Annotated in this window: 38 protein-coding genes; 18 read left to right on the top strand and 20 right to left on the bottom strand. The window is 62.8% G+C overall.

Features of this window, described 5'->3' with window-relative positions:
• A partial coding sequence (locus BLX42_RS18370; protein ID WP_161872336.1) for an enoyl-CoA hydratase/isomerase family protein occupies positions 1 to 338 on the bottom strand: 338 nt, incomplete at its 3' end.
• A 126-nt stretch (positions 339 to 464) separates the two neighbouring features.
• On the opposite strand from BLX42_RS18370, the gene ung reads away from it, so the two are divergent.
• Positions 465 to 1157, top strand: coding sequence for a uracil-DNA glycosylase (gene ung, locus BLX42_RS18365; protein WP_046784937.1), 693 nt, complete (start codon positions 465 to 467; stop codon positions 1155 to 1157).
• Between the two features lie 52 nt (positions 1158 to 1209).
• On the opposite strand, the gene BLX42_RS18360 is transcribed toward ung, so the two are convergent.
• From BLX42_RS18360 to BLX42_RS18340, 5 genes are all read right to left on the bottom strand, one after another.
• On the bottom strand, positions 1210 to 2241 hold the full coding sequence (locus BLX42_RS18360) for an AbrB family transcriptional regulator (RefSeq protein ID WP_161872335.1): 1032 nt from the start codon (positions 2239 to 2241) through the stop codon (positions 1210 to 1212).
• On the bottom strand, positions 2234 to 3748 hold the full coding sequence (locus tag BLX42_RS18355; protein WP_046784939.1) for a tripartite tricarboxylate transporter permease: 1515 nt from the start codon (positions 3746 to 3748) through the stop codon (positions 2234 to 2236). The genes BLX42_RS18360 and BLX42_RS18355 overlap by 8 nt, the downstream gene beginning before the upstream one ends.
• A gap of 3 nt (positions 3749 to 3751) precedes the next feature.
• Positions 3752 to 4210 (bottom strand): tripartite tricarboxylate transporter TctB family protein, encoded by a 459-nt coding sequence (locus tag BLX42_RS18350; protein ID WP_115273690.1) that lies wholly within the window; start codon positions 4208 to 4210, stop codon positions 3752 to 3754.
• A gap of 83 nt (positions 4211 to 4293) precedes the next feature.
• Positions 4294 to 5274: a tripartite tricarboxylate transporter substrate binding protein gene (locus BLX42_RS18345; protein ID WP_012312979.1), complete on the bottom strand. Its 981-nt coding sequence runs from the start codon at positions 5272 to 5274 to the stop codon at positions 4294 to 4296.
• Between the two features lie 31 nt (positions 5275 to 5305).
• Positions 5306 to 6595: an OprD family porin gene (locus BLX42_RS18340; protein ID WP_161872334.1), complete on the bottom strand. Its 1290-nt coding sequence runs from the start codon at positions 6593 to 6595 to the stop codon at positions 5306 to 5308.
• A gap of 200 nt (positions 6596 to 6795) precedes the next feature.
• Between BLX42_RS18340 and BLX42_RS18335 the strand changes: the two genes are divergently transcribed.
• Positions 6796 to 7467, top strand: coding sequence for a response regulator (locus BLX42_RS18335; protein WP_012312981.1), 672 nt, complete (start codon positions 6796 to 6798; stop codon positions 7465 to 7467).
• The gene (locus BLX42_RS18330) at positions 7460 to 8839 is read left to right on the top strand and encodes a sensor histidine kinase (protein WP_046784942.1); all 1380 of its coding nucleotides are present in this window, start codon (positions 7460 to 7462) and stop codon (positions 8837 to 8839) included. Before BLX42_RS18335 ends, BLX42_RS18330 begins: the two co-directional genes overlap by 8 nt.
• Before the next feature lie 40 nt (positions 8840 to 8879).
• On the opposite strand, the gene BLX42_RS18325 is transcribed toward BLX42_RS18330, so the two are convergent.
• Both BLX42_RS18325 and BLX42_RS18320 read right to left on the bottom strand, forming a co-directional pair.
• Positions 8880 to 9686 (bottom strand): HDOD domain-containing protein, encoded by an 807-nt coding sequence (locus tag BLX42_RS18325; RefSeq protein ID WP_161872333.1) that lies wholly within the window; start codon positions 9684 to 9686, stop codon positions 8880 to 8882.
• Between the two features lie 31 nt (positions 9687 to 9717).
• Complete coding sequence (locus BLX42_RS18320) at positions 9718 to 10659, bottom strand: folate-binding protein YgfZ (RefSeq protein WP_161872332.1); 942 nt, start codon at positions 10657 to 10659, stop codon at positions 9718 to 9720.
• Positions 10660 to 10792: 133 nt separating this feature from the next.
• Here BLX42_RS18320 and BLX42_RS18315 point away from each other — a divergent pair, with 133 nt between their 5' ends.
• Complete coding sequence (locus BLX42_RS18315; RefSeq protein WP_008094993.1) at positions 10793 to 11047, top strand: succinate dehydrogenase assembly factor 2; 255 nt, start codon at positions 10793 to 10795, stop codon at positions 11045 to 11047.
• Positions 11031 to 11489, top strand: a complete 459-nt coding sequence (locus tag BLX42_RS18310) for a protein YgfX (protein WP_046784945.1) — start codon at positions 11031 to 11033, stop codon at positions 11487 to 11489. The genes BLX42_RS18315 and BLX42_RS18310 overlap by 17 nt, the downstream gene beginning before the upstream one ends.
• A 52-nt stretch (positions 11490 to 11541) precedes the next feature.
• Here the strand turns inward: BLX42_RS18310 and nadB are convergent, their stop codons facing one another.
• Positions 11542 to 13146 (bottom strand): L-aspartate oxidase, encoded by a 1605-nt coding sequence (gene nadB / locus BLX42_RS18305; RefSeq protein WP_125924242.1) that lies wholly within the window; start codon positions 13144 to 13146, stop codon positions 11542 to 11544.
• A gap of 435 nt (positions 13147 to 13581) precedes the next feature.
• Between nadB and rpoE the strand changes: the two genes are divergently transcribed.
• The 10 genes from rpoE to pdxJ all read left to right on the top strand — a co-directional run bounded on the left by rpoE (position 13582) and on the right by pdxJ (position 23488).
• Positions 13582 to 14163, top strand: a complete 582-nt coding sequence (rpoE, locus tag BLX42_RS18300; protein ID WP_003252049.1) for an RNA polymerase sigma factor RpoE — start codon at positions 13582 to 13584, stop codon at positions 14161 to 14163.
• A gap of 31 nt (positions 14164 to 14194) precedes the next feature.
• Positions 14195 to 14785: a sigma-E factor negative regulatory protein gene (locus tag BLX42_RS18295; RefSeq protein WP_161872331.1), complete on the top strand. Its 591-nt coding sequence runs from the start codon at positions 14195 to 14197 to the stop codon at positions 14783 to 14785.
• 12 nt (positions 14786 to 14797) lie between these two features.
• On the top strand, positions 14798 to 15763 hold the full coding sequence (locus BLX42_RS18290; protein ID WP_046787797.1) for a MucB/RseB C-terminal domain-containing protein: 966 nt from the start codon (positions 14798 to 14800) through the stop codon (positions 15761 to 15763).
• Positions 15764 to 15972: 209 nt separating this feature from the next.
• Complete coding sequence (locus tag BLX42_RS18285) at positions 15973 to 17379, top strand: DegQ family serine endoprotease (protein ID WP_196998204.1); 1407 nt, start codon at positions 15973 to 15975, stop codon at positions 17377 to 17379.
• A 182-nt stretch (positions 17380 to 17561) separates the two neighbouring features.
• On the top strand, positions 17562 to 19361 hold the full coding sequence (lepA, locus tag BLX42_RS18280; protein ID WP_046787795.1) for a translation elongation factor 4: 1800 nt from the start codon (positions 17562 to 17564) through the stop codon (positions 19359 to 19361).
• A gap of 5 nt (positions 19362 to 19366) precedes the next feature.
• Positions 19367 to 20221, top strand: a complete 855-nt coding sequence (gene lepB / locus BLX42_RS18275; RefSeq protein WP_119688349.1) for a signal peptidase I — start codon at positions 19367 to 19369, stop codon at positions 20219 to 20221.
• A 161-nt stretch (positions 20222 to 20382) separates the two neighbouring features.
• Complete coding sequence (gene rnc / locus BLX42_RS18270) at positions 20383 to 21072, top strand: ribonuclease III (RefSeq protein ID WP_012312992.1); 690 nt, start codon at positions 20383 to 20385, stop codon at positions 21070 to 21072.
• Complete coding sequence (gene era, locus BLX42_RS18265) at positions 21065 to 21967, top strand: GTPase Era (RefSeq protein ID WP_046787792.1); 903 nt, start codon at positions 21065 to 21067, stop codon at positions 21965 to 21967. The genes rnc and era overlap by 8 nt, the downstream gene beginning before the upstream one ends.
• A 53-nt stretch (positions 21968 to 22020) precedes the next feature.
• Positions 22021 to 22704, top strand: coding sequence for a DNA repair protein RecO (gene recO, locus BLX42_RS18260; RefSeq protein WP_012312994.1), 684 nt, complete (start codon positions 22021 to 22023; stop codon positions 22702 to 22704).
• Between the two features lie 61 nt (positions 22705 to 22765).
• Entirely contained in the window at positions 22766 to 23488 is a 723-nt protein-coding gene (gene pdxJ / locus BLX42_RS18255) for a pyridoxine 5'-phosphate synthase (protein ID WP_217433418.1), read from the top strand.
• Between the two features lie 99 nt (positions 23489 to 23587).
• Here the strand turns inward: pdxJ and cmoB are convergent, their stop codons facing one another.
• The 7 genes from cmoB to BLX42_RS18220 form a co-directional block, all read right to left on the bottom strand.
• Positions 23588 to 24544 (bottom strand): tRNA 5-methoxyuridine(34)/uridine 5-oxyacetic acid(34) synthase CmoB, encoded by a 957-nt coding sequence (gene cmoB / locus BLX42_RS18250; protein ID WP_161872329.1) that lies wholly within the window; start codon positions 24542 to 24544, stop codon positions 23588 to 23590.
• Entirely contained in the window at positions 24541 to 25284 is a 744-nt protein-coding gene (gene cmoA / locus BLX42_RS18245) for a carboxy-S-adenosyl-L-methionine synthase CmoA (protein WP_115273699.1), read from the bottom strand. The genes cmoB and cmoA overlap by 4 nt, the downstream gene beginning before the upstream one ends.
• Before the next feature lie 89 nt (positions 25285 to 25373).
• Positions 25374 to 25766: a protease inhibitor I42 family protein gene (locus tag BLX42_RS18240; RefSeq protein WP_046787788.1), complete on the bottom strand. Its 393-nt coding sequence runs from the start codon at positions 25764 to 25766 to the stop codon at positions 25374 to 25376.
• Between the two features lie 108 nt (positions 25767 to 25874).
• Positions 25875 to 28295, bottom strand: coding sequence for an endopeptidase La (gene lon / locus BLX42_RS18235; protein ID WP_046787787.1), 2421 nt, complete (start codon positions 28293 to 28295; stop codon positions 25875 to 25877).
• Positions 28296 to 28429: 134 nt separating this feature from the next.
• Complete coding sequence (locus BLX42_RS18230; RefSeq protein WP_046787786.1) at positions 28430 to 30841, bottom strand: glucose/quinate/shikimate family membrane-bound PQQ-dependent dehydrogenase; 2412 nt, start codon at positions 30839 to 30841, stop codon at positions 28430 to 28432.
• Positions 30842 to 30869: 28 nt separating this feature from the next.
• A complete protein-coding gene (locus tag BLX42_RS18225; protein ID WP_161872328.1) occupies positions 30870 to 32216 on the bottom strand; it encodes a carbohydrate porin in 1347 nt (448 codons plus the stop codon).
• A 214-nt stretch (positions 32217 to 32430) separates the two neighbouring features.
• On the bottom strand, positions 32431 to 34482 hold the full coding sequence (locus BLX42_RS18220) for a TonB-dependent receptor (RefSeq protein ID WP_161872327.1): 2052 nt from the start codon (positions 34480 to 34482) through the stop codon (positions 32431 to 32433).
• Positions 34483 to 34651: 169 nt separating this feature from the next.
• On the opposite strand from BLX42_RS18220, the gene BLX42_RS18215 reads away from it, so the two are divergent.
• A complete protein-coding gene (locus BLX42_RS18215; RefSeq protein ID WP_046787783.1) occupies positions 34652 to 34873 on the top strand; it encodes a VF530 family DNA-binding protein in 222 nt (73 codons plus the stop codon).
• 1 nt (position 34874) lies between these two features.
• Positions 34875 to 35555 carry a Pr6Pr family membrane protein gene (locus tag BLX42_RS18210; protein ID WP_161872326.1) on the top strand — a complete coding sequence of 227 codons (681 nt, stop codon included), beginning with the start codon at positions 34875 to 34877 and terminating at the stop codon, positions 35553 to 35555.
• Positions 35556 to 35564: 9 nt separating this feature from the next.
• Here BLX42_RS18210 and BLX42_RS18205 read toward each other — a convergent pair whose 3' ends face one another.
• The 3 genes from BLX42_RS18205 to BLX42_RS18195 form a co-directional block, all read right to left on the bottom strand.
• Positions 35565 to 36323 (bottom strand): siderophore-interacting protein, encoded by a 759-nt coding sequence (locus BLX42_RS18205; RefSeq protein ID WP_161872325.1) that lies wholly within the window; start codon positions 36321 to 36323, stop codon positions 35565 to 35567.
• Positions 36316 to 36861, bottom strand: coding sequence for a PadR family transcriptional regulator (locus tag BLX42_RS18200; protein ID WP_039603315.1), 546 nt, complete (start codon positions 36859 to 36861; stop codon positions 36316 to 36318). Before BLX42_RS18200 ends, BLX42_RS18205 begins: the two co-directional genes overlap by 8 nt.
• An 89-nt stretch (positions 36862 to 36950) precedes the next feature.
• Complete coding sequence (locus BLX42_RS18195; protein ID WP_161872324.1) at positions 36951 to 40088, bottom strand: transglycosylase domain-containing protein; 3138 nt, start codon at positions 40086 to 40088, stop codon at positions 36951 to 36953.
• Positions 40089 to 40481: 393 nt separating this feature from the next.
• On the opposite strand from BLX42_RS18195, the gene BLX42_RS18190 reads away from it, so the two are divergent.
• Positions 40482 to 41900, top strand: coding sequence for an amino acid permease (locus BLX42_RS18190; protein ID WP_115273707.1), 1419 nt, complete (start codon positions 40482 to 40484; stop codon positions 41898 to 41900).
• Between the two features lie 114 nt (positions 41901 to 42014).
• Here BLX42_RS18190 and BLX42_RS18185 read toward each other — a convergent pair.
• Positions 42015 to 42708, bottom strand: a 694-nt coding sequence (locus tag BLX42_RS18185) for an FMN-binding glutamate synthase family protein (protein WP_161872323.1), incomplete at its 5' end; no start/stop codon positions are given.

Below are 42708 nucleotides of genomic sequence, written 5' to 3'. Positions count from 1 at the left end.
CCCCAGCACAGCACCGGCTTGGGGTAGGTGTGCAGGAGATAGTCGAGGCGGTATTCGGCGGCAAAGAACGTGGCAGCCAGCGGTGGCACGCTGCCGGGGTGGTCGCGGCAGGCCTGGGCCAGTGCCCGTACATCGCCGCCGGCGCAGAATGCCTTGGCGCCGTTGCCACGCAGCAATACACAGACAACGCCCGGGTCGCGGGCCCAGTCTTGCAGGTATTCGCCGAGCACTTCGATCATCGGCAGGTTCAGGGCATTGAGCGCCTTGGGCGCATCCAGTGTGGCAATGCCGATGCGGGCGCCATCGGCGCCGGTGAGTACCTCGCAATGAATGGCCATGGACTACCTCGTTCAAGTCATCGCTCAAGTATGGCCTGCCTGGGCGATCATGCAGGCCATAGGTCAGACCGATTGACAAGGGGGGATGGCTTACCTAGTGTCGCGCCATTGTTTACGGATGGCCTCATGACTGACGACGATCGCATCAAACTTGAACCCGGCTGGAAAAACGCCCTGCGTGCCGAGTTCGATCAGCCCTACATGCACCAACTGCGTGAGTTTCTGCGCCAGGAGTACGCCGCCGGCAAGGAAATCTACCCGCCAGGCCCGATGATCTTCAATGCGCTCAACTCCACCCCGCTGGAGCAGGTGAAAGTCGTCATTCTCGGCCAGGACCCGTATCACGGCCCGGGCCAGGCACACGGCCTGTGCTTCTCGGTGCAGCCGGGTGTGCCGACGCCGCCGTCGCTGGTCAACATCTACAAGGAGCTGCAGCGCGACCTGAACATTCCCATCGCCAGCCATGGTTACCTGCAGAGCTGGGCGGAGCAGGGTGTGCTGCTGCTCAATACCACCATGACCGTCGAACGCGCCAATGCCGCTTCGCATGCCAAGAAAGGCTGGGAATTCTTTACCGACCGGGTCATCCAGGTGGTCAGCGAGCAGTGCCCGAATGTGGTGTTCCTGCTGTGGGGCGCGCATGCCCAGAGCAAGCAGAAACTGATCGATGGCACCAAGCACCTGGTGCTCAAATCGGTGCACCCGTCGCCACTGTCTGCGTACCGCGGGTTCTTGGGTTGTGGGCATTTCAGCCGGACCAACGGCTTCCTCGAACAGCGTGGCCTGGCGCCGATCAACTGGGCGTTACCGCCGCTTTAAGGGGCGAGCCGGTGCTCAGTGGCCGGCTTGCCGGCGATCACCTGCAAAGCTTTCAGTGCTGGCCTTTCACCCAGCATCTGAACAGCGGTTCGGCCAGAAACAGCACGAACAGCAAGCGCATCACCTGCAACGCCGTCACCAACGGCACCGACAGCTGCAATGTCTCTGCGGTCAGGCTCATCTCGGCAATGCCGCCCGGCATCATGCCCAGCGTCAGCGAGCGCAGATCCAGCGCAGTCATCACGCTCAACCCCCAGGCGGCAGTGCCCGCGATCAGCATGCACAGCGCCGTGGCGAGCAACGTGCGCAGCAAGAACGATGGAGCACGGCGGAAGAATGCGCGATTGAAGTGGCAAGCCAGGCCACTCCCGATCAGCCATTGGCCGATCTGGCTGGCACCGTCGGGCAGGGCGATCTGCAAGTTGCCCGCCAGGCTTAGCGTGGCGGCCACCAGCAGTGGCCCGAACAGCCAGGGGTTAGGCTGGCGCAAGCGCTGCCAGGCGAAACCGACCGCTACACCCAGCGGTGCGATCAGCGCCAGCCAGCCCCAGCTCACGCTGCCGGCATGATTGAGCGGTACACCGTCACCGATCAGGAACTTGAACAGCGCCGGTACGCACAGCACCACCGCCAGCACACGCAGGCTTTGCGCCGCCGCCACCTGGCTGAGCATCGCGCCGTTACGCGCGCCGAGGTTGACCATCTCACCGGAACCACCGGGCATGCTGGCAAAAAATGCCGTGGCACGGTCTTCGCCGGTACGCCGCAGCAGCCACACGCCAACCACGCTGGAAACGGTGGTCAGCAGTGCGGCAAAGAAGATCAGCACGAAATGGCTGGCGACCTGCTCGATCACGGCTGGGGTGAAGTGCAGGCCAATACCCAGGCCGATGATGCATTGGCCGCACTTGCGGCCATTGGGGATTTCCGAAAGCTGCCAGGGCGTCAGGCAGCGCACCAGGATGATCGCCAGCAATGAGCCGACCATCCAGGGCAAGGGCCAGCCGACCTGGCTGGCGAGATACCCGCCCGCCAGGCCGACCAGCCCTGTCGCCCAGTACAGCGGCAACGACCGATCAGGCATCGGCCATCGCCCGACGCTGCAGGCTACGTTTGCGCCAGATACGCAGCAGCGGCAGGCAGAGCATGCACACCACCAGTACCCAGATGCCCATGCTGATCGAACTCGACCACAGAATGCCCAGCTCGCCATTGGAAATCGACAGCGCACGGCGCAGGTTCTGCTCCATCAGGCCGCCCAGGATGAAGCCGAGCAGGATAGGCGACAGCGGGAAGTCCAGCTTGCGCAGGATGTAGCCCATGATGCCGATGCCGACCATCAGGAACAGGTCGAAGGTGGTGGCGTGCACCGCGTACACACCGATCGCGGTGATGATCGCGATTACCGGCACCAGCGCCCAGTTCGGCACGGCGAGGATGCGGGTGAAGATGCGGATCATCGGTATGTTCAGGATCACCAGCATGATGTTGGCGACGAACAGCGAAGCGATCAGCCCCCAGACGATGTCCGGTTGCTGTTCGAACAGCAGTGGGCCGGGGGTGATGTTGTACAGGGTCAGTGCACCGATCATCACTGCCGTGGTGCCCGAGCCGGGAACCCCCAGGGTCAGCATCGGCACGAGCGCGCCGCAGCAGGATGCGCCGATGGCTGTTTCCGGGGCAGCCAGGCCACGGGCGTCACCCTTGCCGAACTTGCCGCTTTCGCCGGCGATACGCTTCTCGGTCATGTAAGCCACGGCGCTGGCCAGGGTCGCCCCCGCACCTGGCAGCACGCCCATGATGAAGCCGAGCAGGCCGCAGCGGACATTGATGGCGAATACCGACGCTGCTTCCTTGAAGTTGAACAGCATGCGCCCGGTAGCCTTGACCGCCTGGTGGCCATGGTGGGTCTTCTCCAGCAGCAGCAGGATTTCGCTGATCGAGAACAGGCCCAGCACCAGCACCACGAACTGGATACCGTCGGCCAGGTGCACGCTGTCACCGGTGAAGCGGTATACGCCACTGTTGGCGTCGATACCGACCGCTGACAGGAACAGGCCGATCAGTGCGGCGATGAAAGTCTTCAGCGGTTTGTCCCCGGCCATGCCGCCCAGAGCAACGATGGCGAACACCATCAGTACGAAGTATTCCGCCGGCCCGAAGGCAATCGCCCATTTCGCCAGCAGCGGGGCGAACAGCACCATGCCGCAGGTGGCGATGAGTGCGCCGATGAACGAACTCCACGCCGACAGCGACAGGGCAACGCCAGCCAGGCCGTTGCGGGCCATCGGGTAGCCGTCGAGGGTGGTCATCACGGTCGAGGCCTCGCCCGGGATATTCAGCAGGATCGAACTGATCCGCCCGCCGTATTCACAGCCCAGGTACACCGCTGCCAACAGGATCAGCGCCGATTCGGGCGGCAGGCCAAGGGCGAAGGCGATCGGGATCAGCAGCGCCACGCCGTTGATCGGGCCCAGCCCCGGCAGCAGGCCGACCACGGTGCCGATGAGGGTGCCCGAAAGGGCGGTAACCAGGTTGTAGGGGCTCAGGGCGACGCCGAAGCCCTGGCCCAGGTAGCTCAAGGTATCCATCTGTCAGTTCTCCAGTACGCTCAGCAGGCCGAGGGGCAGGGGCACATCCATCACGCGGTCGAACAGCCAGTAGAGGAACAGGCTCATGCCCACCACCACCAGGGTGCTGCGTAACCAGCGGCCGCCGTACAAGCGGGCCATAGGGATGCCAACCAAGATGGCGCTGAGGATGAAGCCCAAGGCTTCAAAGGTGCTGGCGAAGAGCAGCAGCAGGCCGACGCAGGCGGCAATCTTGGTCAGGGTTGCGCGGTCCAGCGCAGGCTCGTCGTCCTTGTGCACGATGGGCGTGGGGCGTATGGCGAGATAGAGCAGGCCCAGGCTCATCAGCCCAAGCATCAACAGCGGGTAGGCACGTGGGCCGACCGGTTCGTAGGAAAAGGCCGCCTGGTAGGGCCAGGCCATCACGGCCAGGACGGCGCACAGCGCCAGCAAAGCCAGGGCGAAGATGCGTTGCAGGATCATTGGGAATCCTCATTGAGGTTGCAGTGGCCGTAAAGGCCCCTTCGCCGGCAAGCCGGCGATGGGGCCAGTACATGCACCCAGGCTTACTGAACCAGGCCGAATTCCTTGGCCAGTGCCTTGTAGTCCGCCACTTGCTTCTTCACATAGCCGTCCAGTTCGTCACCTGTCATGGCGAACGGGAACAGCTCGCGCTGGTCACGCAGCTTGGCGAAGTCTTCAGAGGCGAGCATCTTGTCGAAGGAGTCCTTCCACCAGGCGTACTCTTCATCGCTCACTTTCGGCCCAAGGTAGAAACCGCGCACCACCGGCCAGACGATGTCGTAACCCTGCTCCTTGGCGGTGGGGATGTCTTTCATCTCCGGCTCGTCCAGGCGGTTTTCCGAGAACACCGCAAGGATGCGCATGTTGCCGCTCTGGATGTGTGGCATGGAGTCGGAGATGTCGGTGGAGCCGACCTGGATGTGGCCCCCTAGCAGCGCGGTGGCGATTTCACCGCCCCCTTCCAGGGCCACGTAGCGCAGGTCGCGGGGGTTGATGCCGGCGGCCTTGGCGATAAGAGCAGTCTGCATCCAGTCCTGGCTGCCGACGGTGCCACCGGAGCCGATCACCACCTTGCTCGGGTCTTTTTTCAACGCCGCGACCAGGTCATCGAGGGTCTTGTAGGGGGAATCGCTTTTCACGGCGATGGCGCCGTAGCTGGTGCCGACCGCCGCCAGCCATTTCACGGCATTTTCGTCGAAGCGGCCGAACTTGCCCTGGGCCAGGTTGAGCAAGGAGCCGCTGGACCACGCCACCAGCGTGCCGGCATCGCCCGGGCGCTGCGCTACCACGGCGTTGTAGGCCACTGCGCCGACACCGCCTGGCATGTAGGTGACGCGCATTGGTTTGCTGAGGATCTTTTCCTGCACAAGGGCGCTTTGCACCAGTTTGCAGGTCAGGTCGAAACCGCCGCCGGGCGAGGCCGGGGCGATGCATTCGGGGCGTTTGGGTTCGGCGGCGAGGGCATTGCCGGCCAGCAGCAGGCAGCCGGTAGCCAGGGCGAGGCGGCGCAGTGAAAAGGTCATCGTCTATCTCCGTGAGCGTTGTTGTTATGGGTTACCACAGGGCGACGCTGTAGCTCACCAGCAGCCGCACTTCGTCGGCATCGCGGGCGAAATTCGAACGGAAGGTGGCGTTGCGCAGGCGCACGGCGACGTTTTTCAACGGGCCGCTTTGTACCACGTACTTGAACTCGGTATTGCGCTCCCACTCCTTGCCCTCGCTGCCATCGGCGCGGCTGACGTTGTCGCCGTTGATGTAGCGGGTCATGAAGGTCAGGCCAGGGACGCCCAGCGCTGCGAAGTTGTAGTCGTAGCGCACTTGCCAGGAGCGCTCGTCGGCGCCGGCGAAGTCGTTGATCTGCACGAAGTTGACCAGGTACGGGTTGGCACCATCGACATAAGGGAAGGCGCTGTCACCTGACAGATGCTGGTAGGCGGCGCTCACCTTGTGCCCGCCCAAGGCATAGCTGAACATGCCGTTGACGGTGGTGTTGTCGATGTTGCCGGCCTTGGCCTGGCCCTGATCATCACTCACTGCCAGGCGCAGGTCTGCACCGAAGGTGCCCGGGCCCCAAGGCTGGGTGGCGACCATGCCGAGGAAGTGCTGGCGGTAGATGTCGTCGAGCTGGCCGAAGTGGTAGCTGCCGGTGATGCGATCGGTGAATTGGTAGTCGACGCCCGCCAGGTCGAGGTTGTCTGCCGCGAACGTGCCGCCGAAGCGACCGTTCTTGTTGTTCAGGGTCAGGTCTTCCCAGTTGGTGTCATTGCGATCCTTGACCTTTTCCAGGCGCCCGCCGGTGAAGGTGAGGTTCTGGATTTCTTTCGAGGTGACCAGGCCGCCCTCGAAGGTCTGCGGCAGGATGCGCCCGTCGTTGGGCTGCAGGGTCGGCAGTTCGGGGATCAGTGAGCCGATTTTCAGTTCGGTCTCGGACACTTTCACTTTGCCGGTCAGGCCGAGTTTGGAGTACTCATCGGCGGCCTTGCCATCATCGTGGGTCGGCAACAGGCCAGAGCCTGCGCGGTCGGGGCTTGAGTCGAGCTTGATGCCGAGCATGCCCAGGGCGTCCAGGCCAAAGCCCACGGGGCCGTCGGTGTAGCCGGACTCGAAGTTGAGCATCAGGCCCTGGGCCCACTCTTCGCGCTTGGATTGCTGTGCACTGGTGCCGTCGCGGAAGTCGCGGTTGAAGTACATGTTGCGGGTTTCGAAGGTTGCCGTGCTGTCTTCGAAGAAGGCGGCCTGGCTCATCGGGGCGACGCCGGCAAGCGCAAGGGCGCAGGCATAGGCGTATGGGCGTGCGGATGGGGAACGGGTAGGCGCGAACGCCTGCGGCTGCGATGACAGCATCGGGGATGACTCCGTTATTGTTCTTATTCGTTGCACCTTGCTGGTGCTTTATTTCGGCGCGTGGGGCGACCGTGGTGCGATGCTAGGTAACGAACCTTTCGCTAACCTTTCAGCCTGAAAGGTTTGTTACAAGGGGCTTCACAGACCGGGCGACAGCGGTACACTCCGCGCCACCGCCCCACCCGAGCAGGGAGAATCCGATGCGTGTGCTGCTGGTCGAAGACCACGTACAACTGGCCGAAAGCGTGGCCCAGGCCCTGAAGAGCCATGGTTTGACCGTGGATGTGCTGCATGACGGCGTGGCCGCCGATCTGGCTCTGGCCAGCGAGGAGTACGCCGTTGCCGTGCTCGATGTGGGCCTGCCGCGCATGGACGGCTTTGAGGTGCTGGCCCGCCTGCGCGGGCGCGGCAAGACCCTGCCGGTGTTGATGCTGACGGCGCGCAGCGATGTGAAGGACCGGGTGCATGGCCTGAACCTGGGCGCCGACGATTACCTGGCCAAGCCCTTCGAGCTGACCGAACTGGAAGCACGGGTCAAGGCCCTGCTGCGCCGCAGCGTGCTCGGCGGCGAGCGTCAGCAGCGCTGCGGCCCGCTGGTGTATGACCTTGATACCCGGCGGTTCGCCCTGGGCGAGGACAACCTGACGCTGACCTCCCGTGAGCAGAGCGTACTTGAGGCGCTGATCGCACGCCCCGGACGGGTGATGAGCAAGGAGCAATTGGCCGCCCAGGTCTTCGGCCTGGACGAAGAGGCCAGCCCCGACGCCATCGAAATCTACATCCACCGCCTGCGCAAGAAGCTCGACGGCCAGTCGGTGGCCATTGTCACGTTCCGTGGCCTCGGCTACCTGCTCGAGCACCGCGATGCGTGACAATGGCAGCCTGCGCGGGCGCTTGCTGGGCAACCTGGCGCTGTTGCTGGTAGTGCTGATGCTGGCCAGCGGCCTGAGCGCCTACTGGAATGGCCGCGAGGCGGCCGATACCGCCTACGACCGTACTTTGCTGGCATCGGCGCGGACCATCGCTGCCGGCCTGTCCCAGCGCGACGGCACGCTCAGCGCGGATGTGCCCTACGTGGCGCTGGACACGTTTGCCTACGACAGCGCCGGGCGCATTTACTACCAGGTGCTGGACATCAACCAGAAACTGATCTCGGGCTACGAGAACCTGCCGCCACCCCCGCCGGGCACACCGCGTACCGACGATTACCCGGCGCTGGCGCGCTTCTACAACGCCACCTACCTCGGGCAGGACGTGCGTGTGGTCAGTCTGCTCAAGGCGGTCAGCGAGCCGAACATGAACGGCATGGCTGAAATCCGTGTGGCCGAGACGGAGGAGGCGCGGGTGAGGATGGCCCGCGGGCTGATGGCCGATACCCTGCTGCGCCTGGGCATGCTGGCGCTGGGGGCATTGGGGATGGTCTGGTTCGCCGTGAGTGCGGCGCTGCGCCCGCTGGAGCGTCTGCGCAAAGCCGTGGAAGAGCGCCAGCCGGATGACCTGCGCGCGCTGCCGCGGGTGCAGGTGCAGCGTGAGCTTGACCCGCTGGTGCGTGCCTTGAATCACTTCACCGAACGCTTGCGAGGGCAGTTCGAGCGCCAGGCGCAGTTCATTGCCGAGGCGGCCCACGAACTGCGCACGCCATTGGCAGCGCTCAAGGCGCGGGTCGAGTTGGGCTTGCGCTCGAAGCAGCCCGAACAGTGGCACCAGACGCTGGAGTCTGCCGCCCAAGGCACTGACAGGCTGACCCATCTGGCCAACCAGCTTTTATCGTTGGCACGGGTGGAAAATGGCGCTCGGGCAATCGCCGAAGGTGGCGCTCAGCGCCTGGACCTGAGTCAGCTGGCACGCGAGCTGGGCATGGCGATGGCACCGCTGGCGCACAAACGGGGCGTGGCCCTGGCGCTGGAGGCCGCGGCGCCGGTGTGGCTCAAGGGGGAGCCGACGCTGCTCAACGAGTTGCTCAGCAACCTGGTGGACAACGCGCTGGCACATACCCCGGCGGGCGGTAATGTGATCTTGCGGGTTCTGGCGCCAGCGGTACTGGAGGTCGAAGATGATGGCCCCGGTATCCCCGAGGATGAGCGCGAGCGGGTATTCGAGCGCTTCTATCGCCGCAGTGCCCAGGGAACTGGCTTGGGGTTGGCGATTGTGGGTGAGATCTGTCGCGCGCACCTGGCGCAGATCAGTCTGCATGACGGCGAGAATGGCGGGTTGAAAGTGCGAGTGAGTTTTATCGCTGACTGATGGCTTGCCTGTGCAGAACCTTTGGCGGGCAAGACGCTGGCTAGCGCAGCATGCTTCGCGCTTCCAGCAGTTCGCCAATCTCCAGCTCCGTGCCAAACGGCAACCCCAGGTGCCGATAGGCCGGCAACGCCGCCAGCGGCCGGCTGCGTCCGCGCTGGCTGAGGCAGCGGGCAATCTGCACCACGTCGATGTAGTCCACTTTATCGGTGCGCCGGTCCAGGTCTTGAACCTGGCTTGGCAGTTTGACCAGTTGCTCGGGGAACTCCCATGACGAAAGTATCTTGTCGCCCAGCACAGGCTGGATCTGCTCGATCACGTAGTGCAGGCATACCGGGTCGGAGAGCAGTTCGTTGTGCTCTTCGGCGTAGATCAGCACCGGCAGCGCGCCGATCTGGTTGACCAGGCCGCCGAGGGTGGCCTGGTCAGGCTTGAGGTGGGTAAAGCGGCGGCAGATTTCATAGCTGATGCCCGCGACTTCGAGGCTGTTTGCCCAGATATCCCTCAATTTTTGCTCAACTGCCGATGAGCGTGCATGGAAGATCTGCTCGATCACCAGGCCGATGGCCAGGTTGCAGCTGTAGTTGATACCCAGGCGGGTGATGGCCGTGTGCAGGTCGGTGACCTCGATCGCCGCCCGCAGCAGCGGGCTGTTCACCACCTTGATCAGGCGGGCGGAGAGGGCAGCATCGCGGCCAATCACCTTGCTCAGGGCAGCAACGCTGATTTCCGTGTCCTCGGCAGCCTCGCGGATGCTCAGGGCAACTTCCGGAAGGGTCGGCAGGACCAGGTCATCGTTGGCGATGGCAGCCAGCAACTGTGCTTGAACCATCTCGGCCAGCTTGTTCATGTACTTCTCTACAGCAGGGGTGGCGGGCTGGTCAGCGCTGGATTTCCCGGTCGCGATCCAGTTCGTAAGGCAGGCTCGAGACCTGCAGGCGTGGGCCTTGCAGGCTGCCCAGGTGCAGGTTGTCGTCTTCCACGGCCTCGGCACTGAGTACCGCAAGCAGCTCGCAGCCTTGGCCCGTGCTGGCCGCGATGACCACTTCCCCGACCGATGAGCCATGGGTCGGCGAGAAGATTTGCGCACCCGGGGCAGGAATATCCTGCTGGTCCAGCAGCAAGCGGTACTGACGTCGCTTGAGCTTGCCCAGGTACTGCATGCGGGCGACGATTTCCTGGCCGGTGTAGCAGCCCTTCTTGAAACTCACGCCATCGACCGCCTGCAAATTGATCATTTGCGGGATGAACAGCTCACGGGTCGGGCCCATGACCTGGCCAATGCCGGCACGGATCTGCCCCAGCAGCCAGTCGTTGAGAGGCCCTTGCGGCAATGCGCTTGCCAGTTGTTCACGCACGCTGGCGGCGGCGTCCGCCGGTACCCAAAGTTCCACGCGACCTTCGGAGACGGCCACTGCGATCAGGCCTTCATGGCGTTCGGTGGCGCCGGCGCCGGTCGGCACCTTCAAACCCAGAGTCCGCAGCGCCGCATCACCGCCCTGCAGGCCGAAACGCGCCCAGGCGGCGCTTTCGTCGCTGAGCGTGGCTTTGGAAAACACGGCGTATTTTTTCAGGTCGGCCAGCTGCGCCTCGAGCAGTTCGCTGGCCATGGCCAGCAGGTAGCCGTTGCCTTCGGGCAGGATGCGGAAGCTCGACTGCATGCGCCCCTTGACCATGCAGCGGGCGCCAAGGCTTGCGTGCTCGGGGCTGAGGTAGTTGATGTTGCAGGTCAACTGGCCCTGCAGGAACTTGCCGGCGTCGGAGCCGCGGACGGCGAGGATGCCCTCGTGGGACAGGGGGCTGTAGAAAGCGGAATCGGCCATGGGGGATCGCGGTGGCTAAAGACTGGCGGCCATCATAGAACGCCAGTAACAAAATAGGTAGGTGACTAGACCAACGCCTCGTGCCGCTTCGTGCGCCTGGCTGTATACTGGCCGCCCATTTGAGGAGGGCCCCATGGTCGAACAAACTGAACTCAACCGGCTTTTCTGGCACAGCCGCCGCGGCATGCTGGAACTCGACGTACTGCTGGTGCCTTTCACCCAGGAGGTCTACCCGACCCTGAGCGAAGCCGATCGCGAACTCTACGTTCGCCTGTTGAGCTGTGAGGATCAGGACATGTTCGGCTGGTTCATGGAGCGCACCGAGTCCGAAGACCCGGAGCTGCAGCGCATGGTCCGCATCATTCTGGACCGTGTCCAGCCCAAGTGAGTGTTTCGAGTGCCGTTGGCAGGGCTCGCGCCTGCTGCTGACGGCCTACCTGATCTGCCAGGTGCTGGCGTTGCTTGCCTTGTGGCTGAGTGCGCTGCCCTGGTGGCTTTCCCTTCCTGCCTCCGTCGCTTGCCTGGCCCATGCCTGCTGGGTGATCCCCCGACGCATACTGCTGACCCATGCTCAAGCCGTCACTGGCCTGCGCCGGGATGCTTGCGGCTGGCAGCTATTCAGCCGTGCCGGGGGCTGGCAGGCGGTGCGTCTGTGTCGCGACAGCGTGGCGCTGCCGGGCCTGGTGGTATTGCGGTTCGCAAGGCCTGGGCGCTGGTTGGGCGAGAGTCAATGTGTTGTCGGCGATGCCCTGGCGGCGGATCAGCATCGGCGCCTGCGGGTACGGCTGAAATTCAGTCGGCGCAGGTGGGCTGAGGTCGCGGCACGCTAGTCAGGTGCCGCGTCGCCCCTTTGCGGTTTTACCCGCGAAGGGGCATCGATCTTCAGGCTGGGCTCAGTATGGTGTCCTTGGCCTCAGCCAGCATCCCGGGGTAATCCAGGGTGTAGTGCAACCCGCGGCTTTCCTTGCGCTGCATGGCCGAGCGGATCATCAGCTCCGCCACCTGTGCCAGGTTGCGCAACTCGATCAGGTCGCGGCTGACCTTGTAGTTGCTGTAGAACTCGTCGATCTCGTCCAGCAGCAGGCGCACGCGGTGCTCGGCACGCTGCAGGCGCTTGCTGGTGCGCACGATACCCACGTAGTCCCACATGAACCGCCGCAGTTCGTCCCAGTTGTGCGCAATGATCACATCCTCATCCGAGTCGGTGACCTGGCTGGCATCCCAGCAGGGCAGGGCTTTGGGCATGGCGATCTGGGCCAGGCGGGCCTCGATGTCCGCGGCAGCGGAACGGCCGTAGACGAAACACTCGAGCAGCGAGTTGCTGGCCATGCGGTTGGCGCCGTGCAGGCCGGTGAAGCTGGTCTCGCCGATGGCGTACAGGCCCGGGACGTCGGTATGGCCGCGATCGTCGACCACCACCCCGCCACAGGTGTAGTGGGCGGCGGGCACTACCGGGATCGGCTGACGGGTGATGTCGATACCGAAGGCCAGGCAACGCTCATAGACCGTCGGGAAATGGCTTTTGATGAAGTCGGCCGGCTTGTGCGTGATGTCCAGGTAGACGCAGTCCACGCCCAGGCGCTTCATCTCATGGTCGATGGCCCGGGCTACGATGTCGCGGGGAGCCAGTTCTTCGCGTGGGTCGAAGCGCGGCATGAAGCGTTCACCATTGGGCAGGCGCAGCAGGGCGCCTTCGCCGCGCAGGGCTTCGGTGATCAGGAAACTCTTGGCCTGCGGATGGTAGAGGCAGGTGGGATGGAACTGGTTGAATTCCAGATTCGCAACCCGACAGCCGGCGCGCCAGGCCATGGCGATGCCATCGCCGCAGGCACCATCGGGGTTGCTGGTATACAGGTAGACCTTGGCGGCGCCGCCGGTGGCAAGCACGGTAAATCGCGCCCCGAAGGTGTCCACCTCACCACTGTTGCGGTTCAGCACGTAGGCGCCCAGGCACCGCGCGCCTGGCAAGCCCAGGCGCCGCTCGGTAATCAGGTCGACCGCCACTCGTTGCTCAAGCAGTTCGATGTTGGGGCGTTTGCGGGCTTGCTCCAGCAACGTGGTGAAAATGGCTGCGCCCGTGGCATCGGCGGCATGGATGATGCGCCGGTGGCTGTGCCCGCCTTCGCGGGTCAGGTGAAATTCGAAGCCGCCATCGTCAACGCTGGAGTGCTCATCGCGGGTAAAGGGCACGCCCTGTTCGATCAGCCACTCAATGGCTTCGCGGCTGTGCTCGACGGTGAATCGCACGGCATCTTCGTGGCACAGTCCGCCGCCGGCATTGAGAGTGTCCTCGACATGGGACTGCACGGTATCGGTGTCGTCCAGTACCGCGGCCACGCCACCTTGGGCCCAGAAAGTCGAGCCATTGGCCAGGTCGCCCTTGCTCAGTACGGCGATGCGCAGGTGGGCGGGAAGGTTGAGTGCCAGGCTGAGACCGGCTGCGCCGCTGCCGATCACCAGGACATCATGTTGGAATTGTTGGCTCATGTCGGGACACTAGTAATCTTCGGAGGGGGCACGGCACAATAGACACGCGTAGATGGCATTGTGAAACTATCGTGAATAGAGGCCGGGTTGCCTTTATAGCAGCCTGCGGTGGCCAATTTCCATGCCACTTGCGACGTTAGGGCAATCTTCGTGGGAACTTTCCTACATGGCTGGAAATCCTATGAAGGCTGCCCGTGCGCCATCATTTCGCGCGGCGACGCGTGGCGGCGGCTCTATCCGGGCTGACACCTGCGTATCCGAAACCTGATTATCGACGCTGCCGGCCGTGCCCGCGCCGCGTCTTCCGTGCGAGCCAGTCAAGGGCCGCAGGAAACTTGCTTGGAGGAGAGAACTTTTGCGAAAAGCCCGAGTCTATGTTTGCAAGCCCGAACGATGGCTGATGCAACGCTCCTTCGAGTTCACTGAGGAGTGTTCATGCTAACCCAGGAAGAGGATCAGCAGCTTGTCGAGCGCGTGCAGCGCGGTGACAGGCGAGCGTTCGATCTGTTGGTGCTGAAGTATCAGCACAAGATTCTCGGGTTGATCGTGCGGTTCGTTCACGATACCCACGAGGCCCAGGATGTAGCGCAGGAAGCCTTTATCAAGGCCTACCGTGCGCTTGGCAATTTCCGCGGTGACAGTGCGTTTTATACCTGGCTGTACCGCATCGCCATCAACACGGCGAAGAACTATCTGGTGTCCCGTGGAAGACGGCCGCCAGACAGCGATGTGAGCTCCGAGGATGCGGAGTTTTACGACGGCGATCATGGCCTCAAGGATCTCGAGTCCCCAGAACGCTCCCTGTTGCGGGATGAAATCGAAGGCACAGTCCATCGCACCATCCAGCAACTGCCTGAAGATTTGCGCACGGCTCTGACCCTGCGTGAGTTCGACGGGTTGAGTTACGAAGACATTGCCAGTGTCATGCAATGTCCGGTGGGTACCGTGCGCTCTCGAATCTTCCGCGCTCGGGAGGCCATAGACAAAGCCCTGCAGCCCTTGTTGCAGGAAACCTGAGACAGCGGCGACAGCCAAGAGAGGAACCGCCATGAGTCGTGAAGCTTTGCAGGAATCGCTGTCCGCGGTAATGGATAACGAAGCGGACGAACTGGAATTGCGACGGGTGCTGAGCGCCGTCGACGATGCCGAAACCCGTGCCACCTGGTCGCGTTACCAGGTAGCCCGCGCAGCGATGCACAAGGAGCTGTTGCTGCCGAAAATGGATATCGCCTCGGCGGTGTCTGCCGCCTTGGCTGACGAAGCCGTACCGGCCAAAGTCAAGCAAGGCCCATGGCGCAGCATTGGCCGCCTGGCCGTTGCCGCCTCGGTTACCGTTGCTGTGCTGGCTGGTGTACGCATGTACAACCAGGACGAGATCACCGGCGCCGAGCTGGCTTCGCAGCAACCTGCCCAGCAAGGCCTGAGCATGCCACAAACTCAGGGCCCGGCTGTTTTGGCAGGCTATAGTGAAGGCAGTGAGCAACCGACCGGGCCGATGGCCAATGGCGTGCTGCAGAACCAGGCCGGCTGGGATCAGCGTCTGCCGGGGTATCTGCGCCAGCACGCGCAGGAATCCGCGCTCAAGGGTACTGAAACTGCCCTGCCGTATGCCCGCGCCGCCAGCCTGGAAAACCGCTAAGTAAGGAGGATCATGCGCGCGCTACCTCTCCTGTCGCTGCTTTTAGGCAGTTGCATGACGGTGCCAGCATTGGCAGCCAATTCGTCGCCCCAGGCAAGCGAATGGCTGAACAAGCTGGCACAGGCCGAACAAAGGCAGAGTTACCAGGGCTCCTTCGTTTACGAACGAAACGGCAGCTTCTCATCCCACGACATCTGGCATCGGGTTCAGGACGGCAAGGTCAGCGAGCGATTGCTCCAGCTTGACGGTGCCGCCCAGGAAATCGTGCGGGTGGACGGCAAGGTGCAATGCGTCAGTGGTGCATTGGCCAGTGGCGTGAGCAACTTGCCCGATGCCGCGCCGCGCATGCTCGACCCCCTCAAACTGATGAGCTGGTACGATTTGGCTGTAGCAGGCAAGGCACGGGTCGCCGGGCGCGATGCGGTCATTGTCACGCTTACTCCGCGCGACCAGCACCGCTACGCATTTGAAATGCACCTGGACAGCAAAACCGGCCTGCCGCTGCGCTCGTTGATGCTCAACGACAAGGGGCAGTTGCTCGAGCGCTTCCAGATGACGCGCCTTGATACCGATGACCTGCCTACCGATGCCGATTTGAAGGCCAGTGCCGCCTGCAAACCGGTGGAGCGTGTGGCCCGCCCCAAGACCGAAGCCGTTGCAGGCTGGCGCTCGGACTGGCTGCCACCGGGTTTCGAGCTGATCAACAGTACCGTACGGCGTGACCCTTCTGGCGATAGCACCATCAGCAGCCTCATGTATGACGATGGCCTGGCACGCTTCTCGGTGTTTCTGGAGCTGGTCACGGAAGATGCCAGCGCTGATGTGCGTACTCAGCTAGGCCCTACTTCGGCCGTTTCACGTCGCCTTAACACGCCCAAGGGTAAGGTGATGGTCACTGTGGTCGGCGAAATTCCATTAGGTACTGCAGAACGCGTCGCATTGTCGATGCGCCCACAGGATGCTCAGGCGCGCCAGTAATGGCGCCCTTTTTCGGCTCATGACAAGGCGCACGGACATGCGGCTGAAATGAAATTAAAGCATTGTCATTTGCAATCCATCTGTAAATTTTCTATAGGTCAGGCTTCTTGGAGTCTGGCCTTTCCTGCTTTTGCAGGCGGTCTTACGCTAACTACGCTCGTTGTGACGGGAGCCGTATGTCAATACCACGCTTGAAATCCTACCTATCGATGTTCGCCGCCGTGCTGATGCTTGGCCAGGTGCTGACCGCCCAGGCCGAGGAGGCCCTGCCGGACTTCACCACCTTGGTCGAGCAGGCCTCGCCGGCCGTCGTCAACATCAGTACCAAGCAAAAGCTGCCTGACCGCCGTGTCGCTGCCGGTCAGATGCCGGACCTCGAAGGCTTGCCGCCGATGTTCCGCGAGTTCTTCGAGCGCAACATGCCGCAACAGCCGCGTTCGCCACGTGGTGACCGCCAGCGCGAGGCCCAGTCGCTGGGCTCAGGCTTCATCATTTCCAGTGACGGTTATGTGCTGACCAACAATCACGTGGTTGCCGATGCCGACGAGATCATCGTCCGTCTGTCCGATCGCAGCGAGCTGCAGGCCAAGCTGGTCGGCACCGACCCGCGCACCGATGTGGCCCTGCTCAAGGTCGACGGCAAGAACCTGCCCACCGTCAAACTGGGCGACTCCGAGAAGCTCAAGGTAGGTGAGTGGGTGCTGGCCATCGGTTCGCCGTTCGGTTTCGATCATTCGGTGACCAAAGGGATCGTCAGCGCCAAAGGCCGCACCCTGCCCAATGACACCTACGTGCCCTTCATTCAGACCGACGTGGCCATCAACCCAGGCAACTCCGGCGGGCCGCTGTTCAACATGAATGGCGAAGTAGTGGGTATCAACTCGCAGATCTTCACCCGTTCGGGCGGTTTCATGGGCCTGTCGTTCGCCATCCCGATCGATGTCGCGATCGATGTCTCCAACCAGTTGAAGAAGGACGGCAAGGTCAGCCGCGGCTGGCTGGGCGTGGTCATTCAGGAAGTCAACAAGGACCTGGCTGAATCCTTCGGCCTCGACAAGCCGGCCGGTGCCCTGGTGGCGCAGGTGCTTGAAGATGGCCCGGCAGCCAAGAGCGGCCTGCAGGTGGGCGACGTGATCCTGAGCATGAACGGCCAGCCGATCGTCATGTCGGCCGACCTGCCGCATCTGGTAGGCACCCTGAAGGCTGGCGCCAAGGCCAAGCTTGAGATCATCCGTAATGGCAAGCGCCAGAACCTGGATGTGACCATTGGTGCGATGCCTGATGACGATGCCGATATCGGTACTGGTACGGGTGCCGATGGCAGTGCAGAGCGCAGCAGCAACCGCCTGGGTGTTTCCGTCTCTGACCTGACCGCCGAGCAGAAGAAATCGCTGGAGCTCAAGGGTGGCGTCGTCATCAAAGAAGTCCAGGATGGCCCGGCAGCCATGATTGGGCTGCGTCCGGGTGACGTTATCAGCCACTTGAACAACCAGGCGATCGCCTCGGCCAAGCAGTTCACCGAAATTGCCAAGGACCTGCCGAAGAACCGTTCGGTATCCATGCGCGTGCTGCGCCAGGGCCGGGCGAGCTTCATCACCTTCAAGCTTGCTGAATAAGCCGGCTTGCCGGTTGCAAAGGGCAGCTTCGGCTGCCCTTTTTCATGAGAGTTCACAATTCTTGGCGGGAGTCAGCCTGTATCGTGCGTCAGAGGAATCTCCCATATCCTTGCTGGTTGAGGTACAATTCCCGGCTATTTTTCGGCGGGCGTCCGGCTCGCAGCCTTTTCGAGTGTTGACCCGTGAGTGATTTGAGTCATATCCGCAATTTCTCCATCATCGCCCACATCGACCATGGCAAGTCGACGCTGGCCGACCGTTTCATCCAGATGTGCGGTGGCCTGTCGGCACGCGAAATGGAAGCTCAGGTTCTGGATTCCATGGACCTGGAGCGCGAACGCGGGATCACCATCAAGGCCCACAGCGTCACGCTTCACTACAAGGCGCAGGACGGCAAGACCTACCAGCTGAACTTCATCGATACGCCCGGCCACGTCGACTTCACCTATGAAGTCTCGCGTTCGCTGGCGGCCTGCGAAGGTGCGCTGCTGGTGGTGGACGCCGGCCAGGGCGTCGAAGCCCAGTCGGTGGCCAACTGCTACACCGCCATCGAGCAGGGCCTTGAGGTCATGCCGGTCCTGAACAAGATGGACCTGCCTCAGGCCGACCCTGATCGGGTCAAGGACGAGATCGAGAAGATCATCGGCATCGACGCTACCGACGCGGTGGCGTGCAGTGCCAAGAGCGGCATGGGCGTCGACGAGGTTCTCGAGCGCCTGGTCCACACCATTCCCGCGCCTGTGGGCGAGATCGATGCCCCGCTGCAGGCGTTGATCATCGACTCCTGGTTCGACAACTACCTGGGCGTGGTTTCGTTGGTGCGCGTGCGTCAGGGCCGCGTCAAGAAGGGCGACAAGATCCTGGTCAAGTCCACCGGCAAGGTGCACCTGGTCGACAGCGTGGGTGTCTTCACCCCGAAACATACCCAGACCGCTGATCTGAAAGCCGGTGAAGTAGGCTTCATCATTGCCAGCATCAAGGACATCCATGGTGCGCCGGTCGGCGACACACTGACCCTGTCCTCGACTCCCGAGGTCGAAATGCTGGCCGGTTTCAAGAAGATCCAGCCGCAGGTTTATGCCGGCCTGTTCCCGGTCAGCTCCGACGATTTCGAGGACTTCCGCGACGCCCTGCAGAAGCTGACCCTGAACGACTCGTCGCTGCAATACATGCCCGAAAGCTCCGATGCACTGGGCTTCGGCTTCCGTTGCGGCTTCCTGGGCATGCTGCACATGGAGATCATCCAGGAGCGCCTGGAGCGCGAATACGACCTGGACCTGATCACCACGGCTCCGAGCGTGATCTACGAGCTGGAACTCAAGACCGGCGAAACCATCGTTGTCGACAACCCGTCGAAGCTGCCTGATGTTTCGGCTGTCACGGACTTCCGCGAGCCGATCGTCACCGCGACCATCCTGGTGCCGCAGGAGCATCTGGGCAACGTCATCACCCTGTGCATCGAGAAGCGTGGCGTACAGCGCGACATGCAGTTCCTCGGCAGCCAGGTGCAGGTGCGTTATGACATGCCGATGAACGAAGTGGTGCTGGACTTCTTCGACCGCCTGAAGTCGACCAGCCGCGGCTATGCTTCGCTGGACTATCATTTCGATCGCTACCAGTCGGCCAACCTGGTCAAGCTGGATGTACTGATCAACGGCGACAAGGTCGATGCCCTGGCATTGATCGTGCACCGCGACAACGCGGCCTATAAAGGCCGTGCGTTGACCGAGAAGATGAAGGAACTGATCCCTCGGCAGATGTTCGATGTGGCGATCCAGGCAGCCATTGGCGGCCAGATCATCGCGCGGACAACCGTCAAGGCGCTCAGAAAGAACGTACTGGCCAAGTGCTACGGTGGTGACGTCAGCCGTAAGAAAAAGCTGCTGGAGAAGCAGAAGGCCGGTAAGAAACGCATGAAACAGGTGGGCAACGTGGAGATTCCACAAGAAGCCTTCCTCGCCGTGCTCAGGTTGGATAGCTAGGTCCTATGTCGCTAAATTTCCCGCTGTTGCTAGTCATCGCCGTAGCCGTTTGCGGTCTGTTGGGCTTGATCGACCTGCTGTTCCTGGCCCCGCGCCGGCGGGCGGCAGTCGCCAACTACCAGGGTAGCGTCACCCAGCCAGAAATGGCCGTGGTCGAGCGCCTGAACAAGGAACCGCTGCTGGTCGAGTACGGCAAGTCGTTCTTCCCGGTGCTGTTCATCGTACTGGTGCTGCGCTCGTTCCTGGTAGAGCCGTTCCAGATCCCCTCGGGGTCGATGAAACCGACCCTGGAAGTGGGCGACTTCATCCTGGTGAACAAGTTCTCGTACGGCATTCGCCTGCCGGTGATCGACAAGAAGGTCATCGAGGTGGGTGACCCGCAACGCGGTGATGTGATGGTGTTCCGCTACCCAAGCGACCCGAACGTCAACTACATCAAGCGTGTGGTGGGCCTGCCAGGTGACCAGATCCGCTACACCAGCGACAAGCGGTTGTTCGTCAATGGCAAGCCCATTGCCGAGCAATTGGTCGGCGCCGAGCCCGGCACCCTGGGCAGCGCCGAGCTGTACAAGGAAAAGCTGGGCGAAGCCGAGCACCTGATCCGCAAGGAAATGACCCGTTATCGCATGCCGCCGGACCAGCAGTGGACCGTGCCGGCCGGCCATTACTTCATGATGGGCGACAACCGCGACAACTCCAACGACAGCCGTTACTGGGATGACCCGAACATTCCCAAGGAACTGCACGGCATGGTTCCGGACCGGAACATCGTCGGCAAGGCCTTCGCGGTCTGGATGAGCTGGCCAGAGCCAAAGCTCAGCCACTTGCCCAACCTGTCGCGGGTCGGCCTGATCCATTGATACCCTTCGGCGCTGTCCAGCAGACAGCGCCGAATGCATTTCTGACATAGGCTGTGTTCTCAGGGATCGAGAGATTCGTCGCTCGCCGCGACGGGCCACAGCCAAACAGTCTTTCAGGATGTTGATTTGAACAACGCGTTGAACAACCAACGGGTGGCTGCATGAGTGCTTCCCTTGCCCGTCTCGAGCGCAAGCTCGGTTACACCTTCAAAGACCAGGACCAGATGGTGCTGGCCCTGACCCATCGCAGCTACGCCGGGCGCAACAATGAGCGCCTGGAGTTTCTCGGCGATGCCATTCTGAACTTCGTGGCCGGCGAGGCGCTGTTCGAGCGCTTCCCGCAGGCCCGCGAAGGCCAGCTGTCGCGCTTGCGTGCGCGCTTGGTCAAGGGCGAAACCCTGGCCCGGCTGGCCCGCGGTTTCGACCTGGGTGAGTACCTGCGCCTGGGCTCCGGTGAGCTCAAGAGCGGCGGTTTCCGCCGCGAGTCGATCCTGGCCGATGCCCTCGAAGCCCTGATCGGCGCCATCTACCTTGATGCCGACATGCAGACCGCCCGCGAGCGCGTGCTGGCCTGGCTGACCGACGAGTTCGAAAGCCTGACCCTTGTCGACACCAACAAAGACCCGAAAACCCGCCTGCAGGAGTTTCTGCAGTCGCGTAGCTGTGAGCTGCCTCGCTACGAGGTGGTGGACATCCAGGGCGAACCGCACTGCCGTACCTTCTTCGTCGAATGCGAAGTGGTGCTGCTGAACAACAAGAGCCGTGGCCAGGGCGTGAGCCGGCGTATTGCCGAGCAAGTCGCTGCCGCCGCCGCATTGATCGCCCTGGGCGTGGAGAATGGCAATGACTGAGAACAATCCGACCCGCTGCGGTTACGTGGCCATCGTCGGCCGCCCCAACGTGGGCAAGTCGACCTTGCTCAACCATATCCTCGGCCAGAAGCTGGCGATCACCTCGCGCAAGCCACAGACTACCCGCCACAACATGCTCGGCATCAAGACCGAGGGTGATGTGCAGGCCATCTACGTCGACACCCCCGGCATGCACAAGGCCAACGACAAGGCCTTGAACCGCTACATGAACCGCAATGCCTCGGCGGCCCTGAAGGACGTCGATGTGGTGATTTTCGTGGTCGACCGTACGCGCTGGACCGATGAGGACCAACTGGTGCTCGAACGCGTTCAGTACGTGACCGGCCCGCTGATCATCGCAGTCAACAAAACCGACCGCATGGACGAAAAAGCCGAGCTGATCCCGCACCTGCAGTGGCTGCAGGAGCAACTGCCCAATGCCGAGGTCGTACCCATCTCTGCCCAGCAGGGGCACAATCTGGACGCGCTCGAGGCGCTGATTGCCAAGCACCTGCCGGAGAATGATCACTTCTTCCCGGAAGACCAGATCACCGACCGCAGCAGCCGCTTCCTGGCCGCTGAACTGGTGCGCGAGAAAATCATGCGCCAGCTGGGTGCGGAATTGCCGTACCAGATCACCGTGGAGATCGAGGAGTTCAAGCAGCAGGGCCATGTGCTGCACATCCATGCGTTGATCCTGGTGGAGCGTGACGGCCAGAAGAAGATCATCATTGGCGACAAGGGCGAGCGCATCAAGCGCATTGGCTCCGACGCGCGCAAGGACATGGAAACCCTGTTCGACGCCAAGGTCATGCTCAACCTCTGGGTCAAGGTCAAAGGCGGCTGGTCCGATGACGAGCGTGCACTGCGCTCGCTGGGCTACGGCGACCTGTAACCCCTCCAGCGGCCCGGATCTCTCCGGGCCGCTCTGCTTTCAGGCCACACTTCATGGAACAACCTGTCGGCCAGCCGGCCTACGTGCTGCACAGCCGTGCCTACAAGGAAACCAGCGCGCTGGTGGACTTCTTCACGCCGCAGGGGCGCGTGCGCGCGGTGTTGCGCCGTGCAAGGGGCAAGGGTGGCAGCCTGGTGCGGCCGTTCGTGCCGCTGGAAGTGGAACTGCGCGGCCGCAGTGAGCTAAAAAACGTCGGGCGCCTGGACAGCATGGGCATCGCGGCCTGGCTGCACGGCGATGCACTGTTCAGCGGCCTCTACCTCAATGAACTGCTGATGCGCCTGCTACCTGCCGAAGCACCACAACCGGAACTGTTCGAGCACTACGCCCTGACCTTGCAGGCCCTGGCCGCCGGGCGCCCGCTGGAGCCACTGCTGCGCTCCTTCGAATGGCGGCTGCTGGAAGACCTGGGTTACGCCTTTGCGCTTGACCACGACGTCAGCGACGAGCCGATCGAGGCCGACGGGCTGTACCGCTTGCAGGTCGATGCCGGCCTTGAACGCGTTTACCTGGTTCAGCCTGGCTTGTTCAATGGCGCCGAACTGTTGGCCCTCGCCCAGGCCGACTGGGATGCACCTGGTGCGCTGCTCGCGGCCAAGCGCCTGATGCGTCAGGCGTTGGCGGTCCATCTGGGGCCAAAACCGCTGGTCAGCCGGGAACTGTTTCGCAAGCGCTGAGCTCGTCGTATGCTGTGGGGCTAAATCTTCAGGAGAGCCTTTCGTGACTCACAGCAACCGCATGCTTCTCGGCGTCAACATCGACCACGTGGCTACCTTGCGCCAGGCCCGCGGCACACGCTATCCGGACCCGGTCAAGGCTGCGCTGGATGCCGAGGAAGCAGGCGCCGATGGCATCACCGTGCACTTGCGCGAAGACCGCCGGCACATCCAGGAGCGCGATGTGGTGCTGCTCAAGGACGTGCTGCAAACCCGCATGAACTTCGAGATGGGCGTCACTGAAGAGATGATGGTGTTCGCCGAAAACATTCGCCCGGCGCATATCTGTCTGGTACCTGAAACACGCCAGGAACTGACCACCGAGGGCGGCCTCGATGTGGCTGGGCAGGAGGCACGCATCAAGGCTGCGGTAGAGCGCCTGTCGCGCACTGGCGCCGAAGTGTCGCTGTTCATCGACGCCGACGAGCGGCAGATCGAAGCCTCGCGCCGTGTGGGTGCCCCGGCCATCGAGCTGCATACCGGTCGTTATGCCGATGCCCAGACCCCGACTGAGGTGGCTGAGGAGCTCAAGCGGATCGTCGACGGCGTCGCTTTTGGCGTCGGTCAGGGGCTGATCGTCAATGCCGGGCATGGCCTGCATTACCACAATGTCGAGGCGGTGGCGGCAATCAAGGGCATCAATGAATTGAACATTGGCCACGCTTTGGTGGCCCATGCACTGTTCGTAGGTTTCAAGGCGGCGGTGGCAGAGATGAAGGCGCTGATCGTCGCAGCTTCGCGCTGATCATCTGCGCTGCGTTATGCAGGCGGCCCATCGCCGGCAAGCCGGCTCCCACAGGTACAGCGCAGGCCTCAAGAGCTGCGCAGTCCCGGTGGGGGCTTTTCATTTGCGCGCCAACAGCGCGGCGCGGCGTGGGGCGGGCAACCCCTCGATGGTCTTGCTATGGTCGTTCGGGTCGAGGAAGTCCCCCAGCGACTGGTAGCGCATCCATTCGGTGCTGCGCTGCTCCTCGACGCTGGTCACACTGACATCCACGCAGCGCACATCGCTGAAACCCGCACGGCGCAACCAGCGCTCCAGCGCCGGGACCGACGGCAGATACCAGACATTGCGCATCTGCGCGTAGCGGTCTTCAGGCACCAGTACCTGCTGCTCGTCGCCCTCGACCACTAGCGTCTCCAGTACCAGCTCACCCCCTTTGACCAGGCAGTCCTTGAGCGCCAGCAGGTGCTCGATGGGGGAGCGGCGATGGTAGAACACCCCCATGGAAAACACCGTGTCAAAACCTTCCAGGCTGGCTGGCAGTTCCTCCAGCGCAAACGGCAGGTGCCAGGCCGGCAAGCCGGGCAGGTACCGCTGCACGGCCTGGAACTGGCAGAAGAACAGCCAGTTGGGGTCAACCCCGATGACCATGTCGGCGCCTGCACCGAGCATGCGCCATTGGTAATAGCCGTTGCCGCAACCGACATCGAGCACACGCTTGCCCTGCAGGTCCAGGTGCGGAGCCACGCGCGACCACTTCCAGTCCGAGCGCCACTCAGTGTCGACATGCACGCCGAACAGGTCGAACGGCCCTTTGCGCCAGGGCGACAGGCCCATCAGGGCCTGGCGCATCTGCGCGCGGGTGGCGTCGTCGCAGTCACAGTCCAGACGCAGGCCGTCGGCCAGGTCGATTTCGCTTGGCTGCAGTGCCGGCAGGGCGTCCAGCGCACCGCGCCAGCGCTCGAGGTCGCCGTGGCCTTTCTCCAGCTTGGCTTGAAGTTGTGCTTGCAGGCCTTGCGACCATAAAGCCAGTGGGGTGCCCGCCAGGCGGCGGACGAGGGGGGACAGATCGATCATGGCAGGGCTATCAGCGAGGCGAAATTAAGGCATTGGAACCAAGGCACCACCTTGCTGAAGCCCGCCGCGCGCAGGCGCTCGGTGTGGGTGTGCAGGGTGTCGGGTTTCATCACGTTCTCGATGGCGCTGCGCTTCTGGGCGATTTCCAGTTCGCTGTAGCCATTGGCACGCTTGAAGTCCAGGTGCAGTTCATTGAGTAGGGTCTGCTCCTGGTCATCGGCGAAATGCAGTTTCTCCGAGAGGATCAGCGCGCCACCGGGCAGCAATGCCTGACGGATGCGGCCAAGCAACGCCAGGCGCTGTTCAGGGGCGATGAACTGCAGGGTGAAGTTCATCGCCACCACCGAGGCAGGCTCGAAGGGCAGGGCCAGGATGTCGGCGTCCAGTACCTGAACCGGCAGCAGTTCCTGGAACATCGAGTCCTGCGCGGTGAGGTACTGGCGGCAACGTTCGACCATGGCCGCGGAGTTGTCCACCGCGATCACCCGGCAGCCCTCGCTGCGCACATGGCGGCGCAGCGACTGGGTAACGGCGCCAAGGGACGCGCCGAGGTCATACAGGGCGGTATTGGGCTGGGCGAAGCGCGCCGCGAGCACACCAAGGTTCTCGACGATGGTCGGGTAACCGGGCACCGAGCGCTTGATCATGTCCGGGAACACGCGCACCACGTCTTCGTTGAACACGAAGTCGGGAACTTGCTCCAGAGGCTGGGCGAAAAGGCGGTCGGGTTGTTTGCTCACGGTGAATCCAGGCGGCTGACAATTGGCAGGGCCGGCATTCTAGCCAAACCGCGCCAAGGATGCATGGTCGGCTGACCAGCGCTGTGCGTTCAGTTGACCTGCACCGCGCAGTCGAAGGTCTGTACAGGCCGAACTTCCGGGGCCCAGGGCTGCTGATAGACCAGCACCAGGTGGCCTTCGCCTGCGGCACGGGCTTCGAAGCGCCAGGTGGAAATGCCCGCGCTGCCGACGATGCCGGCTTCCTCGGGGGCGCTGTAGACCTCGGGGCCGAGGCTGCGCAAGATGTTCGAGGCCGGGTTCTGCACCAGCCAGCGGTAGCCGGTGGAGGGGTTGCTGGGCAGGGTCAGGGTGAGCGCCTGGCCGACCTGCATGCGCTTGGGGCATTCGCTTTCAGCGTCCAGTTCGACGGTTTGCCTGGGCTGCTGGGCGCAGGCGGTAAGCAGGACGAGGCTCAGGGGAACGAGCAGACGAGGGACAGTCATGGTAGCTCCAGAGGCTGGCGAAGGCCTGAGGATAACCGATGATAGACGGGTTTTGTGCTATCAGTGCCGCCCTCATCGCCGGCTTGCCGGCGATGAGGGCGTTGCGGGTCAGAACAGCACTTTAGCCACGTCGGCAAAGCGCTTGGCAAAGTGCACGGTCAGCCCTTCACGCAAGTACTCAGGCAATTCTTCGAAGTCCCCGCGGTTGGGCTCGGGCAGGATGAGTTCGAAAATCTTCTGCCGCCGCGCTGCGATGACCTTCTCGCGCACACCACCAATCGGCAGTACCTGGCCGGTGAGGGTCAGCTCGCCGGTCATGGCCACCCCTTTTTTCGGTGCCTGGTCACGGGCCAGCGACAGCAGTGCGCTGGCCATGGTGATACCGGCGCTCGGCCCATCCTTGGGCGTGGCGCCTTCTGGCACGTGCAGGTGAATGAAGGCTTCGTTGAAGAAAGCCGGATCACCACCAAATTGCTTGAGGTTGGAGCTGACGTAGCTGTAGGCGATCTCGGCAGATTCCTTCATCACGTCACCCAGCTTGCCGGTGAGCTTGAAGCCGCGATTGAGCGTGTGGATGCGGGTTGCCTCGATCGGTAATGTCGCGCCACCCATGCTGGTCCAGGCAAGGCCGGTAATCACGCCTTTGCCTGCCAGCACCTGTTCACTGCGGAACACGGGTATGCCGAGTGCGGCCTCCAGGTCTTTGGTGCCGATCTTGAGCTTGGCATCCGGGGCTTCGAGCAGCTTGACCACGGCCTTGCGCACCAGTTTGCCCAGCTGTTTTTCCAGCTGGCGTACGCCGGCTTCGCGGGCATAGCCCTCGATCACGGCGCGCAGGGCGCTATCGCTGATGGCCAGGCTGGTCTTGGCCACGCCGGCCTTTGCCAGCTGTTTGGGCCATAGGTGACGCTTGGCGATGGCCAGTTTTTCTTCGGTGATGTAGCCGGAGAGGCGGATCACTTCCATACGGTCGAGCAGAGGGCCGGGGATCGAGTCCAGCGTGTTGGCGGTACACACGAACAGCACCTTGGACAGGTCCAGGCGCAGGTCCAGGTAATGGTCGAGGAAGTCGACGTTCTGTTCAGGGTCCAGGGTTTCCAGCAGCGCCGAGGCCGGGTCGCCCTGGTAGCTCTGGCCCATCTTGTCGATTTCGTCGAGCATGATCACCGGGTTCATCACCTCGACATCTTTCAGCGCCTGCACGAGCTTGCCTGGTTGGGCGCCGATGTAGGTGCGCCGGTGCCCCTTGATCTCGGCCTCGTCGCGCATGCCGCCGACGCTGAACCGGTAGAACGGGCGCCCAAGCGATTCGGCGATGGACTTGCCGATGCTGGTCTTGCCCACGCCTGGCGGGCCCACCAGCAGCACGATCGAACCACTGATCTCGCCCTTCCAGGCGCCCACGGCGAGGAACTCCAGGATGCGTTCCTTGATGTCATCGAGGCCCGCGTGATGCTGGTCGAGCACCTTGCGCGCATGCTTGAGGTCGAGCTTGTCCTTGCCATATACACCCCAGGGCAGCGCACTGGCCCAATCCAGGTAGTTGCGGGTGACGGCGTATTCGGGGGAGCCGGTTTCAAGAATGGCCAGCTTGGCCATTTCTTCATCGATGCGCTTTTTTGCCTGCTCTGGCAGGGTCTTGCCTTGCAGGCGCTGTTGGAACTGTTCGAGGTCGGCACTGCGGTCGTCCTTGGTCAGGCCAAGTTCCTGCTGGATGACCTTGAGCTGTTCCTTGAGGAAGAATTCGCGCTGGTGCTCGCCGATCTGCCGGTTGACCTCGGCGGAGATCTCATTCTGCAGGCGCGCGACTTCGACTTCTTTGCGCAGCATCGGCAGGACCTTTTCCATACGCTTGAGCATGGGCACGCAATCGAGCACTTCCTGCAACTGATTGCCGGTGGCCGAGGTGAGTGCGGCGGCAAAGTCGGTCAGTGGCGATGGGTCGTTGGGACTGAATCGGTTGAGGTAGTTCTTCAGCTCCTCGCTGTACAGCGGGTTGAGCGGCAGCAGTTCCTTGATCGCATTGATCAGGGCCATGCCGTAGGCCTTGACCTCGTCGGTCGGCTCGCTTGGCTGGCGTGGGTATTCGACTTCGACCAGATAAGGCGGGCGATGGTGCTTGAGCCAGGTGCGGATGCGTACACGGGTCAGGCCCTGGGCGACGAACTGCAGCTTGCCGTTTTCGCGGCTGGCATGGTGCACCTTGACCAGGGTGCCGTACTCCGGCAAGGCCGCAGTGTCGAAATGGCGGTGGTCTTCGGGAGGGGTGTCCATGAAGAACAGGGCCAGGCAGTGGTCCGGTGTCTTGGCCACCAGGTCGAGGGTTTCGGCCCAAGGCTCTTCGTTGACGATGACCGGCAGTACTTGTGCTGGGAAGAACGGGCGGTTGTGGATCGGAATCACGTAGACCTTGTCCGGCAATTGCTGGCCGGGCAGGGCGAGGGCGTGGCCGGTTTGGGCCTGACCATCAAGGTGTTCGATTTCGCTGTTTTCGTCGGGTTGTTCCGGAAAATCCTGCTGGTCGCTCATGGGGCACCTGCGTGAATGGCTATGGTGCTTAGATGGGGCGCGGGGGAATGGGTTTCAAGCTTCAAGCTGCAAGCTTCAAGCCGCAAGAAAAAAGCGGGACCTCGCAGGCCCCGCTTTCGCTTGTAGCTTGCCGCTTAGTCGGCGAGTTTGTAAGCGATGATGTAATCGCCCATTTTGGTGCCCAGCGAACCGTGGCCGCCGGCGACGATCAGCACGTACTGCTTGCCGTCCTTGCCGGTGTAGGTCATCGGCGTGGCTTGGCCGCCCGCTGGCAGGCGGGCTTTCCACAGCTCCTTGCCATTGTTCACGTCATAAGCACGCAGGTACTGGTCCAGAGTGCCGCTGAGGAAGCCGACACCACCGGCAGTGACGATCGAGCCGCCCATGCTCGGCACGCCTACCGGCATGCCGATCGGTATCGGCGTGCTGTCACGGGTGGTGCCGTTCTTGCGCTTCCACACCACTTTGTTGGTGAACAGGTCGATGGCCGCCACGTAACCCCAGGCCGGTGCCTGGCACGGCACGCCCAGCGGCGACATGAACGGGTGCATGATCACGGCGTAAGGCGCGCCGGTGTTGGGCTGCACGCCGCTGGTTTCGCTTTCGCGCTTGCTGCCGGCGGCAACCTGTTCGCGCGGCACCATCTTCGACACGAAGGCCATGTAGTTGGGCGAGGTGAACAGCAGTTGGCGCACCGGGTCGACCGAGACGCCGCCCCAGTTGAACACACCCACGTTGCCTGGGTAGACCAGCGAGCCTTGCTCGGACGGCGGGGTGTACTGGCCCTCATAGCGCAGTTCGCGGAACTGGATGCGGCACAGCATCTGGTCGAACGGTGTGGCACCCCACATGGCCTGTTCGGTCAGGTCCGGGCCGAGCAGATTGAGGTCGGAGCGGGCCTGGGTCGGTGCAGTGTGGTCACCCTTGACCGCACCTTGCGGTACAGGGATCTCGCGGATCGGCACGATGGGGGTACCGTCGCGGCGGTCGAGCACGTACAGGCTGCCCTGCTTGGTCGGTACGATGATCGCAGGCTTGACGCCTTCCTTGGTCTTCAGATGAACCAGGGTGGGCTGGCTGCCAACGTCCATGTCCCACAGGTCGTGGTGGGTGAACTGGTAGTTCCAGCGCGCCTTGCCGGTAGCAAGGTCCAGGGCGACCACGCCTGCGCTGTACTTCTCCGCACCCGGGGTACGGTTGGCGCCATACTGGTCGGGTGTCTGGTTGCCCAGCGGCAGGTAGACCATGCCCAGGTCTTCATCGACGCTGGCCAGTGACCACATGTTGGCCGAGTTGCGGCTGTAGGTCTTGCCCGGGGCCAGTGGCTGGGTATCTTCGGGGTTGTTGCTGTCCCAGTTCCAGACCAGGCGGCCATCGTGCACGTCATAAGCGCGGATCACGCCGGAAGGCTCGTTGGTCGACTCGTTGTCGGTGACATGGCCGCCGATGATCACCAGGCTGCGGGTGACCGCCACCGGCGAGGTGGAGTAATAACCGCCGGCGGTGAACGGGCCGATACCGGTGGTCAGGTCGATCGCGCCCTGGTTGGCGAAGCCTTCGCAGACCTTGCCGTTGTCGGCATTGATGGCGATCAGGCGGGCATCGGCAGTCGGCAGGTAGAGGCGGCGCGGGCAGGCTTGGGCCACGGCTTGGCCTGCGTCGGAGACTTTCGGCGCCGGGCTGCCGTCGCGGCTGACATAGTTGTTCTCGTCATAGTACGAAACGCCGCGGCAGGTCATGTGGGCGAAGCCCTTGAACGTACCCACCGGGGTCTTGATCTGCGGGTCGTAGCGCCAGATCTCGGCACCGGTGTCCGGGTCCAGGGCCAGCACCTTGCTGTGGGCGGTGCAGGCATAGAGCATGCCGTTGGCCTTCAGCGGGGTGTTTTCGTTGGTCAACTCGACCGGGTCGTTGTCTGTTGGCAGGTCACCGGTGCGGATGCGCCAGGCTTCTTCCAGGCGGTAGGCATTCTGCGGGGTGATCTGGCGCAGCGGCGAATAACGGTCACCATGCTCGGTGCGGCCATAGGCTTGCCAGTCACCGTCGGGCATGGCCGGTGCGGCACTGCCCATTTCGCTGTTGTCGCGGCCCAGTTCGCCAAACACTTCGCCCGGGTGGGTGAACTGGCTGCCCAGCGCGCAAGCGCCAGAGGCGATCACTGCAATGCTGAGCAGGGCGGTATTGGCCTTGTTGCCCGGGCCGGTCAGCGGGCGGCGTGCCCAAGGCAGCAGCAGCACAACGCCGATGGCGAACCAGATGGCCAGGCGCGGTACCAGTTGCCACCAGTCCAGGCCCACTTCCAGCAGTGCCCATGCCGTGCTGGCTAGCAGCACCAGGCCGTACAGGCCCAGGGCAAGTCGGCGCTGAGCCAGCAGCAGTGCGCCCGAAACGGCAAAGCCGATACCGGCGATCAGGTAATACAGCGACCCGCCGAGCTGGCTGAGCTTGATGCCGCCCGCCAGCAAGGCCAGGCCCATCAATAGCAGCAGTACGCCCATCAGGCGCGGTAGCCAGCGGCTTCCATTCTTGGCACCGTCAGTGCTCATCGTATGTTCTCCGTTAGGTGAAGGGTTGTCAGAAAGTGCTTTGGATCTTCAGGCCGCCGATCAGGGCGTCGTCCACCTGCGACACCCCGCCCGGATGGCGGATGTACTGCAGGTTCGGGCGCACCGTGAGCCAGTCGGCCAGGTGAATGCCGTAATAGAGTTCAGCGCTGTACTCGGTGTCCTGCACGGGCAGGAAACCCGGATTGTCGTAGTCGTCGAGGCCGGCCGCCTGGTTGGCCAGGCGGGCGTTCTTGCGGTAGGCGGGGTTGACGTGCACGCGGGCGAGGGCGAAACCGATGTCGTCCTTGGCGCGGGCATCGAAGGGGCCCTTGTATACCAGTCCTGCCTGCACATAGTTGTCGATGGCATTGGTCTTCTTGTCGTGCATTGTGGCGTTGGCGAACAGGCTCAGGCCGCGCGACTGGTCAGTGGCCAGCGAGGTAACCTGCTGCTGGGCGCCGATCCACAGGCCGTGCTTGCTCGAACTGCTACGGTAGGTGGCGCCACTGATGGCGGCCGGCTGGCCGTTGCTGTCCTTCAGAACATCCTGTGCCTTGGCATTACTGTAGTAGTACCCGGCGCGATATTCCCCTTTCAGGCCATTGACCCGCGGGCTCCACACCAGTTCGATCGGCATTACCGCACCCTGGGTACCGCTGCCGCTGAGTTTGAAACCGTTGCCGGATTCGAGGTTGGAGGGGTTCTGCTCGAACACCCCGACCTGAGCATAGAGGGCGTCGTTGATGTTGTAGCGCACACGTAGCGCCCACTGGCTGACCGGCCAGTTGTACCAGATGCCCCCGACCCAGTTGCCCACCTGCGAGCCGCAGAAGGCCAGGTTCTGGAAGTCGCAGGGGAAACTGTTGAAGTCCTCGCCTTCACCGAAGCGGCCGAATTTCACGTCCAGGGCGCCATCGAAGTATTTCTGCCTGATCCACATCTGGGTCAGCCGCCAGGTTTCACCTCGGCCCCAGACTTCCTGGGCCGAAGTGAAGCCGCCGACCCGCGGGTCGTTGATGCGGTCGTTGCTGATGTTGTCCCCGTGGCGTTCGGTGATGGTCAGCTGCAGTTCGGTGTCTTGCCAGCCAAGGATCTTTTCCAGGTCCAGGTGGCTGCCAAAGGTGAACTGGTCGCTGTAACGCGCGGTGCGGTCATGGTCGTAACCGCCGTGCAGGTTGCTGCCCATCTCGCCGGTGTAGCCAAGGGTGAAGTCGTAGCCTTTTTCCAGCAGCTCGCTGCGGGTGCCGCCCCAGTCACCAAGCATCCACGGTGAGTCGCTGGCGAACATTTCACTGGCGCTGGTGGTGGACGAAAAACAGGCGGCCAAGGCAATCAGAGCGGTGCCGGTGTAACGAATGTTGGGCAGTGAGAACATGAGATAGCGCTATCTTTTGATTGTCGAAAAAACGGCAAGCGCACCGATGAGCGAGCTCTTCGATGGAAATGGCGACAGGAAAGGTGAGTGAAGCGATTCAGCTTGCGGCGGGAGGATATAGGGGAAGTTGTAAGAAAAAAAGACAAATTGTCGCAGTTGATTGTTACGCCCACGGTAACAGTGGGGGAATGGGGCGCACAGCGCCCCTTTAAGATCAGAAGGTCATGCGCAGGCCTACTTCCACACTACGCCCCGGCGCCGGTGCGATATCGCGCAGAATCGAGCTGGCGTAACGCACGGTCTGATCCGTCAGGTTCTCACCGCGCACGAACGCCAGCCACTGGCTCTGGCCGATATCGAAGCGATAACCCACACTCGCTCCCAGGGTGGTGTAACCATCGGTGCTGGTCTCATTCGCCGGCTTGCGATGCTGCGACGCGGCATGCTGCACATCAACGCGCGCCTGCCAGCGGTCCAGCTCCCAGACCAGTCCGCTGTTCAGCCGCAAAGGCGCAATGCGCGGCAGCGGCTCGCCACTGTCGAGGTTCTTGGCCCGGGTGTAGTCGCCCGAAAGCTCGAGGGCGAAACTGCCGTAGCGGTTCTCGACCAACTGCCAGCGATCCTGGGCCTCGATGCCGTAGAAACGCGCCCGCACGCCCTGGTACTGGTACTCAGGGAACCCGCCGTCGTCGTGATCGTGATCGTGGCCATGATCATCGTCGCCATGGTCGTGGTCATGGCCCTCTCGCATGTTGCCCGTGCCGATCAGGCCGATGTAGTTGCGAAAATGGCTGTAGAACACCCCGACGCTGCCCTTGTGGGTGCCATTGTCGAAGCGCAGCGCCAGGTCGGCGGAGATGGCTTTTTCCTTGTTCAGGCTGGCATCACCGACTTCATAAGCCCCGGTGGCGACGTGGGCGCCGTTGGCGTACAGCTCGTAGAAGGTCGGCGCACGTTCGGTGTAACCGACGTTGGCAGCGAGCGCCCAGACCGGGTCGAGTTGGTACACCGCCCCCGAAGACAGGCTCAAGGCGTTGAAGCTGCTGGCGCTGTCGGCAGCGACGAAGTTTTCGTTGCCTTTGGCATCCGGGTCGACGCGGGTGTGTTCCAGGCGCGCACCCAGGCTCAGGTCGAGGCGCTCGGTGGCCTGCCATTGCTCAAGCATGAACAACGCCAGGCTATCGGTATCGGTGTGCGGCACGAAAGCTTCTTCACCCAGTGCCGAGAATTCATTGCGGCTGACCTGGGCGCCGATCACGCCTTCCAGCGGGCCGATCGGTTGGTGCCTGGCCTCGATACGCGCCTCATAGCCCTTGTTCTTGAAGGTGGTGTGCACTTCGCCTTCTTCGATTTCGCTGTGCTCGTAATCGGTGTAACCGGCATCGACCTTGACCGAGCTGAAGGGGCCCTCGAGGTCACGCAGTTCGGAGGCGAAGCCGTAGTGATCCTGCTTCATGTCCAGGCGCACGCCGGACTCGGCCACCGAGCCGTAGTTACTGTCGTAGCGGCTGTAGGACAGGCCCGCATAGCCGTGATCCCAGTGGTAGGACCCGCCCACTGCGCCGCCATCCTGGCGCCCGTCGCTGTTTTCCAGGCGGTGCTTGCTGCCGGGCTCATCAGCGTCGCGCACCTTCGAGCTGCGGGCGTAGCCTGGGATGCGCAGGTCGTTGAACTGGCGGCTGTTGGCATCCAGGTGCAGGGCGAAGGTGCCGTCACCGGCTTCCAGCTTGCCGGCACTGCTGCGCGTGGTATCGGCACCGCCGTAACGCAGTTCGCCGGCACCGTGAATGCCCTCGATGGGCGCGTCGGGGATGCGGTTGTCGAAGGTATTGACCACCCCGCCGATGGCGTTGCCGCCGTAGAGCAAGGCGGCGGGGCCACGGACGATTTCGACGCGCTCGACGGTGACCGGGTCCAGTGGCACGGCATGGTCGTAAGACAGCGCCGAGGCGTCGAGGGCGCCGACGCCGTTACGCAGGATGCGGATACGGTCACCGTCCAGGCCGCGAATCACCGGGCGGCTGGCGCCTGGGCCAAACCAGGTGGAGGCGACGCCAGGCTGTTTGTTGAGGGTTTCACCCAGGCTGCCATGCTGTTGCTGCAGCAGGTCGTCGCCTTCGAGCACGGTGCTGGGGGCAGCCAGCTCGCGGTTGCCCAGTGGGTTGGCGGTGATGACCTGGGGTTCGAGTTCCACGGCCTGGCTGGGTGATGAAGCGAGCCAGAGGGCGACGGCGAGGGGAGAGAGGCGTAGGGGAGAGTACAACATGGAAAGTGACGGTCCTTGGCAGAGTCTTTTATATTGTTACTGTATAACATCACTATTTCAGCACAGAGGTTTCAGCGTTTGCCAGCGGTTTTTGTATTGACGGTGCCGCGCCCCCTTCATCACTACACTCGTGTAATGTGCGCATCTTTTTATCCGCGGGAGTACTGGCATGAGCACGGCCAACCACAACGCGCTGCACGGCAAGACCCTCGAGCAGATCCTCACCGAGCTGGTGGCGCACTACCAATGGCAGGGCCTGGCCGAGCGCGTGGATGTGCGCTGCTTCAAGAGCAACCCGACCATCAAGTCGAGCCTGACCTTCCTGCGCAAGACGCCCTGGGCCCGGGAAAAAGTCGAGCAGCTCTACGTGAAACTGCAGCGCAACGCCTGAGATGCCGCGTCATCCCTGGCTGACCCTGGCTGCAGTGCTTGGCTGGCTGGGCCTGGCTGTGCAGGTGTACCTGGTGCTGCTGGCGCGCTGGCAGGAAGCAGCGAGCCTGATCGGCGGGCTGATCAATGTGTTCGGCTATTTCACGGTGTTGACCAATACCTTGGTGGCGACGGTGCTCAGCTATGCGGCGTTCGGCAGGGAATCAGGCGCCAAGCGCTTCTTCCTGTCGCCCTCGGTAAGTTCCGCCGTGGCCGCCAGCATCGTGCTGGTGGCGCTGGCCTACAGCGTGTTGCTGCGGCATCTGTGGCAACCCGAGGGTTGGCAATGGCTGGCGGACGAACTGCTGCACGACGTGATGCCGGCACTGTACGTTGCGTACTGGTGGTTCGCCGTGCCCAAGGGGCATTTGCGGCTCTGGCACTTGGGGCCGTGGGCGCTGTACCCGGTGGTGTATTTCGGCTACGCACTGTGGCGGGGGAGTGAGATCGGGGTCTACCCGTATCCGTTCATCGACGTTGCAAGCCTTGGCTACGGGCAGGTCATGCTCAATGCCTTGGGCGTACTGACGGGGTTCTGGGCAATTGCGCTGGTACTGCTTGGGCTCGATCGCTGGCGCGGGCGGCGGCTTGCTCGGCCTGTGCAGGCCCCTTCGCGGGTGAAACCGCGAAAGGACCGGGCCTGACGACGCACATCACTCGTCGTCCGCTGTCCCTTCTGCCCGCCAGTAGGCAGCCGCTTTGAGGGCATCTTCCGGCGCACCTTTCTCCAGCAGCAGCGCCTTGGCCTGCCGGGTCAGCGATTTCTCCAGTGCCACCCAGCTGTACAGCTTGCCCTCAGGCAAGTTCAACCCCTGCACCAGCGCCAGTAAATCCTCATCCCGCTTCACCCAAATGACTTCCACTTCAGCCTTGCTCGGCAGAGGTTGGCGCTCCTGGTCATCCTCGATCTGGATGACCGCCAGCACCCGCCGGCCTGCCGGCAGTTCTTCAAGGCGTCGCCCGATGGCCGGAATGGCTGTTTCGTCACCAATGAGCAGGTAGCTGTCGAAGATATCCGGGACCACCATCGAAGCCCGTGGCCCGGCAATGTTCAGCGTCTGCCCCGGTGCAGCCTGTGCAGCCCAGGTTGATGCAGGGCCATCGCCATGCAGGACGAAATCGATGTCCAGTTCATGATTGACCAGGTCGATGCGCCGCGGCGTGTATTCGCGCATGGTAGGCCGCGCGCCGCCGTCGCGGCCCATATTGCGGGCGTCGATGGCCTGTTGTTGTTCGGCTGTTTCGGCGAACAGCAGCTTGATGTGGTCGTCACTGCCCAGGCTGGTGAAGCCTTCCAGCTCGGCGCCTTTGAGGGTGATGCGGCGCATGCGTGGGGTGAGGTCGGTAACCCGCAGTACCTGCAGGCGGCGCTGGCGGATTTCGTGATTGACGCGGTGGATGGTGTCACTCATGGAGGTTCTCCGTGGCAGGGGCGGCCGGCCCGGCGGCGATGGCCTTGGCAGTGTCGTTGAGCAGGGTGCGGACCCGTTCGATTTCTTCCGCTGTCCAGCGGCCGCTGTGCATGTGCAGGGCATGGCGCAGGTTGCCGACCGCTTCGTGAATTTCTGGCGGGCGGTCGTGGCCACGCAGGGCGCGCTTGCTGACTTCAATGCGCATGCGCACGCCGTCCAGGGCCACGGCTTGATCAGCCAGGGCGGTGCGGCCGGCCTGGGTAATGGCGTAGAGCCGTTTGCTGCCTTGCACCTGGCCGCTGATCAGCTCTGCTTCCTCGAGAAAGTTGAGGGTGGGGTAGATAACCCCGGGGCTGGGCGTGTAGCTGCCATCGAACAAGTTCTCGATCTGGCGGATCAGGTCATAGCCGTGGCCAGGTTGCTCGGCCAGCAGCGACAGCATCAACAGCTTGAGGTCGCCGGGGGCGAATACCCTTGGACCGCGTTCACCCCGGCCGGGGCGGCGTTCGAAGGGGTCGTGGGCGGAATGTTCACGCATGGCAGCGAGGCTCCGTGTGTTTAGATATATCGCAAGATATTACTCAAGATATATCTAAACACAAGCGGTCAAATGCCGATGGTTATCATTTAAATTTTAGATGGGTCACTCGCAAGCATCGCAACCTGCGGCGGTTTGCACGCGTTCGGATTGCCAGGCTCAAGGTACGGCATGAGGATGGGCGCCATCCCCTTGAGCACCTGCACAGGCAGCGCCGAGGTGAACTTGAACGCCTCTGCGGAGCGCCCTGGCACGAAGGCGGTCAGCGTGCCGAAGTGGTTGTCGCCGAGGAAAAACACGAAGGTGGCGGTGCGGTTCAGCGAACGCGAGCCGATCAACCGGCCCCCGGCGCCGAAGCTTTCGATGCGGTTGTCGCCTGTACCGGTCTTGCCGCCCATCACCAGCGGGGTGCCGTCCTGCAGCTTGAAGCTGCCGGAAATACGCCGCGCCGTACCTGCGTCGACCACTTGCGACATGGCGCCTTTGAGTGCCCGGGCCACTTCCACCGGGAGAATTCGCTGGCCACGGTCGGGGTCGCTGTTCAGCCTGGTTTCGTAGGGCGTATCGGCGGCGAAGTGCAGCGTATCGATGCGCAGTGTGGGCAGGCGCACACCGTCGTTCTGAATGATGCCGACCAGCTCGGACAGAGCCGCAGGACGGTCGCCGGAGCTGCCGATGGCGGTGGCCAGTGACGGCACCAGGTGATCGAAGGGGTAACCCACGCTCTTCCAGCGCTGGTGAATATCGAGGAAGGCTTCGATTTCCACCATGGTGCGGATACGGCTGTCCCGGGCACCCTGATGGCGGCTCTTGAACAGCCAGCCATAGACTTCCTGACGCTCGAAGCGGCTGGCATTGACCATCTCGGTCAGCGAGGCGCTCGGGTTCCTCAGCAGGTAGCCGAGCAGCCACAGGTCCAGCGGGTGAACCTTGGCGATGTAGCCTTGGTCAGGCAGGTCATATTTGCCGGGGCCGTAGGCCTCGTACATCTCTGCCAGACGGCCATCGGTGAGCCTGTTCAGGGCGACCTTGTTTTCCTTGATGTGCGCGCGAACAAATGCATTGAAGGTTTCCTGGCCAGCCGCCGGGAACAGATAGCGGTGTACTGCGGCCAGGCGCTGCGGCGTGACGCGCATGCTGTCGAGGAACGTATCCAGGCGTTGCTGGGAGGTTTTGCGCTGGTACTTCCTCCAGAAGCGCATCAGGTAGCTGGTGCCTTCCTTGTCGGCAAAGCGTGCCAGGTATTCCTGGCGGCGCGGGTCCGAATCGTCCTTGAGCAGCGGCACGCGGTTGAATGGCTGCTGGTAGGTCACGTAGCGCACCAGGTCGCGCATCAGGCGAATGAAGGGCAGGTTGATCGACTCGCGCAGGGCTTCTTTGAGGGTTGGGTTGCGCCTGTTGTCCTCCTTGCGGAAGTTGTTGAACACGTGCATGCCGCCGCCGGTGAAGAACGCTTCGCCGGTGTTGGCCGAGTACTTGCGCTCCAGGGCTGCGTCGAGCATGGCATCCAGGCTCTGGTTCTTGCTGTTCAGCGCCAGCCATTCCAGTGACCATTGGGTGATGCGATCGAGCTCGGCGACCTCGACCTTCTTCAGCTCGGCGGCGGGCATGCCAGCGTACTTGTCGTGCAGTTCGGCGATGATCTGCAGATAGGTGGTGAGCACCCGCAGCTTGGCCGTCGAGCCCAGTTCAAGCTTGCTGCCTTCGTTGATGTCGAAGGGCTGGTCGGTGCTGTCAGTCTGAACCCGCACCCGTGAGCCATCGGCGGTGCGTTCGAACAAGGTGAAGCTGTAGCGCACCTGGTCGGTGGTCTTGCTGGTCAGCAGGCGCTCACCGATCAGGCCGATCTGCGCAGCGAATTCAGGGTCGGAGAGGTTCTTCAGGTACTGGCTGACCTGGAGCTGGAGGTCGGCCTGCAAGGTGCTCGTTGCCGAGAGGTCGAGGCGGTCCAGGTCATACAGCGGGCGGTTGAGCATGCCTGACAGGCGGTTGCGAGCCAGGCTGATGCCTTTGTTGGTGATGATCGGAACGATGGTCGGCTGTGCCACCCAGTCGCGGTACAGCGCCTTGCTGGCCAACGCTGCGTCGGCCAGGGCGCGCTCGATGATGCCGTTGGCAGCGAGCACGCGGATGTGCGAATCAGTGAGTTCGGCCAGTTCGACGCGGCCCTTGGTCAGGTAATGCGAGGGGCGGCGCTGGGCGATCATCAACGACAGCACCTGACGCAATGCCAAGCCACGTGCGGCCATGCTTTCGGGGTCTGTCGCGGTCGAGGTGAGGGCCTGGTTGACCTGGTCGAAATCGGCGCCGTACCACACACGCAGGCCTTCGGCCATGCCATGCACTTCACCATGGCCGGGCACCGCCGACAGCGGCACGCTGTTGAGGTAGTCGCGCACGATGCGCTGGCGTGCCTCGGTGGTATCAGGCCCGCCCTGGTAGGCGCGCACGCTGGCGGAAATCATCTGTCGGATCTTCTCGGCACCGGAGACCGTCAGGCCGTCCGGTGAATGGCGGTATTTTTCCAGCTGCGTAGCCAGCGTGCTGCCACCGGCGGACTGGCCGGGCAAGGCCAGGTATTTGGCCACCTGGCTGTAGGCGGCCTTGGCGAAGCGCGGCCAGTCGACTGCCGGGTTGTTTTTCGGGTCCTTCGGGTCCAGCAGGTCACGGTTTTCGATGAACAGCAGGCTGTTGACCATCACCGGTGGGATTGCGGCGAAGTTCGGATACAGGTATTGCGGGTAGTTGTACTGGTACAGCGTGTCGCCGCGGCAATCGATGATCGACAATCCGGCCTGGATTTTCTCGATGTAGGGCGCGAACAGGCCGTGATCCACGTAGTTCATCAAGGCAGGCGAAAACCGTACCTGCTCGCTGATCAGGTAGTCGCGCTTGAGCAGGCGCGGCAGGAACTCGCCCAGCGCGCTATAGCCCAGACGTTTGTCGAACGGCCCCTCGCCGGGGTAGACGATGGCGTCACTGGGCCCCGGCTGCAGTGAATAGGTAAGGGTGCTGGCCAGCTTGCTGAACTCGCGGGACTGCAGGTTGGACGTACGGAACTCGTCATAGGCGGCAAAGCCGATGGCGGTGATCGCCACCAGCAGGATCAGCAGGATCAGCCGCCACCAAAGCCGACGCTGACGTGGGGACTTTGGCTGCGGCGTGTCGGCCAGAGGTGTTTCGGGTGCTTCCGTTCTGGATGGTTCCGATTGCCACAGTGCGCCCATAGTCTTCAATCCGGCCAAGTATTTTCGTCTTGCTTGTCTGAAGCTTAGACGTTGAAGGCAGTAGGTGAAAAATTTGTAGAAAGTGCAGAAACCCCATGTGGGATATGCGCCTTTGGTGTGGGTTTCTTCTTACAACCAAGTTGCTAGGGTAGTGGGGGTGAGCCAGGAGGCAGCGGTAGGTCAGCGGGTTTCTCTCCAAATTTTGAGTTATTTATAGTGAAAAGCCCTACAGCGAGCTTCCTATACTGCTCGGCCCCTTCGCCCTGCCGGGCCGCTCTACACCGGCACACGGGCCGGCCCACAAGGCCAGCCTGGCAAGCCAACGCCACGCCTATCGGCATGGCCGGCGCTGCACGAAGGTCAAATCCAATAACAAAATGAGGTTGTATTGCTATGCCCGTCGGCAACCACCCTGCCCATGGCGAGACCGCACAAGGCGGCCCGCTCAAGCGTGAACTGGGCGAACGGCACATCCGTCTGATGGCGCTGGGCGCCTGTATCGGCGTCGGTCTTTTCCTCGGTTCGGCCAAAGCCATTGAGATGGCCGGCCCCGCGATCATGCTTTCCTACATCATCGGTGGCCTGGCGATCCTGGTGATCATGCGTGCCCTCGGCGAGATGGCCGTGCACAACCCTGTCGCCGGTTCGTTCAGCCGCTATGCCCAGGACTACCTTGGCCCGTTGGCGGGCTTTCTGACCGGTTGGAACTACTGGTTCCTGTGGCTGGTGACCTGCGTCGCGGAAATCACCGCCGTGGCCATCTACATGGGCATCTGGTTCCCGGACGTGCCACGCTGGATCTGGGCCTTGGCGGCGCTGGGCAGCATGGGCGCGGTGAACCTGATCGCGGTCAAGGCTTTCGGCGAGTTCGAATTCTGGTTTGCCTTGATCAAGATCGTCACCATCATCGCCATGGTCCTGGGCGGCATCGGCATCATCGCCTTCGGCCTGGGCAACGACGGTGTGGCAGTCGGTATCTCCAACCTGTGGAGCAATGGCGGGTTCATGCCCAATGGCGTGACCGGTGTGCTGATGTCGCTGCAGATGGTGATGTTCGCCTACCTGGGCGTGGAAATGATCGGCCTGACTGCCGGCGAAGCCCGCAACCCGCAAAAAACCATCCCGCAGGCCATTGGCTCGGTGTTCTGGCGCATTCTGCTGTTCTACGTCGGTGCCTTGTTCGTGATCCTGTCGATCTACCCGTGGAATGAAATCGGCAGCCAGGGCAGCCCGTTCGTCATGACCTTCGAGCGCCTGGGTATCAAGACAGCAGCCGGCATCATCAATTTCGTGGTGATCACTGCCGCCCTGTCGTCCTGCAACGGCGGTATCTTCAGCACCGGGCGCATGCTCTACAGCCTGGCGCAAAATGGCCAGGCGCCAGCCGTCTTTGCCCGTACTTCGAAAAACGGCGTGCCACGCAACGCGCTGCTGCTGTCCATCGGTGCCTTGCTGCTGGGGGTGCTGGCCAACTACCTGGTGCCAGAGAAGGTGTTCGTCTGGGTGACGTCGATCGCCACCTTCGGCGCGATCTGGACCTGGGTGATGATCCTGCTGGCGCAGCTCAAGTTCCGCGCCGGGCTGTCGGCCGCCGAGCGCAAGGGCTTGAAGTACCGCATGTGGCTGTGGCCGCTCAGTTCCTACCTGGCGCTGGGCTTCCTGGTGCTGGTGGTTGGCTTGATGGCGTACTTCGAGGATACCCGTGTGGCGCTGTACATTGGCCCGGCGTTCCTGGTGCTGCTGACGGTGCTGTACTACGCGTTCCGCCTGGCGCCGAAAGAACTACAGGGTGTAGCCGGTAACGCTTCCTGATGTGAGATAGCCGGGGCCGCTTTGCGGCCCTTTCGCGACACAACAGCAGATAGCGTATCCCGGTAGGAGCGGCCTTGTGTCGCGAAAGGGCTGCGCAGCAGCCCCAGGGGTCTATCAGGCCGCCACCTCACTGTGCGGCTCGAAGCTGTCCGCCCGCGCCAGCTGCCACATCCGCGAATAGAACTGCCCGTCCACCTCGCCAGTCAGCAACTCCCCCGGCTTCAAGAACACATGCATCTGCGAGAACAGCTTGATTTCGGTAGCCGACACGCGCCGCACCAAGTGCTTGGCTTCCAGTTGCGCGGGGTGTTCCAGGCCGGCCGCTGCGAGCATTTCTGCCAGGGCGCGCAAGGTGTTGTGGTGGAAGTTCACGACCCGCTGGGCTTTGTCCGGGACCACCAGAGCACGCTGGCGCAACGGGTCTTGTGTGGCCACGCCCGTGGGGCATTTGTTGGTATGGCAACTCTGCGACTGGATGCAGCCGATGGCGAACATGAAGCCGCGAGCAGAGTTGGCCCAGTCGGCACCGATGGCCAGCACGCTGGCGATGTCGAAGGCGCTGACGATCTTGCCGCTGGCGCCGAGCTTGATCTTGTCGCGCAGGTTCAGGCCAACCAGAGTGTTGTGCACGAACAGCAGCCCTTCGCGCAGCGGCACACCGATATGGTCGGTGAACTCCACCGGTGCGGCACCGGTACCACCTTCCTTGCCATCGACCACGATGAAGTCGGGCAGGATGCCTGTTTCCAGCATGGCCTTGGCGATGCCCATGAATTCCCACGGGTGGCCCAGGCAGAACTTGAAGCCC

Source organism: Pseudomonas sp. SG-MS2, from assembly GCF_009933855.1.
Taxonomy (GTDB): domain Bacteria; phylum Pseudomonadota; class Gammaproteobacteria; order Pseudomonadales; family Pseudomonadaceae; genus Aquipseudomonas; species Aquipseudomonas putida_E.
Note: the sequence above shows the minus strand (reverse complement) of the source record. Positions and strands in the feature narration are given on the sequence as shown.

Coding starts and splice junctions, on each gene's coding strand:
- ung (WP_046784937.1), top strand. CDS start 465: ATGACTGACGACGATCGCATCAAACTTGAACCCGGCTGGAAAAACGCC.
- BLX42_RS18360 (WP_161872335.1), bottom strand. CDS start 2,241: ATGCCTGATCGGTCGTTGCCGCTGTACTGGGCGACAGGGCTGGTCGGC.
- BLX42_RS18355 (WP_046784939.1), bottom strand. CDS start 3,748: ATGGATACCTTGAGCTACCTGGGCCAGGGCTTCGGCGTCGCCCTGAGC.
- BLX42_RS18350 (WP_115273690.1), bottom strand. CDS start 4,210: ATGATCCTGCAACGCATCTTCGCCCTGGCTTTGCTGGCGCTGTGCGCC.
- BLX42_RS18345 (WP_012312979.1), bottom strand. CDS start 5,274: ATGACCTTTTCACTGCGCCGCCTCGCCCTGGCTACCGGCTGCCTGCTG.
- BLX42_RS18340 (WP_161872334.1), bottom strand. CDS start 6,595: ATGCTGTCATCGCAGCCGCAGGCGTTCGCGCCTACCCGTTCCCCATCC.
- BLX42_RS18335 (WP_012312981.1), top strand. CDS start 6,796: ATGCGTGTGCTGCTGGTCGAAGACCACGTACAACTGGCCGAAAGCGTG.
- BLX42_RS18330 (WP_046784942.1), top strand. CDS start 7,460: ATGCGTGACAATGGCAGCCTGCGCGGGCGCTTGCTGGGCAACCTGGCG.
- BLX42_RS18325 (WP_161872333.1), bottom strand. CDS start 9,686: ATGAACAAGCTGGCCGAGATGGTTCAAGCACAGTTGCTGGCTGCCATC.
- BLX42_RS18320 (WP_161872332.1), bottom strand. CDS start 10,659: ATGGCCGATTCCGCTTTCTACAGCCCCCTGTCCCACGAGGGCATCCTC.
- BLX42_RS18315 (WP_008094993.1), top strand. CDS start 10,793: ATGGTCGAACAAACTGAACTCAACCGGCTTTTCTGGCACAGCCGCCGC.
- nadB (WP_125924242.1), bottom strand. CDS start 13,146: ATGAGCCAACAATTCCAACATGATGTCCTGGTGATCGGCAGCGGCGCA.
- rpoE (WP_003252049.1), top strand. CDS start 13,582: ATGCTAACCCAGGAAGAGGATCAGCAGCTTGTCGAGCGCGTGCAGCGC.
- BLX42_RS18295 (WP_161872331.1), top strand. CDS start 14,195: ATGAGTCGTGAAGCTTTGCAGGAATCGCTGTCCGCGGTAATGGATAAC.
- BLX42_RS18290 (WP_046787797.1), top strand. CDS start 14,798: ATGCGCGCGCTACCTCTCCTGTCGCTGCTTTTAGGCAGTTGCATGACG.
- BLX42_RS18285 (WP_196998204.1), top strand. CDS start 15,973: ATGTTCGCCGCCGTGCTGATGCTTGGCCAGGTGCTGACCGCCCAGGCC.
- lepB (WP_119688349.1), top strand. CDS start 19,367: ATGTCGCTAAATTTCCCGCTGTTGCTAGTCATCGCCGTAGCCGTTTGC.
- rnc (WP_012312992.1), top strand. CDS start 20,383: ATGAGTGCTTCCCTTGCCCGTCTCGAGCGCAAGCTCGGTTACACCTTC.
- era (WP_046787792.1), top strand. CDS start 21,065: ATGACTGAGAACAATCCGACCCGCTGCGGTTACGTGGCCATCGTCGGC.
- recO (WP_012312994.1), top strand. CDS start 22,021: ATGGAACAACCTGTCGGCCAGCCGGCCTACGTGCTGCACAGCCGTGCC.
- pdxJ (WP_217433418.1), top strand. CDS start 22,766: ATGCTTCTCGGCGTCAACATCGACCACGTGGCTACCTTGCGCCAGGCC.
- cmoB (WP_161872329.1), bottom strand. CDS start 24,544: ATGATCGATCTGTCCCCCCTCGTCCGCCGCCTGGCGGGCACCCCACTG.
- BLX42_RS18240 (WP_046787788.1), bottom strand. CDS start 25,766: ATGACTGTCCCTCGTCTGCTCGTTCCCCTGAGCCTCGTCCTGCTTACC.
- lon (WP_046787787.1), bottom strand. CDS start 28,295: ATGAGCGACCAGCAGGATTTTCCGGAACAACCCGACGAAAACAGCGAA.
- BLX42_RS18230 (WP_046787786.1), bottom strand. CDS start 30,841: ATGAGCACTGACGGTGCCAAGAATGGAAGCCGCTGGCTACCGCGCCTG.
- BLX42_RS18225 (WP_161872328.1), bottom strand. CDS start 32,216: ATGTTCTCACTGCCCAACATTCGTTACACCGGCACCGCTCTGATTGCC.
- BLX42_RS18220 (WP_161872327.1), bottom strand. CDS start 34,482: ATGTTGTACTCTCCCCTACGCCTCTCTCCCCTCGCCGTCGCCCTCTGG.
- BLX42_RS18215 (WP_046787783.1), top strand. CDS start 34,652: ATGAGCACGGCCAACCACAACGCGCTGCACGGCAAGACCCTCGAGCAG.
- BLX42_RS18210 (WP_161872326.1), top strand. CDS start 34,875: ATGCCGCGTCATCCCTGGCTGACCCTGGCTGCAGTGCTTGGCTGGCTG.
- BLX42_RS18205 (WP_161872325.1), bottom strand. CDS start 36,323: ATGAGTGACACCATCCACCGCGTCAATCACGAAATCCGCCAGCGCCGC.
- BLX42_RS18200 (WP_039603315.1), bottom strand. CDS start 36,861: ATGCGTGAACATTCCGCCCACGACCCCTTCGAACGCCGCCCCGGCCGG.
- BLX42_RS18195 (WP_161872324.1), bottom strand. CDS start 40,088: ATGGGCGCACTGTGGCAATCGGAACCATCCAGAACGGAAGCACCCGAA.
- BLX42_RS18190 (WP_115273707.1), top strand. CDS start 40,482: ATGCCCGTCGGCAACCACCCTGCCCATGGCGAGACCGCACAAGGCGGC.